Consider the following 56,835-nt stretch of genomic DNA (forward strand, 5'->3'; position numbering starts at 1 on the left):
ACCGTTCAACCCGTGGGCTGTCAATGCGCCAAACCAGAAAAATACCCAGCAGGCACAGGCAGACAACCCCGGTCAGCAGGCGGCGCAGCGGGGCGGTGTAGTCATCGCGCTGGGACCGATCTTTGGCCAAGGTGTTCCTTCCCGGCGCCGGGCGTCGACCATCCTAGAGATGGTCTGGCCGCTCAGCTGTCGTAATCGATGGCATGTGCCAGCTGTTTTTCGTATTCCAGTGCCTTGCCGGTGCCAAGCGCCACGCAGTTCAGGCTCTCATCGGCGATGGAGACGGCCAGGCCGGTCTGTTCCCGCAGGGCCAGATCTAGATCCCCCAAGAGCGCGCCGCCGCCAGTGAGCATGACGCCTCGGTCGACGATATCTGCTGCCAGATCCGGCGGGGTGGTTTCCAGCGCGGTCATCACCGCTTCGCAGATCTGCTGCACCGGTTCGGCCAGAGCCTCGGCGACCTGGGCCTGGCTGACTTCGATCTCTTTCGGCACGCCGTTCAGCAGGTCACGACCACGGATTTGCATCGACTGGCCACGGCCGTCATCAGGCATGCGGGCAGTACCGATGGAGGTTTTCACACGCTCAGCGGTGGATTCCCCGATCAGAAGGTTCTGCTGGCGACGCAGATAGGAGATGATCGCCTCATCCATCCGGTCACCGCCGACCCGCACCGAGCGGGCATAGACAATGTCGCCCAGCGACAGGACCGCAACCTCGGTTGTCCCGCCACCGATATCCACAACCATGTTGCCGGTGGGATCGGTGATCGGCATGCCGGCACCAATGGCCGCGGCGATGGGCTCTGCAATCAGACCGGCGCGACGCGCCCCGGCAGAGAGAACCGATTGACGGATCGCGCGTTTTTCCACGGGGGTGGCACCATGGGGGACGCAGACGATGATCTTGGGCTTGGAGAAGGTGGAGCGTTTGTGGACCTTGCGGATGAAGTGTTTGATCATCTCTTCGGCAGTGTCAAAATCCGCAATCACCCCTTCGCGCATCGGACGGATGGCTTCAATCGAGCCGGGGGTCCGCCCCAGCATCAGCTTGGCGTCTTCGCCAACCGCCAGCACTTTTTTCACGCCATCTTTCACGTGATAGGCCACAACCGACGGTTCCGACAGGATGACACCGCGACCTTTGACATAGACAAGCGTGTTCGCCGTGCCGAGGTCAATTGCCATATCAGACGTGAACAACCCGCCAAGACTTCCGAAGATCGACATATATTAAGACCCTGTAAAACTGCCACCTGTCCCGCGACTCTGCTGAGGGCGGGCTTTATGTCTTATAAGCAGCGCTGAGAGGTGGCGAAAGGGCGGATTCGGACCAAAAGGCGCCTTTTCGCCACCATCGCAAGGGTGCCCCATAGGAAAGAAAGGCGCCGGATCCCGCTGGCAGCAGGTCACCTGCCGTTTTGCCGGGATCACGAGGCGAGGGCTTTTGTCTGTAGCCGTTTGCGGCTAGACGGCTGGGATGCTGTCATATCAACATATCTACCACGCCGGAAATCTGGCGGATGTTCAGAAACACGCGCTGCTGGCGCGGATGCTGGCCTATCTCACGCGGAAGGACAAACCGCTCAGCTACATGGAGACCCATGCCGGACGCGGGCTCTATCAGTTGGACGCCGCAGAGGCGGTCAAGACCGGCGAGGCCGCGGCAGGAATCAACCGCCTGCTGGACGGGGCTATGCTGGATGTGGAGCATCCGCTGGCGGAAGCCATCACCCGAACCCGCAGCGCAGACGGCGAGAACGCCTATCCCGGCTCCCCCCTGATTGCGGCGCATCTCCTCAGGGCAGAGGACAGTTTGCATTTCGCCGAACTGCACCCACAGGAAAACGCGGCCCTGCGGGAGGCGCTTTGGCCACATGGGGTGGGGCGGCGCGTCCACGTGCATCAGCAGGACGGGTTCGAGCTGGCGCAATCGCTGGCGCCGCCAACTCCGCGCCGTGGGCTGATGCTGATTGACCCAAGTTATGAGGTGAAGCGCGACTATGCGCAGATCCCCGGCCATATCGCCAAGCTGCACCGCAAATGGAACGTCGGGGTGATTGCGCTGTGGTACCCGATTCTGACCGATGGGACCCATAAGCCGATGCTGACCGCGTTGGAGGCCCAGAACCTGCCGGGTGCGCTGCGCCATGAGGTGCAGTTTCCGCCCGCTCGCGAGGGCCACCGCATGGTTGGCTCCGGCATGTTCATCGTCAACGCGCCCTACGGTACCGAGGATGAAGCACAGCGGCTGACCAAGCTGTTTGCAAAGCTGCGTTAGATGCGTGCCCTAACGACTGAGGGCAAAAAGGCCACCCGCTTTGGGTGGCCTTTTGTCGGTTTCGTTTCGCGTGCGGCTCAGGTGATATCCTTGTAGGAAATCTCACGTGTGTCGGCGCCTTCGCCCATCTTGTCGCGACGGATGATCAGCCGGTTCAGCGCGCCGATATAGGCGGCGGCCGAGGCGACAACCGTGTCGGTGTTGGCGCTTTCGCCGGTGGCGATAACGCCGTCTTCTTCCAGTCGGACAGAGACGGTGGCCTGCGCATCGGTGCCTTCGGTCACCGCATGGACCTGATAGAGCTGCAGATGCGCGGAGTTCGGGTGGATCTTGCGGATCGCTCTGAAGGCGGCATCAACCGGGCCGTCGCCTTCTGCGGTTTCCGTTACATCCTTGCCCTCGACCTCCATCTCAAGGGTTGCCTCAGCCGGACCACCGGTGCCGCAGACGACCTTCATGGAGACCAGCTTGAGGTGATCATCCTCATCACCACTGGTGCGCATCAGGGCGATGATATCGTCGTCAAACACCTCTTTCTTGCGGTCGGCGAGTTCCTTGAAACGGACAAAGAGATCCTTCAGCTGGTTGTCGCCCACCTCAAAGCCGAGCTGGCTGAGCTTGTCGCGCAAGGCTGCGCGACCGGAGTGTTTGCCCAAGGGCAGCGAGGTGCCGGCAATGCCCACGTCCTCGGGCCGCATGATTTCAAAAGTTTCCTTGTTCTTCAGCATACCATCCTGATGGATGCCGCTTTCATGAGCAAAGGCGTTCTTGCCCACGATCGCCTTGTTCGGCTGCACGACAAAACCAGACACCGTGGAGACCCGGCGCGAGATATGCATGATCTTTTGGGTGTCGATGCCGGTGGTGAAGGGCATAATGTCGTTGCGCACCTTCAGCGCCATGACGACCTCTTCCAGCGCGGTATTGCCGGCGCGTTCGCCGAGACCATTGATGGTGCATTCAATCTGCCGTGCCCCACCAGCAACCGCCGCCAGAGAGTTGGCCGTCGCCATGCCAAGGTCGTTGTGACAATGGGTGGCAAAGATCACGTCATCTGCACCCGGAACTGTTTCGATCAGGCGCTTGATCAGATCGGCGCTTTCGACCGGGGCGGTATAGCCCACGGTATCAGGGATATTGATGGTGGTTGCACCTGCCTTGATGGCGATTTCGATCACCCGGCAGAGGTAATCCCACTCCGTGCGCGTGGCATCCATCGGTGACCATTGCACATTGTCGACCAGATTGCGGGCGTGTGTGACCGTCTCGTGGATCTTCTCGGCCATCTCATCCTTGGTGAGGTTGGGAATGGCGCGGTGCAGGGGCGAGGTGCCGATAAAAGTGTGGATGCGCGGCTGGGCGGCGCGTTTCACCGCTTCGGCGCAGCGGTCGATATCTTTGAAATTGGCGCGCGCCAAGCCGCAGATCCGGGAGTTTTTGGAGCGTTCTGCAATCTCGCTCACTGCTTTGAAGTCGCCTTCGGAGGCAATGGGAAAGCCCGCTTCGATAATATCGACGCCCATGTCGTCGAGCAGCTCGGCAATCTCAAGCTTTTCGTCATGGGTCATGGTTGCGCCGGGGCTCTGCTCGCCATCGCGCAAAGTGGTGTCGAAGATCAAAACGCGATCTTTGTCAGCTGCGGTCGTCATGTCGGTATCTTTCTTGTCTGTCCTAAAATCCAATCCTTGGCGCGCATGCCTTCCCCTCTGAGCGGGCGCGCCGGATGGCACGCTCAGAGGCGGATTAGGATCAGTAGGGCGCGCAGATCTGCACCGCGAAACGCGGTGGCGGAGCGAAGGATATCTGCACGCATGGTCATGACGCTGAGTTATACAGAGCCGAAGGCGAATGGGAAGACAGAATTTATGTGCACGGGGCCAAAGCTCGCGACTGTCGCCCATGCGCCCATGTCAGAGGGACCAAAATCAGAAACGATCCCTTGGATCAGTTGCTGGCACCGTCGGCATTGGGAGCTGCGGTGTCACTGGCCTGATCTTCGCGGGTTGTCTCATCGCTGCCCTGCGTGGTGCCACCAGTGGTTTTCAGCGCGCCGTTTTCCCAGGTGCCTTCGGCCTCCTGACCGCTGGCGTAACGCATCACGCCGGGGCCCTGTCGTTTGGAGTTGAGGAAGCTGCCCTCATAGACGTCGCCATTGGCATAGGTGGCCACGCCCTTGCCGCTGATCTTGCCCTCGGTCCAGTCGCCCTCATAGCTGAAGCCATCGGTCATCACGATCTTGCCGGTGCCATGACGCTGGCTGTTGGCAAAACTGCCAGTGTAGACCGAGCCGTCAGGGTAGGTGACGACCGCATCGCCGTGGCGCTGGCCGTCTTTCCAGCCGCCCTCGTAGCGGTAACCATCGGGATAGGTCATTACGCCCTGGCCGTGGTTCTTGGCGTTCTTGAACGCGCCGGTATAGACCAGCCCGTTGGGGTAGGTGGTGGTGCCGGTGCCCTCAATCACGCCGGCCACCCAGTCGCCTTCGTAGGTGGAGCCATCGGGATAGGTGATTTTGCCGACCCCATCCGCGAGATCATCGCGGAATTGCCCTTCATAGACCGAGCCGTCGGGATAGGTGACGCGGCCCTTGCCTTCGATCTGACCGGCCAACCATTCGCCGGTGTAGACATAGCCGTCGGTCTTGGTGAAGGTGCCCTCGCCGTGGCGCAGGTCGTCCTCGAAATTGCCGATATAGACATCGCCATTGGCGTGGATCTGCTTGCCCTCACCCTGACGGCGCCCGGCCACCAGCGGGCCTTCGTAGACGTCGCCATTAGGCTGCGTCAGCACCCCGGTGCCATCCATCTGGTTCGCGGCCCAGTCACCTTCATAGACCAGCCCGTCGGGCATGATCAGCTTGCCAGTGCCCTCCAGTTGTCCATCGCGGATATCGCCTTCATAAGTGGCGCCGTCGGGATAGGTGATCTTGCCGCTGCCGTTCTTCAGGCCATCGACCCAATCGCCGTCATATTGATAGCCGCCGGGGTTGCGCATAAGGCCCTTGCCGTGGTGTTTGGCATCGCGGAATCCGCCCTCATAGCGGGCGCCGTTGGCATAGACCGCGACGCCCTGACCGTTGATCACCCCGTCTGACCACTCCCCCTCGTAGGTGCCGCCATCGGCGAAGGTGATTTTGCCCGCGCCCTCCGGTTTGCCCTTGGCGAACTCGCCCTCGTAGACGGAGCCGTTGGGAAAACGCGCGACGCCACGTCCGCGCACCTCACCGTCGACCCAGTCTCCGGTGTATTCATAGCCGTTGGGCAGGGTGTAGGTGCCGGTGCCATGCTGCAACCCGCCGCGGAAGGTGCCCTCATAGATCCCGCCGATTTCATCCTGCGTGGTCAGGACCTTGCCATCGTCTTGTGCCAGGGCCGGGCGGATCCCCCCGGCGGCGCCAAGCGCCAGGGCAGAGGTCAAAAGAGCAGCGGTGGAAAAACGGGTCATGGATTATCTGCTTGCCATAAGGAGAGCCGCGGAGCGGGCCTGTTGATCTGTTTGACAGGAAACTATGCCACAGCTGCCGTCGTCGCAATGTCTTTTGCCGCAGTGGTCTTTCCCTTCGCGTGCGATCTGTTTAATGGCAGAAGGCAGGATTATCGAAGGACGCAAGCAGGATGGCTGATCGTTTTCGCGTGACACTGGCTCAGTTGAACCCCACCGTCGGGGATCTGGCGGGCAATGCAAACAAGGCCCGCGAGGCCTGGGCCGCAGGCCGTGACGCGGGGGCGGATCTGGTCGCTTTGCCGGAAATGTTCATCACCGGCTACAACACGCAGGACCTGGTGCGAAAGCCGGTTTTCCATCAGGCTGCCATCGCCGAGGTTGAGCGGTTGGCCGCCGATTGCGCCGATGGGCCCGCTCTGGCTATTGGCAGCCCTTGGGTCGCAGATGGCAAATTGTTCAACGCCTATCTGATCCTGAAGGGGGGCAAGATCACCGCGCAGGTGCTGAAGCACCATCTGCCCAATGCCACCGTCTTTGACGAGGTGCGGATCTTTGATGCCGGTCCCTTGGGCGGGCCATATGCAGTTGGCGATACCCGGATCGGCAGCCCGATCTGCGAGGATGGTTGGTATGAAGATGTGGCTGAAACATTGGCGGAAACCGGAGCCGAGTTCCTGCTGATCCCCAATGGCTCGCCCTATTTCCGCAACAAGATGGATGTGCGGTTCAACCATATGGTGGCCCGTGCCGTGGAAACCGATTTGCCTGTGATCTACCTCAATATGGTGGGCGGACAGGACGATCAGGTCTTTGACGGCGGTTCGTTTGTGCTGAACCCGGGCGGCGGCCTGGCGTTGCAAATGCCGGTCCTGCAAGAGGATATCTGCCACCTTGATCTGGAGCGCACAGCAGAGGGCTGGCGCGCGGTTGACGGCCCCAAGGCCTCATTGCCGGATGAGTGGGAGCAGGATTATCACGTCATGACGCTGTCGCTGCGCGATTACATGCGCAAGACCGGCTTCAAGAAGGTGCTTCTGGGTCTTTCAGGCGGGGTGGATTCCGCGATTGTAGCCACCATCGCAGTTGATGCCTTGGGGGCGGAGAATGTGCGTTGTGTGATGCTGCCGTCGGAATATACTTCGCAAGAGTCCCTCGACGATGCTGAGGCCGTGGCCAAGGCGCTGGGTGTACACTACGATTACGTGCCGATTGCCGAGGGACGCGCAGCCATCACCAATACGCTGGCGCCGCTGTTTGCCGGTCTGGACGAGGGGCTGACGGAGGAAAACATCCAGTCTCGCCTGCGGGGCCTTTTGCTGATGGCAATGTCGAACAAATTTGGTGAGATGTTGCTGACCACCGGCAATAAATCAGAGGTCGCAGTTGGCTATGCGACGATCTATGGCGACATGGCGGGGGGGTACAACCCGATCAAGGATCTCTACAAGACCCGCGTGTTTGAGACCTGCCGCTGGCGCAACGCCAATCACCGCGACTGGATGATGGGGCCGGAGGGCGAGGTGATCCGCCCGAATGTAATCGACAAACCGCCCAGTGCTGAGCTGCGCGACGATCAAAAAGACAGCGACAGCCTGCCGGATTACCCGGAACTGGATGCGTTGCTGGAGATCCTGGTGGACCGCGATGGGTCGATTGCCGATTGCGTCGCGGCGGGGTTCTCGCGGGAGAATGCCAAACGTGTGGAGCACCTGCTTTATATCAGCGAGTACAAGCGTTTTCAGTCGGCGCCCGGCGCGCGTTTGACACCGCGAGCTTTCTGGCTGGACCGGCGTTATCCGATCGTGAACCGCTGGCGCGATCCAAGCTGAAGCGGGGCGGTGGTTTGGGTGCTGCGAAGGCATCCGGCTGCGCCACATGCGGTCGGTAACTAAACCTGTGGCGACGGGCGCTGTCAGTCTTGTGCCCCTGAGAACGGCCCCTTGGCCGGGTCGGCCTTCTGGCAATCCACCACGCAGTTGCGGCCTGCGTCCTTCGCGGCATAGAGCGCGCGATCTGCAGCATGCATAAGATCCTGTGGTAGCAGCCCATCTTCGGGGTAGCTGGCCACCCCGATGGAGATGGTGACCCTTGGCAGGGTGCCGGACCCATAGCGCAGGGTGATATCCTCAATTGCGGTGCGCAGCGCCTCGCCCACCTCCATGGTCTGTTCCTTGTCGGTATCAGGCAGGAACACTGCAAATTCCTCGCCTCCCATCCGGCAACAAACCTCTCCATTGTGAAACAGCTCTTTCAGCGTGTCGCCAATGGCACGCAGCACCATGTCGCCCGCATCATGGCCATGGGTGTCATTGAACGTCTTGAACCGATCCGCATCAAAGCTGAGCACCCCCAGTTGGCTGGCGCGCCGGTCGGCGAGGGTCACTGCATTGCGCAACTCTCCTAGGAAATAGCGCCGGTTATAGACGCCAGTCAGCGGATCTCGGGTGGATTGATCATGCAATTCATCGCGCAGCCGCACATTTGCCACCGCCAGTGAGATATGTTCACCGCAACGCAGCGCCAGACGATGCAGCGCCACCTTGCGCTTGGCATCCTCTTCCGGCGCGAATTTCACGTGCAACAAACCCACAGTGTTCCCATGCGCGACCACCGGGAAACAAACGTAGTCCTCATGCTCGCTGGTGCTGGGTTGCTCTTCCACGTGGGCGCAGGCAAAGGCGATCTTATCCGCAGAATAGAGATATTGCCGCCCCCGTCGCAGCGCCCAGCAGGCATCGGGGAAGATGTGGTCATGCGCTTCGCCGCCGCCCCAGTGGCATTTGCCGTCCAGAACATCGCGTGAGTTGGAGTAGATATACAGCTCCCCCCGGGATTGCGGAAACAGCTGCGCCATGAAGGCGCTGACAATGCGAAACAGCTCCTCCTGGGATTTGCAGGAGTGCAGCCATTCGTCCAGCTGGGACAACAGCTTGGCTTCCTCGCGCCAGGACTGTTCTGCCGCGAGCGTCTTCAGAGCGGTCAGCTCGGCCTCTTCGGCGGCTTGTCGCGCCTGGGTCAGGTCCCGTGCGCTGCGCTCAATCTGGGTGACATCGGTGTAGCAGGTGACAAATCCCCCGGTGGACAGCCGCCGCGTATCAATCTGTAGCCGCCGCCCGGAGGGCATTCTTCGGGTCGCTGAAAACCGCTGTTTGTTCGAGCTGAAATCCTGCTCCGCCTGTTCGGCGCTCTCTTCGGTCACATGGCCGAGTTTGACGGCGGTGGAAAAAAACGCCTCTCGGGAGTAGCCGGGGTAGATGTCGCCGTTCTGCAGCTCCAAAAGGGTGAGCAGGCGTTCATTGAAGACCTGACAATGCCCGTCCTCGGTCCAAACCATCACGCCCTGATCCAGCTTGTTCAACACATCCATCAACCGGGCGTGGGACGGCTCGGGTAAGCTCTCCGCCTGCAACATTTCATTCGGGATCACTTTGTTCACGGGAGACCCCATTGTTTCGTACCAGTCGTTTCTTCGTGCTGCGACAGGCTGACACAGGAAGTCTGAAAGAAATCTAAGTTGCACAAAGGAAAACGCTGAAACTTTGAAACGACTTTTTAGGCAAGCTCAGCTGTGGCGCCATAACTGGACAAAACAGCGTCCATGTGACATGGGGCAGGGCAACAGGAGACTTGTGATGACAACCACCCGATTTGCCCCGTCGCCGACCGGCTATATCCATGTTGGCAATCTGCGCACCGCGCTGATGAACTACTTGATCGCCCGCAAGGCCGGCGGCAGTTTCATCCTGCGTATCGACGATACTGACCCGGAGCGGTCAAAGGAAGAATACGTCGACGCGATCAAACAGGATCTCGAATGGCTGGGCCTCACCTGGGACCGGGTTGAGCGTCAGTCCGAGCGGCTGGAGCGCTATGTCGCTGCGGCGGACAAACTGCGCGAGATCGGCCGGTTTTATGAGGCGTTTGAGACGCCGGTTGAACTGGACCTCAAGCGCAAGAAACAGCTGAACATGGGCAAGCCGCCGGTCTATGACCGCGCTGCGCTAGCCCTGTCCGATGATGAAAAGGCCGCCCTGCGCGCCGAGCGTGGCGATGGCGTCTGGCGGTTCAAGCTGGACCACCAGCGCATTGAATGGGCCGACGGTATTCTGGGCGATATCTCCATTGATGCGGCTTCGGTCTCCGATCCGGTGCTGATCCGCGGCGACGGTCAGTTCCTCTACACGCTGGCCTCGGTTGTGGATGACACCGAAATGGGCGTGACCCATGTGGTGCGCGGCTCCGACCATGTAACCAACACCGCGACACAGATTCAGATCATCGAGGCGCTGGGCGGCACTGTGCCGTCGTTCGCGCATCACTCGCTGCTGACCGGTCCGCAGGGGGAGGCGCTGTCCAAGCGTCTCGGCACCTTGGCGCTGCGGGACCTGCGTGAGGCGGGCGTGCAGCCAATGGCGCTCCTGAGCCTGATGGCGCGTCTGGGTTCCTCCGACCCGGTTGAGCTGCGCAGTGAGATGGCAGAGCTGATCGACGGCTTTGACATCAACCGCTTTGGCGCGGCGCCGACCAAATTCGATGTTGAGGATGTCTACCCGCTGACAGCACGCTACCTGCAGTCGCTGGCGCTGTCGGATGTCCAGACCCATGTGGACGCGCTGGGCGTTCCGGCCGAGAAACGGGCGGCGTTCTGGGATGTGGCCAGGGAAAACATCACAACTCTGAAGGATCTCGCCGGTTGGTGGGAGCTGTGCCGCGATGGCGCCGCGCCGCTGATCGCGGATGAGGACAAGGAGTTCATCGCAGAGGCGATGGCGCTGCTGCCGGAGGGGCCTTACGACAGCGAAAGCTGGGGCAAATGGACCGCCGCGGTGAAAGAGGCCACTGGCCGCAAGGGCAAAGGTCTGTTTATGCCGCTGCGCAAAGCCGTCACCGGGATGGAACGCGGACCCGATATGTCGGCCCTGCTGGCGCTTATGGAGACGGTCCGCGCTCGCGGTTGATCTCTGCCAATATTGTTCTGAAAAGGCGGCTCCGGGTGGGCCGCCTTTTTCGTTCGGGGGGCTTCCTCCGCCCACACCATAGACCTTGTCTCTGTGTTCGGGCCGGGCGCGCCCGGTCTCATATGCGTCAGGTCTCAGCGATCAGAGTGCTGCTCCCGCATCTTTGTGGCAGCGTTGGCCATGGCCGGGTTGGGGTGGTGCCCCAGCGCCGTGAGGGCCTTGTCCATCCAGTCAATCACCGCCGGGTCATCCCCTCCGGCGTGGGCAATGGGCGGGAAGGCACAGGACAGAAGATGCCGGGCGGATATGGCAGGCATGAGCACCCGGTCAAAGGATGGATCCTGCCCGGTCTGCGCGTCCTCATCCGGTGTATTCTCCCACAGCAACCGTTCCAGCCGCCCCATGACCTCCAGCGCGGTGCCGGGATCATTGACCCCGGGAGAGAGCGCCCGCTGAGCGGTTTCCGCAAGCAAGGTCAGCCCAAATGAGGGGTCCTGATCAAAACTGCGCACATCGCCGATTTCGATGCAGCGGCTTGCGGCCTCGCTCAGGTCCTCATCGGCCGATTTTGCATAGGCCACAGGCCGCCCGCGCAACACAAATTCTCCCGGCGTGCGATGGATCGCAATCTCGGTGTCGGCTTCTTCTGCCAATGTCTGCAGCTGCGCCACATCCACAAACCGCACAAACCCCGACGCCTGCGCCGGGATCGCCGTGCCGTCTGCCTTGAACTGGCTGTCATCTTCGGCGCGTTGCGCGCCCAGACAGGGCGCATCGGCGCGCTGGCGCAGGCTGGTGCGGCTGCGGTCTTCAATCAGGCGCAGGGTATGATCCATGCTGCCAAGCCCCGACAGGTGATCAATCCAGCGTAAAATCGCCCCGACAATCAGCGCCACAACCCCGACGGTGAGTGCAAAGACCACAATGGCCGCGTCCTCGCTATAGAACCCTGCCCGAAACAGGATCACCGCGCTCAGGCTGAACACAAACCCGCCGACAAAGGTGGCCAGAACGCTCTGGGTGATCGTGTCCTCCAGCAGCAGGCGATACACCCGCGGTGTCGCAGTGGCGGCGGCGGTGCGATAAGCGGAGACCATGACATTCAGCGAAAATGTGGTCACGGCCAACATGCCGGAGGCAAGGATATTCAGCACTGGCAGCGCGGCCTCGCGTCCGAACCGCTCGCCCAGATCCTCAGGAATGAACGGGGTGAGCCAGGGCGCGATGGCCAGTGCCAGTAAGGAACAGGCCGAGATCAGCACCACCCGGAACCACAGCTGCCGGGTGATCCGCTGAATGTAGAGAAGCGTGCGTGAGATCACTATTCCGCCTCGATCAGTTGTGCGCCCAGGGCAGTTAGATGCTGGTCCACCAGATCACGTTCATCCGTGGTCAATGCCTGTGCCCGGGGATAGCGGGGGGTGGCGCGGTCATTCAGGATTGGCGCGTCCCAGCCATCGGTCGTGCGGATGAAATCGGCAACGCCTTCGGTTCCAAAGACATCGAGATAGCCTTGGATCACCACATCAAGATAGCTCAGCAAGATTGGATGGCGCAGGCTGGCTGCACGCTGACTGCTGGCGGGGATCGCATAGACGGCGATCTCGGTCTCTGGCGCCAGATCATGCTGCACCGCGTCCCGCGCCGCCAGACGATCATAGCCGAACTCACGGTCATCCAAAGCCGCCCAATCCGCGCCGGGGACTTCGGCGATCAGCCCGTCGATGCGACTGTCGCCGCAGGGCACCGCAGAGAGATAGGCCACCGGGCGCAGATCTGTCTGCACCCAGGCCCGCCGCCAGCCGCTGAGCCTTGCCGGACGGGCCTGCCCATAGGCATGGGTGCGCGTATTCACCAGGCTGCCATAGCCAAAGAAATAGGGGGCAGGGGAAAGGGGGCTGGGCATTCTGATCTCCTGTGCGGGGCTGCAAGGGCGGACCGCCTCTGTTTGTGGTCACTGTGGTTCAGGCCTCAGTGGTTCAATCCTTGGCGCCATGAGCCAGATTTGGCGACGTATATTTGGCGCTGCATGTCTGCGATCAGCAACGAGCTATTGCAGCTTTGATACATGTCAAAGTGGCCTTTGCGCAGCCATGTCATGATCCGGCGATCAAGGCACCTTGGAGGGGCGATCATGCGGATCACGAAACGGACAAATATTGCAGTACGGCTGTTGATGTACTGTGCGGCCCATGCGGACCGCCTGGTCACCAAATCGGAAATTGCGGCGCGCTGCAATATCTCCGAGAACCATTTGGCGCAGGTTATCAACCAATTGGCACAATTGGGATATCTGCATACCCAACGGGGCCGCAATGGCGGCATGTCACTGGGCAAGCCTGCGGCAGAAATTGGCATTGGCGACGTTTTCCGCGATGTCGAGGGCACGGTGCCGATGGTGGAGTGTTTTGCCGATGCCGACAATACCTGCCCGCTGGTGTCGGCCTGCCGGTTGCGCCTCGCCCTGTCGGAGGCCGCGCAGGCCTTCTATCAGTCGTTGGATGGCATCACGCTGGAGGCGCTGATCTGTGACAATGACGACCTGTTTGCCCTGTTCCAACCACCCGTCGCCGCCAGCTGCGCGCGCTACGTGAATTAGGTCGGCCGCAGCAGTGCTGTAAAAGACACCAGCCTGCCGCAGCTGGTGTCCGATGTGGTTCCTTCCTTGGGTCGCAGCGGCGTGCGTAAGTTAGTCACGCGCCCGCAGGATCCGTGCGGGGCGCACCTGAAGGGGCCGCCAGGCAAAGGCAAGCCCGGCCAGCAGCGTGGTCAGGATGCCACCGCTGATGATCGCCAGCGCGTTGCCCCAGATCACCTGATAGTCGCTCTCGAATACATAGGTGTTGATCGCCCAGGCGCCGCTCATCCCCGCAATCAGCGCCACCAATCCGGCGCCTGCTCCCAGAAACACAGACCTGAGCGCAAAGCTGATCAGAATGCGGCGTCGCGATGCGCCAAGCGTTTTCAGCACGGCGGCCTCATAGCGGCGGGCCGGCTCCCCGGCTGCGGCGGTACCGATCAGCACCATGAACCCGGTGAGCAGGGTGGCCGCCGCGCCATAAGCGGTGGCTGAGGCCAGCTGCCGTAGGATCTCAGACACGCGGTCCAGCGCATCCCGTACCCGAACGGCAGTAATATTCGGCATCGCGCGGGCGAGATCGCGCAGGATCTGCGCCTCGGCCTCCTGTTCGGCATAGACAGTGGCGATATAGCTGTGCGGCGCCCCGGCCAGCGCGCTTTCGTTCAGCACCATGACAAACCCCATACCAGCGGTCGAGAAATCAACCTCGCGCAGGCTGGTGATTGTCGCAGTGATGTCGCGGCCCAGCACGTTGAGTGTCAGCGTATCCCCCAGATCCAGGCCCAGTTCCTCGGCCTCCTCGCGGGCAAAGCTGACCTGTGGCGGCCCGGTGTAATCCTCTGGCCACCACGTGCCAGCCACGATTTGCGTGGTTTCGGGCTGTTTCGCGGCATAGGTGATGCCGCGATCGCCGCGCACCACCCAGTGATCTCCGGCCACCTCGGTCGCGGGCTGATCGTTGATGGTGGTGAGCACCCCGCGCAGCATCGGCGCGCTCTGCACTCGGTCCACAGCCGGATCGCCCTCAACGCGGGTGAGGAAGTCCGGCATCTGGTCCCGCTGGATATCAACAAAGAAGTAGGAGGGGGCAACATCGGGCAGATTGCCCTCAATCGCGCGGCGCATATTGCCATCGACCTGACCGATGGCCGCCAGCACCGTCAGGCCAAGCCCCAGCGCCAGCACCGTTGGCACCGCACCATCGCGGGAGGTCCCGATCGCGGAGAGCGCCCAACGCAGCGCCGGGTTGCCACGGGCCAGGGGCGCGGAGCGGCGCGCGATCCAACCCAGCACCAGTGCTGCCAGCAATAGCACCGCCAGCGCGCCAATCAGCCCGCCCGCAGTCCAGAGCGTCAGCTCAACGGCGCCGCTGAACAGGGCCGCCGCGCCGATCAGCACCGCCACAGCAACGACGGTGGCCAAGATATAGCGCGGCGCGGGCCAGCGGCTGCGGCTGTCCAGCGCATCGCGAAACAACGCCGCCGCCCGGATCCGCTCCGCCCGGGCCAGCGGCCAGAGCGCAAAGACAAAGGCGGTCAGCAAACCGTAAAGGGCTGCCTCGCTTAGGGCCGGAACCGAGATGCCGAAGACCGCAGGAAACGGCAGCTGCGCCGCAATCAGCGGTCCCAGAAGCACCGGAGCCAGCCCGCCAATCAGAAGACCGATGGCAATGCCCAACAGCGCCAGCACACCGATTTGCAGAAAATACGTCAGGAAAATCGTCCGACGGTCGGCACCAAGGGTGCGCAGGGTGGCGATGGTCGCCGTTTTGCCAGCCAGATAGGCCCGTACCGCAGCGGAGACGCCAATACCGCCCACCGCGAGCCCGGAGAGGCCAACCAGCACCAGAAACCCGGCCAGCCGCTCGACAAAGGTGGCAATGCCCGGCGCGCCGTTACGGGCATCGGTCCAGCGCATGCCGCTGTTGTCATACTGTGCCACGGCACGGGTTTTCAGCTGCTCCAGATCGGTATCCGGGGGAAGGGTCAGCCGGTATTTGCTGGAAAACAACGTGCCAGGCTGCAAGAGACCGGATTGGGCCAAGTCCTCTGTGCGCACAAGGGTACGTGGGCCAAGGGTGAACCCTGCGCTGGCCGCATCGGGTTCATTCTCCAACACCGCCGTCAGCACAAACTGCTGGCTGCCAAGGGTGAATTCATCGCCAACGGACAGGCCGAGCCGATCCGCCAGAACCCGCTGCATCACACCGCCGGGTAAATCCCCTGATCCCGCCAGTGCGGTCTCCAGCGGCATCTCGGGTGAGAGGATCACCGTACCCACCAGCGGATAGGCATCATCTACGGCCTTCACCTGGGTCAGCGCGCGCTCGTCGCCCACCGTCGCCATGGACCGGAAGTCAATGACCTCAGAACGGGCGAGGGCGCGGGCCTCCATCCAGGCTTGCTCCTCAGCGGTGGCGCGCCGATAGGTAAAGCCCAGCTCGGCGTCGCCGCCCAGCAGCATCGCGCCTTCCTCGCTCAGACCCGTCTGGATTGCCGAGCGCAGGGAGCCGATCCCGGCAATCACCGCAACCCCCAGCGCCAGACAGATCAGGAAAACGCGAAACCCGGAGAGGCCACCGCGCAGTTCACGCTTGGCAAACCGCGTGGCCAGCGACAGGGCAGAGGAGCTCATTCAGCGGCCTCACGCGCGGCGTCTTGATCCAACCGCCCGTCGCGCAGCCGGATCACCCGGTCACAGCGGGCCGCCAGCTCCGGTGCATGGGTTACCATGATCAGAGTCGCCCCATAGCGGTCGCGCAGGTCAAACAGCAGATCCATGATCGCATCGCCATTGGTGGCATCCAGATTGCCGGTCGGCTCATCCGCCAGCAGGATGCGGGGGCGCGTGACCAAGGCGCGGGCCAGCGCCACGCGCTGCTGTTCGCCGCCGGACATCTGTGCTGGGAAATGACCCGAACGATGGCCCAATCCGACCGCCTCCAACTCAGCCTGTGCCCTCTCAAAGGCATCCTTGTGGCCGGCCAGTTCCAGCGGTGTGGCAACATTCTCCAGCGCGGTCATGGTCGGGATCAGATGAAAGCTCTGGAACACCACGCCCATATTGTCGCGCCGGAACCGGGCCAGCGCATCCTCATCCATCGCCGTCAGATCCTGCCCCAATGCGGTGACAGTACCGCCAGTGGCTTGCTCCAGCCCCCCCATCACCATCAGCAGAGAAGATTTCCCGGAACCGGAAGGACCGATTAGCCCCAGCGTCTCTCCGTTGCCGACCGCAAGCGAAATATCGCGCAGGATTTCGACAGGTCCGGTATTGCCAACGAGCGACAAAGACGCATGTTGGAGGTTCAGAATGGGATCGGATGAGGGGATCGTGCTGGACTGCATGTGATATCGCGCCTGTTTTGGGACCACTCTGGATATGGAGCCTTTGTAGCAATGCGCAAGATGATAGCAGGACTGATTTTTATGTTAACTGCAGCGATTGCGCAGGCAGAGCCGGTGCGCGTTGCAGCACTAGGGGACAGTCTGGTGCAGGGGTATGGCCTGCCGCAGGGGCAGGGCTGGGTGCCGCAGCTGCAACGCTGGCTGGGCGAAAAAGGGGCTGAGGTGCGGCTGATCAATGCCGGCGTCTCCGGCGATACCACCGCAGGCGGCGCCGCCCGGATCGACTGGACGCTGGCGGACGGACCGGATGCGCTTATCGTGGCGCTTGGTGGCAATGACCTGCTGCGCGGCCTTGCGCCGTCCGAAAGCCGTGCCAATCTCAGCCGCATTCTTGAGGTCGCAGAGGCCAATGCGGTCCCGGTGCTGCTGGTTGGCATACAGGCACCGGGCAACTATGGCGCGGATTTCAAGGCTGAGTTCGACGCGATTTTCCCTGATCTCGCGCGGGACTACGACACGTTGCTTCACGCGGATAGCCTCGCCGGTATTCGGGGTGCAACCGGGAATGATATTCAGGCTGCGGGGCAATATCTGCAGGAGGACGGGATCCACCCTAATGCCGAAGGCGTGGCGCTTAATGTGGCCGCCATCGGTCCGAAAGTGCTGGATCTGGTCGAATTGGCAAAGCAATAGGCGTGCCACCAAGCGCAGCTGACCCGGCGGATGCGACTTTCAAAACCTGTGCAGCCCGAAACACCTACCCCACGAAAAAGACGGCCCCGATGAAGGGGCCGACAGCTGGTCTTATTGTCGTTCTGACCGATCAGGCCAGTTCGATATTTACCGCAGACTCGCGGCCATCACGACCCGGTTGCAGCTCATAGGTTACTTTCTGATTGTCGGCGAGGCCGGTCAGCCCGGACCGCTCTACTGCAGAAATATGTACAAATACATCGCTGCCACCCGCATCGGGTGCGATGAAACCGTAACCTTTGGTGGTGTTGAACCATTTGACGGTGCCTGTGGCCATCGTCTTCTTCTCCCAGTCTTTACTCAAATCCCTGTCCGCGACATGCGACAGCCCGGCAATGTCATTGCGTATTCATGACCGAGCCTCCTAGGACAGCGATGAGTTCTGCGTAACCTTGCGGTAACGATCTTGTCGCCAAAGGTCTTTTGGCGCAAGTGTTATAGCAAGGGTGCCTGTTAGTTGGGCAACGCAGGGGCGGCGATGGCGCGCTGATCGGCAAAGCTCAGCACGCAGGCAAGCGCTGACGCCGAATCGAGGCCAGATCACGCGTTGCCGCTCCGGTCTGATGTTGATCAGAGCACTGTCACCACGGTTCCCAGTGGCACCCGTTCGTAGAGATCGACAATATGCTCATTCGTCATGCGGATGCAGCCGTTGGAGACGGAATGTCCGATGGTCTGCGGCTGATTGGTGCCGTGAATGCGGAAATAGGTGTCGATGCCGTTCTGAAACAGGTAAAGCGCGCGCGCGCCCAGCGGGTTATCGGTGCCACCGGGCTGGATGTATTTATTATCGACAAAGCGGGCATAGCTGCGTGGATCTCGTTCGATCATCTCGGGCGTGGGGCGCCAGGTCGGCCATTCTTTCTTGGCCTGAATGACAGCGGTGCCGGTAAACTCGAGACCGGCGCGACCAACCCCAACCCCGTAGCGGCGTGCCCGTCGCGGCTCCGTCACGTAATAGAGGTAATAGGATCGCGGCAGCACAAGGATCTGCCCAGGGGCGAATTGCTTCTTGATGCGGACCTCTTGCGGGGTCGGATCAAAGACCGTTTCGGCTGACCCGATCTGGGGCCAGAGCGAGGCTGCAGCGGAGCTGGCCAGAAAGGCGCGGCGTGACAACATGCGGGGCTCTTTCATTTTTGGAACAGATGCAGCCAGTCTGCGGGGTGGGGACAATCCGGTCAATAGGTGGCCCGGTACGGGTCGGTTGCACTGTGGCCTGCGCGCCGCCGGTGCAACAGCTGCCCGCAGTCAGGTCGTTGTCTCCTTGGCAGATCAGGCTTCGTCAGATCACGAAGCTGTGATACCCTGTGATCGGATCGCGTTTCTGATCCACCGCCAGTTTCGGCGGATTTCAGCGATTGGCGACAGTATTTCCGGCGCGGCTGCGGGGGCAGTTCCACCGGCACGGTCGCACGGGGGATACGTTATTTTCTAACGGTTTGGCGTTGGGCCTGTTTTGCCTGCAACCGGATTGACCCTGTCTGGAATCGGCCGGGTGTTGTGCGCAGCACAGCTGGCGGTCTGTCGGGGGTCATATACTGGAGTAACGATTGTGACTGTTTCATTTGGGGGGCGCGCGGTGTTGGCCGCGCTGACGATGGCTGTGGGCATGACCGCAGCAGACATGAGCAAGGCGCAGGAGGGCGTCGGTTTTCTCGCAACCGCGCTGCGCTATTCGGAACGCATGCTGGACCGGCAGGAGGATGTGACCAACAAGGTCGCGATTGCCCTGCGCGCACGCCAGTCCGGGCAGCTGGGCATCAACAAGATCACCTTTGGCGGGCGCTTCTTAGGCACGGTGATCTATGAGAACACCAATACGCCCGGCAAATTTCCGATCCTGTCGCGCCTGCCGCCGACCCATACCAGCGGCACCTCTGATACCTATGGCGTGATCAATGATATCTCGCTCACCGCCACCGTGACCACATCGGTGCTGACGGCCTTTGTGCAGGGCGAATACACCGAGGTCGAATACCCCGGTCAGAATGATATCCAGCTGCGCAAGGCTTGGCTGGCCATCGGCGATTTGGATCGCTCCCCTTTCTATGTGGCGGTGGGGCGCAAGACCGTGAATTTCGGTAATTTTGCCAGCTACGCGCCCTTCACCCACACCCATAGCAGCCATTATTTCTGGGCCCAGACCAAGGATCCGCTGATTGAGATTGGCTATATCACGGACCGGACCGAGCTGGCCTTGTCGATCATCCGCAACCATCGCGGCAATCGTGTGATCAGCAGCCCGAAGAACGATGATCACTATACCAACTACGCGCTGAACGCGGTCCATCGCATCCCGCTGGCCAATGGACTGGGGCTGAAACTTGGGGCGGGGTTCTTGCGCGGGACCATCTATGACAGTGCGATTGCGCATCATCCGCCGGGAAGCGGCATTGATCGCGGCTGGAACGGGGCGTGGGATGTTCACGCCACCCTTAGCGGCGAGCGGTTTGACGTCATGGCTGAATTCACCCAGACCACCGACCGTTGGCCTGCCACCGACCATAAGGTCAGCGCGCTGACGCTGCAGGGGCGCTACCGGAGTGAGTTTCTGGGGCGCCCTGCGGTTTATTCGCTGTCGGCCAGTCACGGGCGGCAGGGGGCATCGGGCACCGAATGGGAATCGATGTCGCAGGTCATTCTGGGGATGGAGGTCGCGGTGGCCCCGAATGTCACGCTGGGGGCGGAGTATCTGTTCAACGATGGGTTTGTGCCGTTGATCCTGCCCCGGCGCACGGGCGACGCCGGCGTGCGGTCCCATAGCGTCATTCTGGGGGCAAAGCTCACCTTCTAGGCGCAGGTAGCAGGTCTCGAGCGGCAGGCTCTTGTCCCGCGCGCAGTCTCCCGTATACCGGGAGAAGGTCGCACCAGCGGCCGTCTGCAAGGAGTGATCGCGACATGGGCGCCAAAACCCTGACCTGCCTCAGCTGTGCGCAGCTGAACCGCGTGCCGGAGGACCGTCTGGCCGCAGGTCCCAAATGCGGCACCTGTGGTGCGGCGCTGATCCCGGCGGGGCCGGTGGATGTCGATCCGGCAACCCTGCAAAAGGCTGCGGCACAGGATGATTTGCCGTTGGTGGTGGATTTCTGGGCGCCCTGGTGTGGCCCCTGCAAGATGATGGCGCCGGATTTTGCCAAGGCGGCAAAGTCGCTGAAGGGGCAGGTGCGGCTGGTCAAGCTGAACACCCAGACCCATCAGTCCACTGGCGCGCGCTATCGTATCAAGGGGATTCCGACACTGGTGCGCTTTGCCCGTGGCAAGGAGCAGAAACGACAAGCCGGTGCCATGCGGGCAGGGCAGATCGTCAGCTGGGCCAAGGGGTAGATGTAACGGGTGTCAGGGTCCGGGCAGATGCCTGCCAAAGGGGCCGCCTCAGGCGGTGCGGTGCAGCTCATCCCGCTGCGGCTGCGCCATTGGGCGTAAGCCGGGTGGCAGATGGATGATAATCAAAATCGTCAAAATCGCACTTGTTGTCCCGACAGTGGGATAGAGCATCAGACTATACCAGAGGGGCAGCGCATAGAGGGCATAGGCCGCCACAGCAGAGAAAATCCCTGCAAAAGTGCCCACGATGATCCCGATCCACGCCATAGTCCTACCCTTTGGGTTGAGTTGCATTTAATCTACAATTTTTTATGCAGATCGCAACGCTTCGATATCCACGAGAATAGTTCAAATTTTCTGTAGATTTGGTTAACGCGCGGGTTTGTCAGCGCTTTGTTCACCATGGGTGTCTGGTTAGGGTGTTGTTTTGAAATGATAATTAGATGATCATTTTGGTCGGATATGATTGGCCGGCTGTTCTGGAATTGACTAATCCTGAGAATTTGGCGCCATCGTCTTGCGCGAAAACCCGCCGTTTTTAATCATCAAACACAGTGTCAGCGCCAGTCCAAGCAGGCCACCAAGGCCGGAATAGAGCAAGAACAGGCCCCAGATCGGTAGGTTGAAGGCCACATGGCCCAGCACGGTGACCAGCATTGTCACCCCAGCACTTGTCAACATTGCCAACCAAGCCATCGCACCCTCACCTCAATTGAGGTAAATTGACCTAAAGTAGGTCGTGCAATCAATACGCCTTACGGTCAGACGGCGAGTATATTGGTATGTGTTGCAGCTTATTCGTGATCTATGGCAGGATCAGCACAGGGTTGCGCGTATAACGCGCGAAATCGTGTTGTGTGAGGGTTTTTGCAAAAAGATCAGGCGCGTGCAGGTTTCCCGGCGAACTCCGGATGGGCGGCCTGTGCCAAATCATCCAGCGCCTCCTGCCCAAACGACTCGCGCGCGGTTTTCTGCATCCAGAGCAGCAGGATCGCCAGCATCGCCGAGGGTACCCCAAACAGCGGATAAAGCAGCAGGCTCATGCCGAAGGACAGACCGATCAGTGTGTAGCCCAGAATGGCGGCGTTCAGCCCGCCGATGACGCCTACCAGAATACCAATCCCTGCCATGCTCCGCCCTTTCTCTGGCCCTATCCCCAAGCGGTTCTCGCCGGGGGCATCGTGAGAATATGGTTAAAGACTAGCGATGATTTTGTTCAAATTATGCCGATGCCATGTCGGTGCTGGGAAAGGGGACCTGCGCCTGACCTTCCCCCACATGTCAGAGGCATGCATCAGCCATGTCGAAGGCGCATTCGCACCTCCCCGAAGTCAGGCAGGGATTTGTTTTTTGCGCTGTGGTTAGAATTATCGCAACTGGCGTAAGTCGTGACGCATAGCGGTCATTAAATTACTCGTAACTTGTATCCGATCTGGCGAGCCGGATCTGTTTCCTGCCATTTCTTCAACAGTGAAAAAACCGATGGTGAAGCGACCAACTCGGCGCGAAGAACCCAATGCCCGACGTCAAAAACGACGCTTCAGAGTAGTTGGAGTTTTCCTGTCGGACCCAAGCTTCAAGAAGGCCAATATAGGCCTCCTTTCGCTCTTGAAAAACGCGTATTTTGGTTTGGGCCCGCAGCGACAGCCAGCTTTGCACAAATGCTGTGACCACAGAACCCAAACCGAAGGCTCCTAACAAAGGGAGCCAGTCACTCACCGCACAAACTTCTTGTGCTTCAACCGCTTGGGTTCCAGCGCGTCGGGGCCGAGACGGCGTTTCTTGTCCTCTTCGTAGTCCTCGAAGTTGCCCTCGAACCACTCCACATGGGCGTCACCCTCAAACGCCAGAATATGGGTGCAGATCCGGTCGAGGAAGAAACGGTCGTGCGAGATCACCACGGCGCAGCCGGCGAAATCCACCAGCGCGTCTTCCAGCGCCCGCAGGGTTTCCACGTCCAGGTCGTTGGTCGGTTCGTCGAGCAGCAGCACATTGCCGCCCTCTTTCAACAGCCGCGCCATATGGACCCGATTGCGCTCACCACCGGACAGGAGGCTCAATTTTTTCTGCTGATCGCCGCCCTTGAAGTTAAACGAGGAGCAATAGGCGCGGGAGTTGACCTGCGCGTCGCCCAGCTCAATGATTTCAGCGCCGCCGGAGATCGCCTCCCAGACGGTTTCATTGTCATCCAGATCATCGCGCGACTGGTCCACATAGGAGAGTTTCACGGTGTCGCCGTAGCTGACATTGCCCTCATCGGGCTGTTCCTGGCCGGTCAGCATGCGGAACAGGGTCGATTTACCCGCGCCGTTGGGGCCGATCACGCCGACAATGCCGCCGGGGGGCAGGTCAAAGGACAGCCCCTCAACCAGCTGCTTGTCGCCGTAGTGTTTGGAGATGCCCTCCACCTCGATCACCTTGGAGCCGAGGCGCGGGCCATTGGGGATGACGATCTGGGCGCGGGTCAGCTTCTCGCGCTCGGACTGGCTGGCCAGATCGTTATAGGCGTTGATCCGGGCCTTGGACTTGGCCTGACGGGCCTTGGCGCCCTGACGCATCCACTCCAGCTCGCGTTCCAGCGTTTTCTGCTTGGATTTGTCTTCGCGAGCTTCCTGCTCCAGACGTTTGGCCTTCTGCTCCAGCCAGGCGGAGTAGTTGCCTTCGTAAGGGATGCCGCGACCACGGTCGAGTTCGAGAATCCAGCCGGTGATATCATCCAGGAAATAGCGGTCGTGGGTGACGCAGAGGATGGTGCCCTTGTAGTCGATCAGGTGTTGTTGCAGCCAGGCGATGGTTTCCGCATCCAGGTGGTTGGTCGGTTCGTCAAGCAGCAGCATGTCGGGCGCTTCAAGAAGCAGTTTGCACAGCGCCACCCGGCGACGTTCACCGCCCGAGAGATTGGCGATTTCCGCATCATCCGGCGGGCAGCGCAGCGCTTCCATCGAGATATCGATCTGGCTGTCCAGATCCCAGAGGTTTTCCGCATCGATGCTGTCTTGCAGCGCGGTCATCTCTTCCATCAGCTCATCGGTATAGTTCTCGGCCATCTCAACCGCGATCTGATTGAAACGGTCGACCTTATCTTTCTTGGCTTTGACACCCAGCATGACGTTCTCACGCACGGTGAGGCTCTCGTCCAGCTTCGGCTCCTGCGGCAGATAGCCGACCTTGGCGCCTTCCGCGGCCCAGGCCTCACCGGTGAAATCGGTATCCAGACCGGCCATGATTTTCATCAGCGTCGATTTACCAGCGCCGTTGACACCGACAACACCGATTTTTACGCCGGGGAGGAAGGACAGGTGAATGTTTTCAAAGCATTTCTTGCCACCGGGATAGGTCTTGGAGACCCCCTGCATGTGGTAGACGTATTGATAGGCAGCCATGAGACAGCTCCGTTAAGGGGGGGATTTGCTGGCTGGTGTGATAGCGGATGGGCGGCGGCGGGGCAATGAGGGATGCAGGTGCGGATCTTAAGGATCCCATTCGGTATGCCGCATAGCGGCACGCCCCGAACTTGACCTTGGGGAGGCGTGGGCTTGCGTCAGGCGCATATCTGGGGAGAACTGAAAAGACTATTAATTCTAAAAATCTGATAGATCAAAGACTTCCAAGTATTTATTCGCAACCTTACCAAGCTGCGATTGCCAATTCTCGCTTCTGAGTGAGGAACAATGGTTGCTAAGTTCCGCCAACTCCCTGGTAGTAAGGTCATTGTGGTCTTCTAGTGCTTTCCAAATCAACGTAATCAACTCACCATGTTGATCAAATTCATCAGTGGTAGTTTCGAAGTGCTCGCCTGCAATGAAAGCTGACCCTGAAGACAGGCGAATTGTTTGATATATACTTGGTGCTAGTACTTTAAGTACCGCCATTGTGCCTATACAAACCTCCGTGTTTAGGTAGAAGTTAGTTTTTAGATTAGGCATTGCTACCAGAGTAGTTAGAACCCGCTCGGCATCCCGCAATGATTGATCGCGTGACAGTTTGAACCGGCTAAGGATATTCTCAGTGGTCTTGAGTAATGCTCGTGCTTCCGTTGGAAACTCCATTTGTTCTGCACACTTCTGAAAATACTTCGTCCAAACAAGGTCGGATGAGTGTTTTTCGAAAAATTGATTGAGCGTCATTTGCATGGTGGTAAACTTTTGTAGATAGGTCTCGGCCTCCACCCCGCTCCCGTACCGCGCCCGCACCGAATTCTGTAGTTCCTTCAAATTCACCCCCAGCACAAAATGCACGCCGGGGACGTTGAAAAAGTGCTTGATGATCTCTAGCAGCGATAGCGCGTAGTCCGGGCGGCAGCGGTCCAGCTCGTCAATGACGATGACCAGTTTGCGCTGCGGATGCTCAGTTTCGTCGGGTTCCGTCAGTTCGCTGAGGGCCAATCGGAACGCCTCCATTGCGGCTATCCGGGCGTGGTGTGCGGACCAGAATTCCTCGGCCTCATCGTCACCTGAATCGCTGCTGAGAAGGGCCTTGGCTTCGTCGCCTACAGCCTTCGCAACCACATCGCCGACCTCGCTCAAGACTTCGGTTGCGCCAAAGGTGGCGACAGATGCCCCAATCCGGAGCGCTCCTTTGCCAACCGTCCAAGCAGCCTTTTTGATTTTCTTGCTACGCTCACCTCTATGTTCGGTTTCTTTGGCCTTGGAAGTTTCAAACCGCTCCGCAATTGCCCCGGTCAGGGCAATCAGCGGGTCATCCAGAAAATCATGTTGGAACGCATCAAAATATACTGTCTCAGTGGTGTTGCCCTCCCGCTTCCGATGCGCGCCGACCCAGCATTTCAGAAAGAAGGATTTGCCTGATCCCCATGCGCCATCCAGTGCGATCACCAGCGGGTCGTCGATACGCTCAACCAGATCAGATAGCTTGTTGCCAGTGGCTTTCCGGTTCAGTTGATCGTGGCCGTCAAAGCCATCCTCATACAGCTTGATCTTCGGGTTTGGCACGGTCAGCCGCATCGCTTGCTCCAATATCTTCAATCAATAGGTGTATCGAACCCTGCGCTGCCGGAAAGCGCAAGCCTGCGACTTTTCCAGGCAAAGACAACCCGCTTATGACCGGTTTCGCAACCAGCGCCACTCAACACCTGATTGATCTCTCTGCGAACTCTGTGCATCAAGGCGGTTATGATGCTTCGTTTGCCCCATATTCCGTCCGGAACTACCGTTGGCCTGCTGGGCGGGTCCTTTGATCCCCCGCACGAGGGGCACCGGGCGATTTCGCTTGCGGCTTTAAAGCGGTTCGGGCTGGATCAGCTGGTCTGGCTGGTCTCCCCCGGCAATCCGCTGAAGGCGCATCCGCCGGCGCCCTTGGCGCGGCGGATTGCGGCGGCGCGGGATCTGATGGATCACCCCCGCGTACAGATCAGCGGGATCGAGGCCAAGCTTGGCACGCGCTACACCGCTGAAACCCTGCGCATCCTGCGCAAACGCCATCCCGGCGTGCGCTTCGTGTGGTTGATGGGGGCGGATAATTTAAGGGATTTTCATCGCTGGAAGGATTGGCAGCAGATCCTTGAGACTGTGCCTGTGGGGGTGCTGGCGCGGCCCGGTGACCGGATCTCAGCACGGCTGTCGCCTGCGGCGCGGCTATATGCGCCATACCGATTGAAGGGCGGGCAGAGCCGCCTGTTGGCAGAGGCCCGCGCGCCGGCGTGGTGTTTCGTGAACGCCCCAATGGTGGATGCCAGCTCAAGCGAGATCCGCGCGCGTGGCGATTGGTCAGCGACGCAGCCGCGCTGAGAGAAGCCCGGCGCCGATCACCACCGCAAGCCCAGCCCAGGTCAGTGCGTCTGGCCATTGATCAAAAACGAACCATCCCAGTGAGACAGCCGCGATCAACTGGAAATAGACCAGCGGGGCAAGTCGCGATGCAGGCGCCTGCGCATAGGCATAGAGCAACAGCAGATTGCCCATCATCGAAAACCCGGCGCTGCCAAAGGTCAGCGCGGCGGTGCTCAGGCTGAGGGTGGGCAGGGCGGCCAGCCCCAGTGGCAGGGTCAGCACGGCGCTGATTGACAGCTGCGTCAGCCCCAGTTGCAACGGTGTGCCCAGATGCGAAAGCCAGCGCGAACTGGTGAGGAAACCACCATAGCAAACGCCTGCAAATACGGCCCAGATCAGATTGGCTGATCCGCCAAGCCCGGGGCGGACAACCAGCAACACACCACAGAACCCCAGCGCCATCATCAGGCTGCGCGCGGGAGTCACCGCTTCACGTAGCAGCAGCACCGACAGCACATAGCTGACAATCGGGCCAATAAAGAAGGCGGCAAAAACATCGGCCAGCGGTTCCGTCTTGAGAGCGATCTGTAGGGAGACGATGCCACCGCTGAGCAAAGCTGCCCGCAGCCATAGTCGCCAGTCGCCAAACAGCGGCCACGCCCCACGCCATGCAAAGGGCAGCACTAATACTGTGCCGATTGCAAACCGCGACCACGCCACAAATCCCGGTGTCGCCAGACCGCCCGATGTGAGCAGTTTCCCGCAAAGGTCCCCGGCAGGGATCATTGACATGGCGACAAACATGATCATCACTGCCCGTACCATCGCGCCAGCGGTAACAGGCATCCACATCCGAGGAAAGCGGTCAGACCTCCGCTGCCCCGCGACATAAAAACCTGTGGCACGTTTGCAGAATTGTAGGGGTTTTGAGTAGACTATTGCTAATATGATTTCGCGACGTTTTTTTCTGACCTCCTGCCTTTCCTCTGTGGCGGCGAACACTGCGCTGGCCAATGCGCCTGCGGTCTCTCTGCGTCCGGTGGCGCGCGATCCGGCCAGTCTGATCAGCGCAGGTGGCGGGCTGAAGGGGCTGTTGTCCCGCGCGGGCCTCTCGGGTGAGGTTGCCTGCGCGGTGGCCGATGTGAAAACCGGTCTGCGGCTGGAAGCCGAAGGGGCAGGAGCGGGTTTGCCGCCCGCCAGTGTCGCCAAGGCGCTGACCGCGCTTTACGCGCTGGATGCGCTGGGGGCAGACCATCGCTTTACCACGCAGATTGTCGCAACTGGCGGCATCAGCGGCGGCGTGGTCTCCGGCGATCTGGTGCTGGTGGGCGGTGGTGATCCGATGCTCAATACCGACACTCTGGCACAACTGGCCAAGGCGCTCAAAACTGCGGGCATTCGCGAGGTGCGCGGCGCCTTCCGCGTCTGGGAGGGCGCGCTGCCGCAGATCAAGACGATTGATCCGGGTCAGCCTGATCACGTGGGGTACAGTCCGGCGATTTCAGGGCTAGCGCTCAATTACAACCGGGTGCATTTCGAATGGAAACGTGCAGGCCAGGGCTGGGCCGTCACCATGGATGCTCGCACCAAGAAATATCGCCCCGAAGTCTCTGTTGCGACGATGAAAATCGCGCAGCGCAGCCTGCCAGTTTACAGCTATTCCGAAGGCAAGGATACCGACCGCTGGACGGTCGCCAGCAAGGCGCTGGGCAAAGGGGGTGCGCGTTGGCTGCCAGTACGCCATCCCGGAGCCTATGCAGCGGATGTCTTCCGCACCATGGCGCGTGCCAATGGCATCAAACTGTCAGCGCCAAAGGTCGCGAAATCGCGCCCCTCGGGGCAGGTGGTGGCCCATCACAACAGCCCGCCGCTGGATCTGATGCTGAAGGCGACGCTGAAGTATTCCAACAATCTGATGGCCGAAATGATTGGTCTGGCGGCCACGCAGGCGCGCGGCGGACGGCCCCGTAGCCTGCGCGACTCTGCCGCGCAGATGAGCCGCTGGGCGGCGGAGACCTATGGCATGGCCAACACCCGGCTGGTTGATCACTCCGGCCTTGGCGAGGATTCGCGAGTGACCCCCGATGATATGGTCAGCGCGCTGGTGGCCTCCTATCGGGATGGGCGGCTGAAACCTCTGCTGAAATCCTTTCCCATGCGCGACAGCAAGGGCCGCGTCCTGAAGGGCCATCCGATCAAGGTCGCTGCCAAAACCGGTACGCTCAACTTCGTGTCCGGTCTCGGCGGGTTCATGACGGCCACCGATGGCACTGTGCTCGCCTTTGCCATTTTCAGTGCCGATCAGAAGGCGCGCTCCCGCATATCACGGGCGGAACGCGAACGCCCGCAGGGGGCAAGAACCTGGAACCGCCGCGCCAAGCAGGTGCAGCAAAAGCTGATTGAGCGCTGGGGACGGGTTTACGGCAGCTGACCGTTAGGAAAAGCAAGGGCGCGGCTTTGCGTCTGCCGCCCTGTTCTGTGGCCGGGCGATGCCTCCAGCCAGCTGGGCGCTACCCGCCCGCCATGGCGTGGACCCAGATCTCAGCCTGCGGCTCATGAGGGGCGCGGGTGCCGTCGGTAACTGCCCCCAGCCGCCTTGCCACTGCCTGCGACCGTAGATTGTCGTGATCAATATAGCTGTAGAGGTGGCCCAGTCCCAGTTCCTCGGCGGCCCATGTCCTGACCGCTATGGCGGCTTCGGTCGCAAAACCCTGCCCCTCGGCGCCCTCAAACAGATGCCAGGCCAGCTCAATCTCTGGCCAGTTGGAATGCTTGATCAGACCGACGCGACCGACCGGCTGGCCGCTCTCTCGCAATGTGACCGTAAAGAAGCCAAAGCCGTGCCACTGCCAGTGGCCAACCCCGGTCAGAAACCCGAACCAGGCCTGATCTGCGGTGACCGTCTCCCCCTGTGCAACCATCGACGGGGCGCTGGTCATAAACCGGGTAAAGGCGGGCAGGTCGTCACGTTCGGGTCCGCGCAGGACCAATCGCGATGTTGTCAGCCGAGGCGCGGTGGTGAGCGTTGTCATATCCGCCGGTCCCTTCATAGGTCAAAATGCTTGGGCCAAAATGGACGGTGGTCGAAATGGGCAGTGCGTGCCGCCACCAGTTGTCAATCCACCGCCAGGCGGTCGGATCACTCGCAGCCCGGTTTACGTCATATGCCGCGCGCGGGCGCCGCGTTCGATTGCGGCAGCGTGGAGCCGGTCGATGTTCAGCTCATAGCGGATCTCTTCCAAAAGCCGCAGTTCGGATTCCGCCAGGCTGCCATCGGCGGCAGCGACATCGCAGGCCAGCGCATAAGCGGTCTCAAACAGGCGCTCCGGCAGATCTTCACGGATCAGCCCGAACAGCGCGTCCAGCCCGTCTTCCTGCTCAAACAGGTCAAACACCGTCTGCGAGGTGCGATTGACCCGGTCAATATCGTAATCGGCAAACACGGGCAGCATATTCACCGCCGACTGGATCTTCACCAGTTCAGCGGTGCGGATATTCTCATCCGAGGCCGACACCGCCACCATCAGCGCAACAAGGCAATCCTGCGGGGTAAAGGGATGGGCGGTTTGGGTGTTCATTATGAAATCCAGTAAATTGGCATGTGTTCTGCATAGAAGAATAGGCATCGTGTCGACCCCGATCAACGGGACAATGCGTCATCGTACATATTCCGCCGCAGGCACCGGCATGGAAGGGGTGTCAGGGCTGCTGTTTCTTGACTCATTTCGCCTGCCGCCATAGGTGAGGCCGACCGGGTGCATGGGGTGCTCGGCAGTGGTTTGTCGTCCGCAATATCGCCGTCCATAGCGGCATAACCCGTGGCGACAGGCAGCCCGACCGGAGCGATGTCCGGTTGCCGATGGAGAAAACAATGTCTGATCTGCGCGAAGAAGCTCTCAAGAGCAAAGCCTGGCCGTTTGAAGAAGCCCGCCGGGTTCTCAAACGTTATGCCAAGGGCGCGCCGGAGAAGGGCTATGTGCTGTTCGAAACCGGCTATGGCCCCTCCGGCCTGCCACATATCGGCACCTTCGGTGAGGTGGCCCGCACCACCATGATCAAAACCGCCTTTGAGGTGATCTCCGACATCCCGACAAAGCTGATCTGCTTTTCGGATGATCTCGATGGTATGCGCAAGGTGCCGGGCAATGTCCCGAACCCAGAGAGCCTTGAGGAGCATTTGCAAAAGCCGCTGACCTCGGTGCCGGACCCGTTCGGCACCCATGAAAGCTTTGGCCATCACAACAACGCCATGCTGCGCCGTTTCCTTGATACCTTTGGTTTTGAGTATGAGTTCTACTCGGCCAAGGAATTCTATGAATCCGGCCAGTTCGATGAGGTGCTGAAATGCGCGGTCGACAAATACGATGACGTCATGGCGATCATGCTGAAGAGCTTGCGCGAAGAACGCCGCCAGACCTATTCAATCTTCCTGCCGATCCATCCTGAGACTGGCCGGGTTCTGTACGTGCCGATGAAAAAAGTCTGCGCTGAGACCTATACCGTCACCTTTGACGATGAGGACGGCCGCGAATGGACCCTGCCGGTGACCGGCGGCAATGTGAAACTGCAGTGGAAGCCGGATTTCGGCGCCCGCTGGGCCGCGCTGGGCGTCGATTTTGAGATGTACGGCAAAGACCACTCCACCAATACGCCGATCTATGACGGCATCTGCCGGGTGCTGGGCCACCGCGCGCCGGAGCATTTCACCTATGAGCTGTTCCTGGACGCCAACGGTCAGAAGATCTCCAAGACCTCCGGTAACGGCATCTCGATCGACGAATGGCTGACCTATGCCTCGACCGAGAGCCTCGCATATTTCATGTACCAGAAGCCCAAAACCGCCAAGCGGATGCATTTCGATGTGATCCCCAAGGCGGTGGACGAATACCACCAGCAGCTGCGCGCCTACCATGGTCAGGACCTGAAGGCGCAGCTGAACAACCCGGTCTGGCACATCCACGGCGGCGACGTTCCGCAGTCGGATATGGTGGTGCCCTTCTCGATGTTGCTGAACCTCGCCTCCGCCTCAAGCGCCGAGGACAAGGCCACCATGTGGGGCTTCATCAACAAATACGCGCCCGACGCGACGCCCGAAAGCAATCCGACAATGGATCAGGCGGCCGGCTTTGCGGTGGCTTACTTCAACGACTTCGTGAAACCGGAGAAAACCTACCGTCTGCCCACCGATCAGGAGCGCGCGGCGCTGCAGGATCTGGCAGACGCGCTGAAATCGTCGGATGCTGCGCTGGCCGCGATCGCCAAGAAGAACGAACTCGCAGGTAACACTGATCCGCTGCCGGAGGCGGATTTCGCGGATGAGGAATTCCTGCAATCCGTCGTCTTTGCCATTGGCAAGATCCACGGGTTTGAGCCGCTGCGGGCCTGGTTCTCGGCGATCTACGAGGTGCTGCTGGGCGCGTCCCAAGGCCCGCGGTTTGGCGGGTTCATCGCCCTTTACGGGGTGGAGGACACGATCAAGCTGATCGATCAGGCACTGGCAGGTGAGCTGGTCTGACCAGCTAGCAGGCCACAGAAAAGCATTGAAAAAGGGCGCCCCGACGGGTGCCCTTTTTCCGTTGTGGGGCAGGTTTTGTCAGGTTGGCGTGAATTGACGGGTGCAAGCGGCGGCCTAGCTGATCTCTCATCAAGGGAGATGTTTTATGCGCAAGTTTATGTTGATGAGTGTCTGCGTCGCCATGATGACGCTGCCTGTTTCCGCCTCTGCCGAGGGGCGCGATACGGCCATTACCGGGGTGATCAGCGACCAGATTGCCGCCTTCCTGCGCGGCGATGCGGAGGCTGCCTTTGCCCATGCGTCCCCGATGATCCAGGGGCTGTTTGGCAGTTCCGAGCGGTTTGCGACCATGGTGCAGTCCGGCTACCCCATGGTCTGGCAACCGGATGAGGTGCGCTATCTCGACCTGCGCGATGTGGCTGGCGGCCTGTGGCAGCGGGTCATGATCACCGACCCCGAGGGGCGCGTACATCTCCTTGATTATCAGATGGTTGAGACTGCGGCGGGCTGGAAAATCAACGCTGTCCAGCTGCTGACCGCGGACGCCCCGACTGCCTGACCCGCCCACTTGATCGGCCTCTTTGGGAGGTTGGGTGGTGCATACCCTGCGAACGCCCCTCTGACAGCGCGTTAAACCGCATCCTATAGAACCCTTTCCCTGATTGAACCGGGCTGCGGCCTGATCAGCCGGTAACGGCGGTTTTTGGAAAGGGTGACTGATGAACATAGCGATCACTGACGGCGTAGAGCTGATGCCCCCGGCCTTTGCTGAGGGGCTGAACAACTGGTCCAGCGGCAATGGCACACCGGGTTCGGACACCTATCAGGGTGCAGCCAATGCGGCCTTTGTCGCGGCAGACCCCGATTTCGGCGGCTGTCTGGAACTGCAGAAAACCACCTCGGTGCAAAAACTGCGCAATATGACCCGCACCATGCTGACGCCGGGCTGCTATCTGCAAATCACCGCAAAGGTGAAGGCGATCAGCGGCGCCCTGCCCACAGTGCGCATCGCCGCATGGGCCGGACAGTCCGGTGGTGGCCATCTGAACGGAGTGGTGGAGACGGGGCCAGGCACCAGCCTCTCTACCTACGGCGAGGTGGTTGAGGTCACAGCCATCATTGGCACCGGCAGCCGCAACGGTGTCGATATGCCCTGGGGTCGGGCCGGGCGCTTTGCCCATGTGGGACTGGATCTGATCGGGCCAAACGGTGGCGTGGTGCGGATCGAGGATATCGAAGTACGCGATGTCACCGGCGTGTTCCTGCGCGATATGATCAGCCTTGTGGATGTGACGGATTATGGTGCCATCGGCGATGGCAGCACCGACAATACTGCCGCCTTTGAGGCCGCAGATGCCGCCGCCGCAGGCCGCCGTGTGTTGGTCCCGGCGGGGGAATTCTACCTGGGCAGTACGGTGTCGATGAACCACGAGGTGCAGTTCGAAGGCACCGTTCGCATGCCCACAAACCGGATGCTCTTGCTGACCCGAAATTTCGTCTTTCCGAGCTACGCCGCCGCCTTTGGCAATGAAGAACTGGGCTTCAAGAAGGCGTTTCAGGCGCTTCTGAACAACGCCGACCATGAATCGCTGGATCTCTGCGGGCGCAAGGTCACCCTGCGCGGTCCGGTCGACATGCAGGCGGCGGTGCCCAACAAAACCAGCTATGCCACCCGCCGGGTGATCCGAAACGGCCAGCTGGAGGCGGCTGCAAATGCCGCCTGGGACACCGATACGGTGACCGCACAGGCGACTTACAGCACCAGCGACGCGCGCAAGCTGACCAATGTCGCCAATATCGCCAATATCCCCGTCGGCGCCTTGGTCGAAGGCAGCGGCGTCGGGCGCGAGATTTATGTGCGGGCCAAAAATGTTGGCGCGCGTGAACTGACCCTGACCGCGCCGCTTTATAATGCGGTCGGCACGCAGGTCTTCACCTTTCGTGATTTCAAATACATGCTGGATTTCAGCGGCTTCAGCGCGCTCAGCAAATTTGGCATGACCGAGGTGGAAATCCAATGCGCAGGCCGCTGTAGCGGCATTCGTCTCGCCCCCGCAGGCACGGTGTTCAGCCTTGATCACTGTTTCATCTCGCGTCCGCTCAATCGCGGTATCACCTCCATCGGGTCGGGCTGCCAGGGCATTCTGGTGGACAATTGCCAGTTCCTCTCCAATGAGGAGCCTCTGAATGTCTCCGCCCGCCAGAGCATCGCGCTCAATATCAATGCCAATGACGCCAAGCTGCGCAACAACCGCGCGACGAAGTTCCGCCACTTCGCATTGCTCGGCGGGCAGAACCAGACGGTGACCGGCAACCATTTCTTTCAGGGCGACACGGTCGCCGACGGCAGCCGCACGGCAGGGCTGATCCTGACCAGCACCAATTGCGCCTCCACCGTGTCGGACAATTACATCGACAATTGCTTTGTTGAATGGACCAATGAGCGCGACGCGCGACCCGACTTTACCGGGGGGTTTTCCTTCAGCGCGCTGTCGATCACTGACAATGTGTTCCTCTCCGGCGATGTTGCCCGCTGGTTCAGCTATATCGTGCTGAAACCCTATGGGACCGGGCATTTCCTCAATGGGATGACCGTATCGGGGAACAAATTCCGCTCCATCAATGGATCCATTGACCGGGCTGAACGGGTCGACACCAGCTTTGCAAATCTGGATTTCAGCCGCTCCAAGAGCATCTTTTACGAGGGCAATACCTATCATAACGTCTCAGCGGCCGTCGCCAATCCGCTGCGTATTGAACATGTGCAGGGCAGTACGGCCAAGACCTGGACCGTCGACACCGATGATGAGCTGCCGTTTCGCGGGCAGGCGCGGGGGGTCGACAGTGTCATCGCCATTGGCCCGGTCGAGGTTAGCGGCGGCGCTGATCGCCACGTCATGCCCCACGCCAAGCTGCGGGTTGGCAGCCGTCGGGATCAGGTACAGCTGATCTGGCCGGAGGCGGTGCGCGGGACTGTGCAGGTGACGGTGCGGGTGGACAAATAACCCTCGCCTAGGCACGCGCAGGCGGGGGTCAGAACCGGTGCCAGATCGCCAGTTTGATCCCCAGCGACCGGGTCTCGGTCCGTTTGTGTTGTAGGCCGATCACTAGCTCTGGCGCGTCCTTGCCGAAGCGACGCGCCAGTGGCATCCGCAGGCTGGGGGTCACTGCAACGGAAAATGAAGCCCCGGCCGTCTTGCTGGTTTCCACCTGCAAAAGCGGCGCCAATTTGCCGGGGCGGTTCAGCCCAAATGTGGCATCCAGCTTCCAGGTCTGCTCCAGCCCCTTGCTGCGCCATTCATGGCCCAGGTCCAATGCGACCCATCCCGATATGTCGCGATCCCGCAGCCGCATGTCAAAGCTGCGCCCATAAGACAGTGTCAGTCGCTGCATTGGCGTCCAGATCTCGCTTGTCTGGTTTAATCCCAAAGCCACCTCTACCGCCGTCCGCGCCCGGCCCAGCCGGGGCAGGGGGTGGCGCACGAACAGTAGCGCATGGGCAGAACTGCCCCGGCTCACGTTCAGATCCACCCCAACAGTCCAGCGCGTATGCAGCCCGTATTCGCCGTAATACCCCAGTTCCGCTGGAATGCGTTGACCTACACTTAGCCCCTTCAATGCGGCGAGGTCTTGACGCAGGGTGAGGCTGGTGGCCGCAAACCCCTCACCGGGTTTCTGCAACCACGCCCCGGCCGTGGCCGGGGTCAGCGGCATCACAGAGAGGCAGGCAATTGCCAGAAGACGCGCGAACCATTGCTGCATAAATACACTTTAGGGTTGTTTTGATTTTTAATCACTCTTTTTATGGCATGGCGGGAGTCGTTTCAGGGGCTGAGAGAAACTTCTGCGGGTTCTGGCCAAACCGGCGTAAGCTGGACGTGGATAAGGGAGGAAGCCATGCCGACGATCGCGACCAACACCGAAACCCAAACCGTCATCACCACATTCGAGATGACACCGGGCACATGCCAAGATCTACTGGACGCCCTGACCGAAGCCTATGCCGAGTTCATCTCACATCAGCCGGGGTTCATTTCTGCCGGGTTGCATGTGAATGACGCACAGACCCGAATTGCCAATTATTCCCAGTGGCACCGCCGCGAGGATTTTATGGCCATGTTGCGCAGCGCCGAGATGCGCAACCGCAATCGCAAGATCAATGAGCTTTGCCGCAGCTTTGAGCCGGTGATGTATGAGGTCGCCGCAACCTTTTGATCTGCCGCGCGTTTCCTTTCCATGCGCGACTGATCTCGATCAAGGCAGGCCAACAGGGCCTGCCGCATGATCAGAGCTGCCGACAGAGGAGACCGCAGATGTATAGTAATATTCTTGTTCCGATATCATTCGATCCCGACCGTGATGTGAACGGCCCGCTGAAGCTTGCAGGGCTGCTGGCCACGCCGGAGGCGAAGATCACGCTTCTGCATGTGGTCGAACAGGTGCCGGCCTATGCGATTTCTTATATGCCGGTTGATTATCTCGATGCGGCGCGCAAGGCACTGCAGGCAGAGCTGGACGGTTTGGCCAAGACGCTGCCCAATGCTACAGGCGTGCTGATTGATGGCCATTCGGGGCGCGCCATTTTGGACTGGGCCGAGGATCATTCCCCTGATCTCATCATTATCGCGTCACATCGCCCCGGAATGCAGGATCTGCTGCTGGGCTCAACCGCCACCCAGGTGGTGCGCCACGCGGCCTGCGCGGTACATGTCGTACGCTGAGGCTTGCGCTGTTTTGACGCCGGGAGCGCAATAATGCGCCGCAAGACTTGTCGTGCGGCAAAAGCGACCCCACTTGCAATGCAATCAAGTTTTGTGAGGAGAAAACGATGCAATGTCCGATTGATGGCACACAGCTGGTCATGACCGACCGGGCCGGAGTGGAAATCGATTACTGCCCGCAATGTCGGGGTGTCTGGCTGGATCGCGGTGAATTGGACAAGATCATTGAGCGATCCGCACCGCAGCAATCCGCGCCGCAACGTGACAGTTATCGCCCCGAAAAACGCGATTCAGACCGGCATTATTCAGAAAAACGCTACAAGAAAAAACGCGGCGGGTTTCTTGAGGATCTTTTTGATTTTTGAGTGATTTTTGAGGAGGTCCCAGACTGGCGACGAGCTTTGGGCGCGTGAGGACGGCGCATCAAGACAGGTGTCGGGGCCTTTGCCCATTATGAGCGTGCTCGCGCAGGATTCAAAAAGAAACGCCCCGGCACCATGTTTTGGTACCGGGGCGTTTGTATAACATGTTATTAGATATGCGCTTTGTTGCCGCGCGGGCCAGCGATCAGCCATGCGATCAGGCCAATGACAGGCAGGACCAGAATGACGAGGGTCCAGATCACCTTGGCCGCGGTCGAGGCGCCGGATGTGAGGACTTGGTAAATCGCATAAAGATCGGCGATTAAAATAACTAGACCAAGAAGACTATAACCCATTTTTTTCTCCACTGTTTGTGTTCTGCTAGGTAAACCCCCGGTTCGTGAAAAGGTTCCGATATTTTTTTGGGAACTATTTGCGCAATGAGGTCGTTAGCTTTTCGACGCATCGACGAGATGCACCGTTTTTTGGAAAGGAACGATGATATGAAAACCGCAACAGGAATTATTCTGGGCGTTATTGCTGTAGTTGCTATCGCAATCGGCATTTACATGGTGGATGTCGATCAGACCGAAGAGGCCAGCCTGCCCGATGTTGATGTAAGCGTTGAGGGCGGCAACCTGCCAAAATTCGATGCTGAGGTTGGGTCCGTCTCCATTACCGAAGAAACCGCAACGGTGAAGGTTCCCGATGTCGATGTGACCATGGAAGAGGCTAAAATCTCGGTTCCCGGCCTGAAAGTGACGCCTCCTGAAGACGCGGCTGACGAAGTTGCCGCTGAATCTAACTAAGAGACGCAGGTGCCTGTTCCGGCACAGGTTGCCCCCCCGCCGCTGCGGGGGGCTTTTTTCGTGTCCGGTTTGTCGGGGGCAGGCGCTGTCGCCTCCACTGCACTCTTGTAGGCCAGCTAGCCCCGCTGAGCCTACGACGAGAACTTCTTCTGCGACTTGCCCCGATAGGCCCGTGTTCCGGCTTTGCCTGCGGTGGAACGCCCCCGTGATTTGACGGCGGCATCTGATGCGGCCTCAATCGCGGACTGACGCGCTAGCGGGTCGTCGGAAACTGCGAGATCCACCGCTTCCAGCCGCTTGACCTCGTCGCGTAGACGCGCGGCTTCTTCGAACTCCAGGTTCTCGGCGGCCTTGCGCATCTGCTCGCGCAGCCCCGCCAAATGGGCCTCCAGATTGGCACCATGCATCGGTTGGTCGATGGTTGCGGTGACGCGGTTCATATCCACATCGCCCTCATAGAGACCGGCCAGAACATCCTCGACGTTCTTTTTGACGGTCGCAGGGGTGATGCCGTGTTCCTCGTTATAGGCGATCTGTTTCTCGCGACGGCGGTTGGTCTCGCCCAGTGCGCGTTCCATCGAACCAGTGATGCGGTCTGCATACATGATAACCCGGCCATCGGCATTTCGAGCGGCACGTCCGATGGTCTGGATCAGCGAGGTTTCCGAGCGCAGGAACCCCTCCTTGTCGGCATCCAGAATGGCGACCAGACCACATTCGGGGATATCCAGACCCTCGCGCAACAGGTTGATGCCGATCAGCACGTCAAAGGCGCCAAGTCGCAGATCCCGCAGGATTTCGATCCGTTCCAGCGTGTCGATATCGCTGTGCATATAGCGGACCTTGATCCCCTGTTCGTGCATATATTCGGTCAGATCCTCGGCCATGCGTTTGGTGAGGGTTGTCACCAGCGTGCGGAACCCGTTTTCGGTGACACGGCGCACTTCATCCAACAGGTCATCGACCTGCATATCCACCGGGCGGATTTCCACCTCCGGGTCCAACAGGCCGGTCGGGCGGATCACCTGTTCGGCAAAAACGCCGCCCGATTGCTCAATCTCCCAGGCCGCCGGTGTGGCAGAGACAAAGACCGATTGCGGGCGCATGGCGTCCCATTCCTCAAACTTGAGGGGGCGGTTGTCCATGCAGGAGGGCAGGCGGAAACCATGTTCGGCCAGCGTGAACTTGCGCCGGTGGTCACCTTTGTACATGCCGCCGATCTGCGGCACGGAAACATGGGATTCATCTGCAAAAACAATTGCATTGTCCGGGATGAATTCAAACAGGGTAGGGGGCGGCTCCCCCGGAGCGCGACCGGTCAGATAGCGCGAGTAGTTCTCGATCCCGTTACAATGACCGGTGGCCTCCAGCATCTCGATATCGAAATTGGTGCGCTGTTCCAGCCGCTGTGCTTCCAGCAGCTTGCCCTCGCCAACCAGCTGATCCAGCCGCATCTTCAGCTCTTCCTTGATCGAAATGACCGCCTGTTTCAGCGTCGGCTTCGGGGTCACATAGTGGGAATTCGCGTAGACGCGGATCTGATCGAAACTGCCGGTTTTCTCGCCGGTGAGCGGGTCGAATTCGGTAATCCCCTCCAGCTCCTCACCAAAGAAGGACAGCCGCCAGGCGCGATCCTCAAGGTGGGCGGGGAAAATCTCCAGCGAATCGCCGCGCACCCGGAAGCTGCCGCGCTGAAACGCCTGATCGTTGCGTTTGTACTGCTGCGCGACCAGATCGGCCATGACCTGCCGCTGGTCATAGTCTTCACCCACTTTCAGGTCCTGCGTCATCGCCGAATAGGTCTCGACCGAGCCGATACCGTAGATGCAGCTCACAGACGCGATGATGATCACATCATCCCGTTCCAACAGCGACCGGGTGGCAGAGTGGCGCATCCGGTCGATCTGTTCGTTGATCTGGCTTTCCTTCTCGATATAGGTGTCGGAGCGCGCGACATAGGCCTCTGGCTGGTAATAGTCGTAGAAGGAGACGAAGTATTCGACGGAGTTTTCCGGGAAGAAGCCTTTGAATTCGCCGTATAATTGCGCCGCCAGCGTCTTGTTGGGGGCGAGGATGATTGCCGGGCGCTGGGTCTCCTCGATCACCTTGGCCATGGTGAAGGTCTTGCCCGTTCCCGTCGCCCCCAGCAGGACCTGATTGCGTTCGCCGTCCAGCACGCCTGCTGATAGCTCCTTGATTGCGGTGGGCTGGTCGCCGGCCGGGTCGAATTCCGTATGCATCACAAATTCCCGCCCACCTTCCAGCTTGGGGCGGTGCTGCGGCGCGCGGTCAGCCATCATCGGCATGGATTTGTCGGAATGGGCGTATGGCATTGTGGCTCTCTCCTGCTAGGGGCAGAGATTGGTCTGTTTTTGTTCTTATTCAAGGGGGATTTTGCCTGCGTGCGTGGATGAAGGCCCCGCTTTGCACTCAAACCTGTCGTGAAGGTTGTGAAATCCCCGGTTTTCCACCCAAACCTGCGCAATCTGCGGCATTTGCCACCTTGCCCGCCCGCAGGGTTCAGCGCATATAGGGAACAGAGATTGATGAGGAGACTTCCCATGCGAGCGCGGATTTATCGGCCAGCCAAGAACGCCATGACCTCCGGTATGGCCAAGACCCGCAAATGGGTTCTGGATTTCGCGCCCAGCACGGCGCGGGAAGTGGACCCTCTGATGGGCTGGACCTCCTCGCAGGATACCCAGAGCCAGGTGCGCCTGCGCTTTGACACCAAAGAGGCGGCGCTGGAATACGCTGAGGCCAATGGCATTGATGCTGTGGTGACAGAACCGAAGAGCCGCAAGGCCAACATCCGCGCTGGTGGCTACGGCGAAAACTTCGCCACCAACCGCCGCGCCCCCTGGACGCATTAAGGCTGCACGCATTTAACCTGCATATCTTTAGACGGTATCGACTCCCCCTTTCACCGCGCACTATTTCGGGTGAGCGGGGCAGAACGAACTCCAGACGGGGCGCCCAGCGGGCGCCTTTTCTGTATCTGCCTTCTTCCGCCATGTCTGACGTGCCTCCTGTTGGCAGCGGATGCCTGCGACAGGTAACCAAAGAGCCGTTCTCTTTATGGTGCGGCACCGACCGGGGGTCATTCGGTGCGCTACGAGATCACTACCTATGATTGATTCGACCGGCAAGGCAGCGACCAACTGTCAATTCGCCGATCTGCACGGTTCGGCGATCTTTGCATCTGTCTGCACAACTTCGCCCATGCCCCGAGGTCAATGGGCCAGCTTTTGCCTAAACGAAGGAATATCGAAAAACTCACCAAAAATAGTGAGTTGAACGATCATTCAATTCGGAAACGATCAGGGCACGACACAAATATATCTATAATCTCCGAGGTTGGCCGATGGCTGCCCGGGCGCTCCGTTATGCCTGCGGAGCGCCGTGGGTGAATTTTGCCCATTAGGCCTTACCTCTTTGGGTTGAATGACAGGGAGGCAGCTATGCCCGTAATAACCGACAGCACCACCGAGTGGTGGACCAACGATCAGACGCCTGAAAACCCCTTTGGCAAGAGCGAGGATTACGAGGGGTTTCTTGACTACTTGGGCGCGCTTGGCCGCAGCCTGACCCCGGAAGTCGCCGCCGAGCCCTTGGTGATCAACCTGACTGGGCTGAATGATCACCCCGCCTATAAAGACGCCGCCATCGGTGCGCTGGAGATGTGGTCCTCGGTCACGCCTCTACAGTTCGAGATTGTCGATGATGCGCCCTATGATGCGGATCTCCATTGGATGGAGGTTGTCAGCCCCGAAATTGGCGAGCAGAGCGACGGCAGCGCCTTCTCCAGCGACCGCTATGTCAGCGTCGGCCAGCGCTTCCACGATACCGAGCCGAATATCACCGATCTCGGCGGTTATGTCTTTGACACCTTCGTGCATGAGTTTGGCCATGAATTCGGCCTCAACCACCCCGGTCTCTATAATTACAGCGGTCCGGGCGGTGTGCAAATCAACTACTTGAACAATGCCACCTGGACCTATGACCGCCAGCAATACAGCGTCATGTCCTATTTTGACGGCATCGACGTAGGCGAGGACACACGCTGGTCGGCGGTGACCCCGTTGATGGGCGATATCGAGGCGATCATCCGGCGTTATTATTCCACCGTCGATGATGATGGTGTGCGGACCTATCAGACCACCAACCTCAATACAGACGACAACACCTATGGATTCAACAGCACCGACTATGGCTACCTGCTGACAGAGGACGGACCGCAGCATGACATCGGCTTTGTGATCCATGACACCGGCGGCGATGACACCATCGATTTCTCCGGCTCCACCGCCAGCACCATTCTGGACCTGCGCGCCGGTGAATTCTCTAGCGTCAACGGGCACAGCAACAATGTGTCGATCTTTGCCGGGCACAACGCTGACCAGACGGAATATTACATCGAGACGGGGATCGGCAGCAGCTACGACGATATCCTGATCGGCAACGATGGCGACAATGTTCTGGATGGGCGCGCGGGCAATGACCGGATGGCGGGCAATGGCGGCGACGACGTTTATTTTGTTGATTCCGCTGATGATATTGTCCGCGAGGAGGAAAAAGGCGGCAATGACACGGTGATTGTTGTCGCTGACGGGCTGGATCTGGGCGAGATCGCCAATGTGGAGACCATCATCTACGCAGGCGGCACGCCGGGAACGCCGGGCAGTGAGACGCCGGATGCCCCGAACGAAGGGCCGACCGATGCGACGGACAGCCTGATCATCGGCGATACCAGCAGCGAAACGCTGGACGGTGGTGCCGGTGGCAATACGATCTTCGGCCTTGGTGGCGATGATCTGATCATCGGTGGCCGGGATACGCTGGCCAGCCGCGACATCAACAACACCATCGCGATTGAGGATCTGGAGGATCAGACCGAGACCGACGACGGCAATGATGCGCTTTATGGTGGTGACGGTAATGACACCATAAACGGCGGTGCCGGTGATGACCTGCTGGACGGCGGCGACGGCGATGACCTGCTGCGCGGACAGGCCGGTCAGGATATCTTCCGTGGCGGGGCTGGCAGCGATACCGTTGATTTCAGTCAGGAAAGCCCGTTCCAACTGCTGGTCAATCTGGAAACCAATGTAGCCAGCGGCGGCACCGCTTCGGGGGATACCTTCTACAGCATTGAAAACCTGATCGGCTCGGATGATCGCATCGACCGGTTTATCGGCACCTCCGACAACAACCACTTCTGGGGTCAGGGGGGCGGTGACGTCTTCAATGGTGGCGGCGGTGACGACACGCTGGATGGCGGCAACGATGGCGATATGCTTTACGGTGAGGACGGCGATGATGTGCTGATCGGCGGCAGCGGTCAGGATTATCTCAACGGCGGTGCAGGCGTGGACACGGTAGTCTATACCACCAGTTCCGTTGGCGTGACGGTGGATCTGGAAAACGGCACCGCCCGTGGCGGTGACGCTGATGGTCCGGTGCAGATCGTCGGGCGCGGCACCACCATTCGCCATGATATCATTGTTGACGTGGAAAACGCCGTTGGCTCACTTCATGACGACCACCTGATCGGCACAGATGGGGAAAACACGCTGAGCGGCGGTGGCGGCGACGATGTGCTGACCGGTGGTGCTGGCGCTGACCTGCTGAATGGTGGCATTGGCAGCGATACTGCGGATTACGCCAATGCGGCCCGAGGCGTGAGGCTGAACATGACCAATGGCAGGACCGAGGATGACACTTACGTCTCCATCGAGAACCTTTCGGGATCTGGCCACAACGACCGGATGAAGGGCGACGCCGCGGATAATGTGATCACCGGTCAGGGCGGCAATGATACGCTGAAGGGCGGCGCCGGAGATGACATCCTGCTGGGCGATTTTGCCGATGCAGCGGATACGATACCGCAGCCCGGTCTGGGCACCGGCTATGCCACACTGGGCCCCGATGCCACCAACAACTCGATCGAGACAGCCTTTGATATCTCGGACAATTTCTCGCTGACCGAGGATCCGGATATCTTTGACTCCACCAGCGTTCTGCACACCACGGTGAATGCCACCGGCAACGGGCAGGGGGGCTATTACAGCATCAATCTGGCTGCAGGCACGGTGCTGACCATCGACATCGACGGTATTGCCGATCCCAATGTCCACGACAGCTGGGTCCGTCTGCTCGACGCCGAGGGCAATATCGTCACCCAGAACGATGACGGCGGCGGCGATCCCGGCTCTACCAGCAACCGCGATTCAAGCACGGTGTTTGTGGTTGAGGAAACCGGCACCTATTTCATCGTTGAGGGCAGCTGGTCGCCGGATGCCGCAGATGGCTGGTCGGAGAGCGTGCCGGAAGGCTCTACTTACGAGCTGAACGTCTCGGTCGAATTCCCGCCCGCTCCGGCGCAGCCGGGTGAGGCTGGCGCGGATGTGCTTAAGGGCGGGCGCGGCAATGACCTGCTGGATGGTGGCCTGATGGCCGATACGCTGACCGGCGGTGGCGGCGATGACTTCTTCCGCTTTTCCACCGAACTCGGAGCCGAGAATATCGACCGGATCCGTGATTTCGATACCGCCAGCGACACGATCCTGCTGGATAGCAGCATCTTTGGCGCGGCCGGAGAGACAGGTGTTCTGGACTTCGCTGCCTTTCACAGCAGCGGGACGGGCACTGCGCTCGATGCGGCGGACCGGATCCTCTACAACAGCGCCAATGGTGCGCTGTCCTATGATGCGGATGGTCAGGGCGGCGTTGATGCCATCCAGTTTGCGCAGCTGCAGTCCGGCTTACAACTGACCGCAGATGATTTTGTGATCATCTGATCCGGTTCAAAAATAGCCGATAAACTTGGCGCAGGGGGGCTCATCACTCCCTGTGCCTGCCTCAGGCCGACAAAGGACACACCATGCCCCACCATCCTCATCGCCGCACGTTGTTGCTGGGGGCTGCCGGTTTCGCGCTGACGGCTCTGACGTATCGCGCCAAGGCTCAGTCGGAGGTCGTGCAGGGTAGGTTAACCTTTGCAGGGGACGCCAAAATCCCAAAAGGGCGGATCAGTATTTCCCTATCAAATCCGGGCCAGCCTGACACCTCGGATCCGGCGCTGGAGTTCGACCTGATCAGCACCGGCCGGGCCAAGCGGATTGACTTCACCCTCTCATCGGCGGCGCTGTCAGCCCTATCCCCGACCCTGCAGGTGGTGGCGCGGCTTGAACGCGCAGATGGCTGGCTGATCGCCCGCGGCAGCACCAGGCTGGCAGCAGGCGCGCGGCTGGACATCACGCTCAATACGGTGATGTACTGAGCGGTGATGTACCGGCCTTCAAGAGGGGCCGCACCGGGCAGGTTTCCAGAAATGCGAAGTCTCTCAGAGCATCCATTCGATCGGCAACAGTCCCAGGATCACGAGCAAGATTTGCTGAAGCCGAGTGGCTCCCGGTTCTTCCTGATAGATCGTGAGTTCGCCATCTTCGCGAACTTCCTGCCAGACCATTTTGTCTTCGGGTGTGAGCATGGGCTGATAACTGACCCGCTCTACCGGACCATTGAACTGTTCGCTCAGTCTGACAGCCAAAGATGGGCTATGAACCAAAAAGCCCATCTCGCAATTCAGTGCTGCCGAACGTGGGTCAAAGTTGAAAGATCCAATGAAAATACGTGCGTCGTCGATGGCGAATGTTTTGGCATGTAGGCTGGCGCCGGAGAGCGGCATGCGCTGTGTCTCGGCGTTTGTGCTGCGTAATTTCAACTCATAAAGGTTGACGCCGGACGCCTGTAGATCCCGCCGGTATTTTGTATATCCGGCATAGACCATCAGGACGTCGGTGGTGTTCAAGGCATTGGTCAGAATATTGATCTGTTTTTCACTTTCAGCGAGCAGGGAAAACAGCGCAGTGCCTTCAACCGCCGGAACAAAGTAAGCGGAGACCATATCAAGCCGGGTTTCCACGCCTCCAAGAATTTCGATCAGCCGGGTGATCAACAGTTGTTCTGGCGAGGCGATGCCCAGACCCTTGGCCGGATCATCGGCAAACAGCTCTACGCGGGTCCATTCCAGTTCCGCATCGCCGTTGGTGTAGCCGGTCGCGCTATCCACCGCACCTTGAAGGATCTCTTTGGCGATCGCACTGGAACGGACCTCTTCAACGCGATCCTGAAAGGCTGGCAGGTCTACTTTTCCGGTGATGACCGTTTCCACTTCAAAAACAGACTGGCTGTTCCAGTATTGATCGAAAACCCTCGCCGTTTCGGGCACAACTGCTCCTGCGGCCAGAACGTCCAGATCAATGTAGTAGTTGTCATCGAATACCTGAAAATACTCATCGCCAATGTTACGTCCGCCAATGATGGATACAGACCCGTCGACGGTCAGAGATTTGTTGTGCATGCGGCGGTTCATGCGAAAGAAATCAAATGTATAGCCGAGGAATTTTGGACGGCGGATCGTTGATGGATTGAAGAGGCGAATGCTGAAGTTCTCATGTGCATTCAGGGCAGCCATGAAATCATCCAGCCCGGCCACGCCATTGTCGTCCAGCAACAGCCTTACCCGTACCCCGCGTTCAGCGGCCTGATACAATGCATCCATCAGCAGGATACCAGAGGTATCGTTGTGCCAGATGTAATACTGCGCATCGACCGACTGCACTGCAGCTTCGATCAACGCAATGCGGCTTGCCAGTGCATCATGCCCATTGGCCAATGGGAACACCCCGGTCTTGTCTTCTCCATGGGAGGCGCTGCCGTCACTGACGATCTTGCCCAGGGGGGTGGTCGTGCTGATCGGGATTGCCGAACTCACGGGGCGGTTCGAAATGTCAGGAAGCGGGAACATCAGGCGTGCAGCCATAATAGCGATGGCTGCTATGAGGCTAACGCGAATGATCAAACGCAAAAATGTCTTCATCATGTGTCCTTTGCCATTCACAGGCGAAGATCCAGCGCTTGGCCGCAATAGGTGAAGACGGAAAGCGTGGCTCTCATCGGGTCAATGCCGATGATCTTGAAGCGACACAGCGCCGCGTGTGATCGCCCTGAGCCAAGATGTGTTGATCTGCCAACTGCTCTTTCACCGTGTCAGCCCTGGATATTGGAACCGTGGGTTGCCTCTTGCTCAGCATTGCATAGCTGACTGTTTAACTTTATAAAGTCAGCTATGCAAATTGAACTCTTGGAGCCTTTGTATATGACCTCTCTCACTGTTCTTGACCTCTCAGGTGCCCTATGAACGCCGCTGCTGTACAGGCCGAAGGCGGCAATGCCACCCTGATCAACGTCTTTGAAGTCCCGGAAGGTGCTTTGCAGGACTCGATTGACTATTGGAAATTGTCCCGCGATTTTCTGAAAACACAGCCCGGATATGTCTCAACCGCGCTGCATCAGTCGATTGCGCCAGATGCCAAATTCATGCTGGTCAATATTGCGGTTTGGGAGAGCGCGGAGGCGTTCAAGGCGGCCTCGGCAAAGATGATGAAAACTGCGGGGATTGCGCCTGTAGACGGGCTGAAATTCACCCCCGGTCTCTACACGGTGATCGAATCCGACTGAACGCAGGCGGCCGTCGGACACGCTGAGCACGGCGCCATTTTCGCGCTGCGTCTCCGTGATGGCCCCGGTCACTAGCGTCAGCGCGGGCAATGCGTGCCTACATGCCCATGTAAGATGCTGAAAGGCATCGATTTTCTGGGCAGCTATTAAATGTGTTCACGCGCGAGGTGTTCTGTCAGACTGGCAGTACGCCTTTTCGCGCGGAGACAAAGCTGATGGACAAGACGCCGCTCAAGGGCTGGAACCATGTTCCGCCTGTTCCGATCAAAGTATCCCCGTTCTTCACATGGCCGCCACGGCCTCTGGAGATGGCTGGCTGGCTCTGGAACTCCTGGTTTTTTATCACTGAAAAGTTGATCCTCGTCGCTGTCGCATTTGCGTCCTATTATTGGTTTCAGCCCCCTCTGACGGAGAGCAGGGAGTTTGCATTTGGCTGGATTGCCCAGATGTATCTGCGCAATCTTATTCTGATGACAGCTGTCGCCGGAGGGCTGCATCTCTATTTCTACACCTTCACCAAACAGGGCCAGAGGCTGCGGTATGATCCGCGCCCCCTGATGAAGGCCGGACGCCAGTTCACCTTGGGAGGGCAGATCCGGGACAATATGTTCTGGACCTTGGCAAGTGGCGTGACGGTCTGGACCGCCTATGAGGTCCTGATGTTTTGGGCTCTGGCCAATGGCTATGCGCCGATGCTGACCTTTGCGGCGCATCCGGCCTGGTTTATTGCGTTGTTCCTGCTGATCCCGATCTGGGAGAGTTTCTATTTCTACTGGATCCATCGCCTGCTGCATGTGCCATTTCTCTACAAACACGTGCATGCACTGCATCACCGAAACATCAATGTTGGTCCCTGGTCGGGGCTGTCCATGCACCCGGTTGAGCATCTCATTTTTCTCGGCTCGGTGTTGATCCATTGGATTGTCGCGGCGCACCCGGTCCATATTCTGTTTCATCTGCAATATTATGCGCTGACGGCCGCCACGACCCACACCGGTTTTGAAGGGTTGCTGGTGAAGGATAAGAACCGGCTTGCCCTCGGGACATTTCACCACCAGATGCATCATCGCTATTTTGAGTGTAACTATGGCTCGCTTGAGATCCCTTGGGACAAATTCTTCGGATCTTTTCATGACGGAACGAAGGAGGCAGACGCACGTATTCGGGAGCGTCGCAAGCGTTTGACAAAGAGCTGAGAGCGGACGCGTCTTTGGTGACTGAACAGGTTGGATCATCCGGTTGTCGGTGGCCGCGAACCTGCATCTCATATAGGTGAAATGGGCTGCGATGTGGCGCAGATCTCATGCAACGATAAGGAAGACAGAAATGTTCGATGCAGACCGTGTGCAGGAGGTCGCCCAATCGCAGCTCGTAAATGCGCTTGATCTGTCGATGTTCTCTGAAAAGGACATTCTCAACACGGTGTTGCAGCGTTCTGAGGTTCTCTTTGATCTCGATCGCCCGGGTCTGCCGATCCGGCAATGGTCCAAGGGAAAACCCGACGCGCTTCAGGCGGAGGTGGACCGGCGGGGCGATCTGCTGCTCCGGCGTGCGATTTCAGTTCTCTATCTCGAATATCTCGCGCTGAAACCCACCCTTGAAACCCTCGCTCCCAAACATGTCGCGGATATCGGATGTGGCTACGGGTTCATTGACCTGTTCATCGCCCGGGATTTCCAGCCCGCGCTGACGCTGATTGATCTGGAAAGCAATGATGCAACGCATTTCGGGTTTCACGCTGAGGGGGCGGCCTATAGCAGCCTTGCTACGGCGCGGGCGTTCCTACTGGCCAATGGGGTGGCGGCGGAGGCCGTGACTATGCTCAACCCCGGACGCGAAGAGGCAACCCGCATCACAGGAGTTGATCTGGCAATGTCATTGCTCAGCTGCGGTTTTCACTACCCGGCGAACACCTATGCGCGGTTCTGGGAGGCAAGTGTCAGGCAGGACGGGTCTATCATCCTTGACCTTCGAGATGCAGAGGCTGCCCGCCAGCGCGAGGAATTGGGCCAGATCGGATCACTGCACGACTTGTGGCGGGGCCAGAAATGGGCCCGCGTCTTGGTCAGCAAAGCCGGTGCATAAGGCGAGCCATCGGATATCGGTTCGGACGAGTGCTCGTCCAGCAGGGATTGCCAGATCCTCGGCAGGCCTCGGTTGTCATCGGTCCGGGTCTTGGGTATCGCGGGGTGAAACCGGGTGATGTGTCGACGGGAGGTCGGGGTTGTGACTGGGCGCCCCTGCAACCGCGGCCCCTGACCCCTATGGGCGTCGTTGTGTCGCCTGTCTCTTGTCCCGCTGCTGTGGAGCGTTTTTATGACCATCACCCATCTTGTGACCCATTCCGGTGGGTTTCATGCCGATGAACTTCTGTCCTCGGTGATCTTGACCCGCCTGTTCCCCGATGCGGCGCTGATACGCTCGCGGGAGGCTGCATGGATCACGCCGGACGCGGGGCGGATAATCTATGATGTGGGGCAGGCCTATGATGCGGCGGCGCAGATTTTCGATCATCATCAGCGCCCCAATCCCCTGCGCGAAGATGGCCAGCCCTACAGCTCCTTTGGTCTGATCTGGCACCATTTCGGGCGTGATTACCTGCGCGGCCTCGATGTGCCGGAAGCCGACATTGACGCCATCCATCACAGTTTTGATCAGGGCTTCGTGCTGCCGGTGGATTTGCTGGACAATGGCGCTATTGATCCCGGTGTGGCCGGGCCTTTGGCGGGGCTGACGCTGCCGGTGTTGCTGGAAACCCTGAAACCGGTGTTTGATGACCGTCGTGATGGTGCCGATGATCAGGCCTTCCTAGCAGCGTTGCCGGTGGCGCGGGCTTTTGTCGAGGCGTCGATCCGGGGCAAGGCTGCGAAACGGCGGGCGGAGACCATGGTGCTGCAGGCGATTGAGGGTGCAGGCGCGGGCAGGGTGCTGGAGCTGCCGATGGGCATGCCTTTCCGCTCAGCGGTGGAGAAGGCGGGGGCCGATCACCTGCTGTTCGTGGTGCATCCGCGCGGCAGTGACTGGACGCTCACCACCATCCGCAAGAGCGGTGACAGTTTCGAGAGCCGTGCCGATCTGCCCGCAGCCTGGGCGGGCCTTACGGATGAGGCGCTTGAGGCGGCCTCTGGTGTTGCAGGGGCAAAATTCTGCCACAACGCCCGGTTCATCGCTGTGGCGAGCACCCGAGAGGCGATTATGGAACTGGCTGAGCGCGCGGTTCAGGCGGTGTCGCAGACCACAGAATAGGCTGTCTTTGCGAAGACGCTTACACCCTGCCACCTTGCATCATGCGATGCGTGGCAGGGCTAAGATCCGGAATAGAGGCTATGTGCGCCGTATTCCGCAGAGATCCACTCAGTCGCGGATTACAGTGTACAAGGCAGGGCTGGGAACCACCCCTTCGATACGCGGCAGATTTGCGGTTTCGCGCATCAGGGCAGTGGCAGCCTGATAGGCTTCCGGGGTTTCCCACTGGGCCACATTGATCAGCTGGTACTGGGCATCAGCCGCAAGCGACTGGTGCAGTTTGGTTGAGATGTAGCCAGGTTGCGTGTGCAGAAACTCGCGGGCTGCGTCCCACATGGCAATGGCCTCGTCCAGCTTGTCAGCGGGGACGGTGAACATATTGATAAGCACCACATTCTGGGTGCTCTCATCCGCCTGAGCGGCAGAGAAGCCGAGGCTCAGCGACAGGGCGGTGATCAGGGCGAGCATATGTTTCATGATAGGTCCTTTCTTGGGCAATAGTTTGGACAGTGTGAGCTATGATATTTTACGAGGCTGAGAGGTGACTTTCATAGCTTGAGTGCGATACATCCGAGAACGGCGGCGATCATGGCCAGACCGATGCGCAGGTTATGCAGCATTAGCCATTGATCCAGCTTGGCGGCTGTGGCTGCGACCTCAATGGATTTGCTGGCAAAGGCGGCATTTGTCGGAACGAAATAGGCAAACGTCAGACCCAGAACCACCAGCATGAACAACGCGCTGGCGACCCAAAGCACAAAGCCAGGGGCGCCCCAACCGGCCCAGAGCGAGCCGCCAAGGCCGATCAGCGTTGGCCCGACGATCAGCGGGATGGAGTTCGAGACAAAGTGATTGTTTACGGCAAACCAGGTCAGAAATTCTGCAGGTGGCAGGCTGCGCCAGTAGCCACCCAAGGTGACCCCAATGCAGAGCATCACGCCGGAGAACCCGGCAGCGCCGCAAATTGCGAGGATGTTGAATGCCGTTTGTATCATTGTGCATCTCTGTCCGCGCGTGAGCCGTACCACATCCGCCAGATGAGCCCGTCACGCTTGATGAAATGGTGATAGAGCGCGGCCCCGACATGCAGCACCAGCAGGCCGACCATGGCCCGCGCCCCGATCCCATGGGGTATCCGGGGGGCATAGTCGTGGAAATTCGGCAGATCCCCGGCGGCACCGCCAAGGATGAGTGCACCGGCTCCGGACAGCGCCAGCATGCCAATGCCGCTCGCAGCCATTCCGAGGATCACCACATAGAACAGCAGATGCACGGCTTTGCCGCTGAGGCTCTGCCACATTGGGTCGCCCTTCGGGCTGGCGGGTTTGGTGTCCGCAAAGACCCACCATGCAATGCGCGCCAGCGTGAGACCGAGGATCGTGATCCCCATGGGCACATGCGCGCCGAGGATCCCGACCTTGGCACCGTCATCCGTCAGACCCGCAGCACGGAACCCAGAGGCAAGTAGAGCACAGATCAGCAGCGCGCTCAGCCAGTGGATGGTGATTGCCACGGTACCGTAGCGATTGGATCGGCTTTTCATATTGCTCCCTCCTGGTCTGGTCGGTGGCGGCTTACTGCTCAGAAAGCGCGGCGCGGTAGGTCTTGATGACGGTGTAACCACGCAGGAATTCTTCACGGGTCAGGAAAGCATCGTCATTGGCATCCGCACGGCGATAGTCCCAGGCCATTGCGCGGTGGTACTCGCGGCGGTCGATCGTGCCATCGCTGTCGCGGTCCCAGTTTGCAAACAAGATATTACGTGCGGCCTGAAACGCCTGCTGCCGGCCGTTTTCATCGGCGATGAATTCAAAGCCGAAGTCCCATTCGACAAACTCCTCATGCGCGATTTCACCATCTTCATTGCTGTCAATGGAGACGAAAATCGAGCGCCCGAAGTCCACGAATTGCCCCATGTCGACCTCGGTGGCCGAGCTGTCACCGATTGATCCAAAAATCAGCTCTGACAGTTCCTGACCGGGGGTGGCTTCGGTTGACTGAGCTGCAAGAGGGGTTGCGACTGGCGTCATCAGGGTCAGCAGCAGGGCGAGGGTGGGTTTCGAGTTCATCATTCTAACGCTCCTTCGGGTCTGATTTTATAGCGAGCTATTTATTTTGTTACATGCATTCCGAATCATCATTGCTATGTCTATTATATAGTGAGCTATTTATAAATGTATAGCCTGCAATGCAATATAATCGAGGATGTTATGAAACCGCCAAGAGAGACGTCTGCCGGATATCTGTTCAACCATCTGGCGCGGTTGTTTGGACAGGCGCTGCAAGAGCGAATACAGCCGTTGGGGCTGTCGATTGGTGTGTTCCCGATCATGCTGCATCTGTGGGAGGGTGACGGGCTGACGCAGAAACAACTGGTCAAACGAGTTGGGATTGAGCAGGGCACCATGGCCAATACGCTCAAACGGATGGAGCGCGACGGTCTGGTCATCAGCCAGCGGGACTTGCGTGATGGACGACGACGCGAGATCCGCTTGACGGAGCACGGGCGGGCGCTGCGCAGTCCGGCGCTGCGGATCGCGGTAGAGCAGAACGCCCTTATGCTGGGCGGTCTTACAAAAGAGGAGCAGGCGCAGATGCTGACTTTGATCACCAAGATCATCCACAATATTGAAGGTTCCAAAATCGGCGAAATTGATGCCGCTGAGGAAACAAGGTGATCCGCGCATCGCGACGTTATTGTATTCTATGCTATGGAATAATATGGGTAACGTATGACCTTTAATCAAAATACCTCAGCCGGATATCTGATAAATCACCTGGCGCGGCTCGCGTTTGAGGGGCTGCGCAAGGAAATCGAACCTCTGGGCATTGTGCCCGGGCAGTTCCCGGCGCTGCTGGCGCTCTGGCAGCGCGACGGCCAGACCCAGCGTGAACTGGTGGCCAAAACAGATGTCGAACAGGCAACCATGGCCAATACGCTGAACCGGATGGAGCGAGACGGGTTGATTGTCCGAAGGGCGCACCCTGAGGATGGGCGGGCCCGGATGATCTATCTGACGGAAAAGGCCAAGACGATCCGTGATCAGGCTTACCGGGCGGCTGGAGATGTGAACGGTGCGATGCTGTCTGATCTTTCTGATGCGGAACGCCGAACATTTATCGACCTGCTTCAGCGGGTGGTCAAAACACTCCGTGGAGCGGACCTGGCCTGAGGCAACCCGTCCCCTTACCCCGGCAACAGCCTGAGCAAGGGGACGGGCGCACCGGTTCCGGGGGGCGGACCGGTGTCACGTTTGTCAAAAGACCCTAGTAGCCGGTGAAAGATTCGACCCGGATGTCCTGCTCCGCCACTCCGGCGGCGCGGAGCATTTTCTGCGTGGCGGTCACCATGCCCGCAGGGCCGACGCAATAGTAGATTGGCGCATCAAGATCTTTCAGGTGGCGTTGCAGCATATCCTGATCGATCTTGCTGGTTTCGCCAACCCAGCTGTCCTGTGCATCCAGATCTGTCATGGTGGCGATCAGCTGGAAGTTGGAATTGGCCTTTTGCAGCTCCTCCAGTTCGCTCAGGAAGGGGGCTCCCGCCGGTGCGCGATTGGAATAAAACAGGGCGATTTTATGCGGGGCTTTGGTTGCGGTGACATTCCGAAGCATTGACATGAAGGGGGTAATTCCGATGCCCCCGGCAATGAAAACCGCAGGTCGGCTGGCATCCTCATGCAGGGTGAAGGTGCCGGAGGGGCCGGCGATCGTCAGCTCAGCTCCGTCGGTCAGAGTGCTGAGGCTGCGTTTGAAAGCGCTGTCGCTCAGCCGGGTGGCGACGGTGATCTGCGGCTCATCCGGTGCGCTCACGATGGAGAGGATACGCGAGCTGGCTTTGCCGTCCTCTGCGGCATCTGCGATGGTCAGCCGGATCCATTGACCCGCCTGATGCTGAAACCCTGCAGGTTTGGTCATGTGAAACGCCATCGTTCCGGTTGCGATTGTTTCGCTGCTGGTCAGCGTGACCTGAGTGGTTGGCGCGGCCTTTCCTGACAGGCGAATACCATCACGCATGTTCAGCCCCATCAGGACCAGGTTGGTTGCGCCGGCCAGCAGTTCGACGGCCTGCAAGCTGTAGAAGGTGGCATCAAATTGTCCGGCTGCGGCCTTGGACTCAAGGAAGAAGGCCATCGGCACCAGCACCAGCAGACCGTTGGCACCAATGATGGGCATCCGCTTCTTCTTGGCTGAAACCAGGGCCTCGTTGCGCCCGGCGGCCAGTGAGAAACCGGAGCCGCCGACAATCGCCATCGCGGGGATCAGCACGAACATGCCCATCAGGATCGCAGATTTTACCGTTGCCACTGTCGCATGGGAGGCAAACAGTTCAGACAGGACAGTGGACGTCCAGAAAAGCAGAATGGTCAGAAAGCCAATTGTGCCTGCAATGGCATGGATGCGTGTCTTCATGGCGGGTCTCCGGACTGGGTAAATTACAATGCCTGCTATTCATATAAATAGCACGCTATGTAATTGCAATAGTGTTTTGCCATCGTCGCTCGGAAGGGGCCACCGGCCCGGCGCGATATCAACAGATGTCGAACGTGGCGTGGTAGGTCAGCCTTTCTGTCTAATTGTTTCGCGTGCGAAACATTCGGGCAGGCGTGTTGATACTTTTTCTAGGCGTTGCGCAGGCTGCGCGCGCGGATATCTGGTGGTGCCACAACAAAAGTTTCGGCGAGGTTAACCTGACCGACCGTCGGGTGGCGCAGGCATGATGCGCCTCTTGGTTGTGCTTTGGCCTTTGTGTGAGGCTGATGCGTGCGGAAATTGCGTCTTCTGCGTCGCCTGCATAGCTTTTGTAAAAGGGGTTTGGTATCAGGTCTTGCAAGCGGAACACGCCACCGCTAACCCCCAATCACCCAGCGAAAAGTCAGGCAGAACATCAACCGCAAAAACAAGCGGAGACGGAACATGATTCTGCGACGCACTGCTGTGTCAACTTTCGCCTTGCTGGCCTCTGTGCCCGCAATGGCCGAAGTTGTCGAACTGGAACCAATCAACATTACCCAGGAAACTGGCGATGCCTATTTTGGCAAAAGCGTTTCCCTTGATACCGGGACCGTGGCCAAAACCGGTGACGCTATAGCCGAGACGCCCCGCTCTGTTACCGTGGTGACCGCCCAGGAGCTGGCGGTGCGCGGCGTGCAGAATGTGGAACAGGCACTGCAATATTCCGCCGGGGTTGTCGGCGGCCAGTGGGGGCTGGACAGCCGCTCGAACTGGTATCTGGTGCGCGGCTTTGACGCCAGCACGCTGCATGACGGGCTGCCCGCGCGTTACGGCTTTTACAATGATACCAAGCCAGAGCCGTTCATGCTGAACAGTGTTGAAGTGCTGAAAGGTCCGTCCTCCGGGCTTTATGGCAGCGGTGCGGTTGGCGGGGTGGTTAACACCACATCAAAGACCGCCGCACAGGAGTCTGACAACCTGTTTCAGCTGCAGGTCGGATCCCACGATCGCAAACAGGCCGCGGTGGATGTCAGCGGTGATCTGAACGCCAGCGGCACCCTGCGCTATCGTTTTGTCGGTCTGCTGCGCGATGCGGAGACACAGGTCGATCATTCGCAGGATGACACACTTGTTCTGGCGCCCTCCATCACCTGGCGCCCAAGCGATGATACCGAACTGACAATTCTGGCGAATTATCAGAACACTGATGGTAGCCCGCTGATCCAGTTCGCTTCCATCGCGGGTACCTTGCTGCCTGCAACTGGCTTTGGCAACGGGGACTACCTGCCGAACAGCCTGTTTGTGGGGGAGCCGGGGTTTGATACGTTCAACACCGAACAGCGTGCGATCACGGCGATGTTCAAGCATCGCTTCAACGCGGTTTGGAGCCTCAATGCCAATGCCCGCTATCTGGAGAGCGACGGTGAATACCAGCATGCCTGGTGGGCCTTCGACAACTTCGGCTCAGGTCGGTACAACCCGGATGGTACCATCAACCGGACCTTCTACCGGGCTGAGAACACGCTGAAGACCTGGGGGCTTGATGCCTATGGCACGGCGGAATACCGGCTTGGTGGCTTTGATATGCGGACCATTGTCGGGGCAAGCTACACACAGGGTCACTATGACAGCGATACAGGCTATGGCGCACAGGTCGGCCCGATTGACCCCTTCAATCCTGTCTATGCTGGTTACCCGACGATTGCGGTGACCGATACACCGGGCACCTCCATCACTGAGACGGGGGCCTATGTGCAGCAGCGTGCGAGCTACGACGATCGGT

At 59.6% G+C, this 56,835-nt stretch carries 54 protein-coding genes (2 of these 54 only partly in view); 26 read left to right on the forward strand and 28 right to left on the reverse strand.

Annotation, left to right across the window (positions count from 1 at the left end; genetic code table 11):
- Positions 1–130, reverse strand: partial view of a rod shape-determining protein MreC gene (gene mreC / locus GAL_RS03795; protein WP_024096269.1) — the 5' end (the start) only. 806 nt of this gene lie to the left of the window's left edge; the window shows 130 of its 936 coding nt (coding positions 1–130); it begins with the start codon at positions 128–130; its stop codon lies beyond the left edge, outside the window.
- 52 nt (positions 131–182) lie between these two features.
- Positions 183–1,229 carry a rod shape-determining protein gene (locus tag GAL_RS03800; RefSeq protein WP_024096270.1) on the reverse strand — a complete coding sequence of 349 codons (1,047 nt, stop codon included), beginning with the start codon at positions 1,227–1,229 and terminating at the stop codon, positions 183–185.
- A 250-nt stretch (positions 1,230–1,479) separates the two neighbouring features.
- Here GAL_RS03800 and GAL_RS03805 point away from each other — a divergent pair, with 250 nt between their 5' ends.
- The gene (locus GAL_RS03805) at positions 1,480–2,280 is read left to right on the forward strand and encodes a 23S rRNA (adenine(2030)-N(6))-methyltransferase RlmJ (RefSeq protein WP_024096271.1); all 801 of its coding nucleotides are present in this window, start codon (positions 1,480–1,482) and stop codon (positions 2,278–2,280) included.
- Positions 2,281–2,357: 77 nt separating this feature from the next.
- Here the strand turns inward: GAL_RS03805 and GAL_RS03810 are convergent, their stop codons facing one another.
- Both GAL_RS03810 and GAL_RS03815 read right to left on the reverse strand, forming a co-directional pair.
- Entirely contained in the window at positions 2,358–3,929 is a 1,572-nt protein-coding gene (locus GAL_RS03810; protein ID WP_024096272.1) for a 2-isopropylmalate synthase, read from the reverse strand.
- A 295-nt stretch (positions 3,930–4,224) separates the two neighbouring features.
- Entirely contained in the window at positions 4,225–5,724 is a 1,500-nt protein-coding gene (locus GAL_RS03815; protein WP_024096273.1) for an MORN repeat-containing protein, read from the reverse strand.
- A 170-nt stretch (positions 5,725–5,894) separates the two neighbouring features.
- Between GAL_RS03815 and GAL_RS03820 the strand changes: the two genes are divergently transcribed.
- On the forward strand, positions 5,895–7,553 hold the full coding sequence (locus GAL_RS03820) for an NAD+ synthase (RefSeq protein ID WP_024096274.1): 1,659 nt from the start codon (positions 5,895–5,897) through the stop codon (positions 7,551–7,553).
- Between the two features lie 83 nt (positions 7,554–7,636).
- Here GAL_RS03820 and GAL_RS03825 read toward each other — a convergent pair whose 3' ends face one another.
- Entirely contained in the window at positions 7,637–9,160 is a 1,524-nt protein-coding gene (locus GAL_RS03825; protein ID WP_244462771.1) for a sensor domain-containing diguanylate cyclase, read from the reverse strand.
- 196 nt (positions 9,161–9,356) lie between these two features.
- Between GAL_RS03825 and gltX the strand changes: the two genes are divergently transcribed.
- On the forward strand, positions 9,357–10,682 hold the full coding sequence (gltX, locus tag GAL_RS03830; RefSeq protein WP_024096276.1) for a glutamate--tRNA ligase: 1,326 nt from the start codon (positions 9,357–9,359) through the stop codon (positions 10,680–10,682).
- A 134-nt stretch (positions 10,683–10,816) separates the two neighbouring features.
- On the opposite strand, the gene GAL_RS03835 is transcribed toward gltX, so the two are convergent.
- Complete coding sequence (locus GAL_RS03835) at positions 10,817–12,004, reverse strand: DUF2254 domain-containing protein (protein ID WP_024096277.1); 1,188 nt, start codon at positions 12,002–12,004, stop codon at positions 10,817–10,819.
- Entirely contained in the window at positions 12,004–12,588 is a 585-nt protein-coding gene (locus tag GAL_RS03840; protein ID WP_024096278.1) for a gamma-glutamylcyclotransferase family protein, read from the reverse strand. The genes GAL_RS03835 and GAL_RS03840 overlap by 1 nt, the downstream gene beginning before the upstream one ends.
- Positions 12,589–12,816: 228 nt before the next feature.
- Between GAL_RS03840 and GAL_RS03845 the strand changes: the two genes are divergently transcribed.
- Entirely contained in the window at positions 12,817–13,281 is a 465-nt protein-coding gene (locus GAL_RS03845) for an RrF2 family transcriptional regulator (RefSeq protein WP_024096279.1), read from the forward strand.
- Between the two features lie 90 nt (positions 13,282–13,371).
- On the opposite strand, the gene GAL_RS03850 is transcribed toward GAL_RS03845, so the two are convergent.
- The gene (locus GAL_RS03850) at positions 13,372–15,897 is read right to left on the reverse strand and encodes an ABC transporter permease (protein WP_024096280.1); all 2,526 of its coding nucleotides are present in this window, start codon (positions 15,895–15,897) and stop codon (positions 13,372–13,374) included.
- Positions 15,894–16,610 (reverse strand): ABC transporter ATP-binding protein, encoded by a 717-nt coding sequence (locus tag GAL_RS03855; RefSeq protein ID WP_024096281.1) that lies wholly within the window; start codon positions 16,608–16,610, stop codon positions 15,894–15,896. The genes GAL_RS03850 and GAL_RS03855 overlap by 4 nt, the downstream gene beginning before the upstream one ends.
- A 51-nt stretch (positions 16,611–16,661) precedes the next feature.
- On the opposite strand from GAL_RS03855, the gene GAL_RS03860 reads away from it, so the two are divergent.
- Positions 16,662–17,303, forward strand: a complete 642-nt coding sequence (locus GAL_RS03860; RefSeq protein ID WP_040104205.1) for an arylesterase — start codon at positions 16,662–16,664, stop codon at positions 17,301–17,303.
- 130 nt (positions 17,304–17,433) lie between these two features.
- Here GAL_RS03860 and GAL_RS03865 read toward each other — a convergent pair whose 3' ends face one another.
- Positions 17,434–17,640 (reverse strand): cold-shock protein, encoded by a 207-nt coding sequence (locus GAL_RS03865; RefSeq protein ID WP_014875536.1) that lies wholly within the window; start codon positions 17,638–17,640, stop codon positions 17,434–17,436.
- A gap of 293 nt (positions 17,641–17,933) precedes the next feature.
- Positions 17,934–18,485, reverse strand: coding sequence for a L,D-transpeptidase (locus GAL_RS03870; RefSeq protein WP_024096283.1), 552 nt, complete (start codon positions 18,483–18,485; stop codon positions 17,934–17,936).
- Positions 18,486–18,918: 433 nt separating this feature from the next.
- Between GAL_RS03870 and GAL_RS03880 the strand changes: the two genes are divergently transcribed.
- Entirely contained in the window at positions 18,919–20,160 is a 1,242-nt protein-coding gene (locus tag GAL_RS03880) for a hypothetical protein (protein ID WP_024096284.1), read from the forward strand.
- Positions 20,161–20,264: 104 nt separating this feature from the next.
- The gene (trxC, locus tag GAL_RS03885) at positions 20,265–20,690 is read left to right on the forward strand and encodes a thioredoxin TrxC (protein WP_014875533.1); all 426 of its coding nucleotides are present in this window, start codon (positions 20,265–20,267) and stop codon (positions 20,688–20,690) included.
- Between the two features lie 48 nt (positions 20,691–20,738).
- Here trxC and GAL_RS03890 read toward each other — a convergent pair whose 3' ends face one another.
- The 5 genes from GAL_RS03890 to GAL_RS03910 all read right to left on the reverse strand — a co-directional run bounded on the left by GAL_RS03890 (position 20,739) and on the right by GAL_RS03910 (position 25,654).
- Complete coding sequence (locus tag GAL_RS03890) at positions 20,739–20,957, reverse strand: hypothetical protein (RefSeq protein ID WP_024096285.1); 219 nt, start codon at positions 20,955–20,957, stop codon at positions 20,739–20,741.
- 222 nt (positions 20,958–21,179) lie between these two features.
- The gene (locus tag GAL_RS03895) at positions 21,180–21,386 is read right to left on the reverse strand and encodes a hypothetical protein (RefSeq protein ID WP_024096286.1); all 207 of its coding nucleotides are present in this window, start codon (positions 21,384–21,386) and stop codon (positions 21,180–21,182) included.
- Positions 21,387–21,568: 182 nt separating this feature from the next.
- Positions 21,569–21,820: a hypothetical protein gene (locus tag GAL_RS03900; RefSeq protein ID WP_024096287.1), complete on the reverse strand. Its 252-nt coding sequence runs from the start codon at positions 21,818–21,820 to the stop codon at positions 21,569–21,571.
- 585 nt (positions 21,821–22,405) lie between these two features.
- The gene (gene ettA, locus GAL_RS03905) at positions 22,406–24,073 is read right to left on the reverse strand and encodes an energy-dependent translational throttle protein EttA (RefSeq protein ID WP_024096288.1); all 1,668 of its coding nucleotides are present in this window, start codon (positions 24,071–24,073) and stop codon (positions 22,406–22,408) included.
- A 198-nt stretch (positions 24,074–24,271) separates the two neighbouring features.
- On the reverse strand, positions 24,272–25,654 hold the full coding sequence (locus tag GAL_RS03910; protein ID WP_024096289.1) for a KAP family P-loop NTPase fold protein: 1,383 nt from the start codon (positions 25,652–25,654) through the stop codon (positions 24,272–24,274).
- Positions 25,655–25,822: 168 nt separating this feature from the next.
- Here GAL_RS03910 and GAL_RS03915 point away from each other — a divergent pair, with 168 nt between their 5' ends.
- Positions 25,823–26,437 carry a nicotinate-nucleotide adenylyltransferase gene (locus tag GAL_RS03915; protein WP_043939776.1) on the forward strand — a complete coding sequence of 205 codons (615 nt, stop codon included), beginning with the start codon at positions 25,823–25,825 and terminating at the stop codon, positions 26,435–26,437.
- Here GAL_RS03915 and GAL_RS03920 read toward each other — a convergent pair.
- Positions 26,417–27,265, reverse strand: coding sequence for a DMT family transporter (locus GAL_RS03920; protein WP_024096291.1), 849 nt, complete (start codon positions 27,263–27,265; stop codon positions 26,417–26,419). The genes GAL_RS03915 and GAL_RS03920 overlap by 21 nt on opposite strands.
- A 100-nt stretch (positions 27,266–27,365) precedes the next feature.
- Here GAL_RS03920 and dacB point away from each other — a divergent pair, with 100 nt between their 5' ends.
- Positions 27,366–28,850 (forward strand): D-alanyl-D-alanine carboxypeptidase/D-alanyl-D-alanine endopeptidase, encoded by a 1,485-nt coding sequence (dacB, locus tag GAL_RS03925; protein WP_024096292.1) that lies wholly within the window; start codon positions 27,366–27,368, stop codon positions 28,848–28,850.
- A 79-nt stretch (positions 28,851–28,929) separates the two neighbouring features.
- On the opposite strand, the gene GAL_RS03930 is transcribed toward dacB, so the two are convergent.
- Both GAL_RS03930 and GAL_RS03935 read right to left on the reverse strand, forming a co-directional pair.
- Complete coding sequence (locus GAL_RS03930) at positions 28,930–29,451, reverse strand: GNAT family N-acetyltransferase (RefSeq protein ID WP_024096293.1); 522 nt, start codon at positions 29,449–29,451, stop codon at positions 28,930–28,932.
- 123 nt (positions 29,452–29,574) lie between these two features.
- Positions 29,575–29,997, reverse strand: coding sequence for a tellurite resistance TerB family protein (locus tag GAL_RS03935; protein ID WP_024096294.1), 423 nt, complete (start codon positions 29,995–29,997; stop codon positions 29,575–29,577).
- 293 nt (positions 29,998–30,290) lie between these two features.
- Here GAL_RS03935 and GAL_RS03940 point away from each other — a divergent pair, with 293 nt between their 5' ends.
- The 3 genes from GAL_RS03940 to GAL_RS03950 all read left to right on the forward strand — a co-directional run bounded on the left by GAL_RS03940 (position 30,291) and on the right by GAL_RS03950 (position 34,939).
- Positions 30,291–31,934, forward strand: coding sequence for a lysine--tRNA ligase (locus tag GAL_RS03940; RefSeq protein ID WP_024096295.1), 1,644 nt, complete (start codon positions 30,291–30,293; stop codon positions 31,932–31,934).
- Positions 31,935–32,079: 145 nt separating this feature from the next.
- Positions 32,080–32,493, forward strand: coding sequence for a DUF4864 domain-containing protein (locus GAL_RS03945; RefSeq protein ID WP_024096296.1), 414 nt, complete (start codon positions 32,080–32,082; stop codon positions 32,491–32,493).
- Positions 32,494–32,653: 160 nt separating this feature from the next.
- Complete coding sequence (locus GAL_RS03950) at positions 32,654–34,939, forward strand: glycosyl hydrolase family 28-related protein (protein ID WP_024096297.1); 2,286 nt, start codon at positions 32,654–32,656, stop codon at positions 34,937–34,939.
- Positions 34,940–34,967: 28 nt separating this feature from the next.
- Here GAL_RS03950 and GAL_RS03955 read toward each other — a convergent pair whose 3' ends face one another.
- Positions 34,968–35,696, reverse strand: coding sequence for a hypothetical protein (locus GAL_RS03955; RefSeq protein WP_024096298.1), 729 nt, complete (start codon positions 35,694–35,696; stop codon positions 34,968–34,970).
- A gap of 135 nt (positions 35,697–35,831) precedes the next feature.
- On the opposite strand from GAL_RS03955, the gene GAL_RS03960 reads away from it, so the two are divergent.
- The 3 genes from GAL_RS03960 to GAL_RS03970 all read left to right on the forward strand — a co-directional run bounded on the left by GAL_RS03960 (position 35,832) and on the right by GAL_RS03970 (position 37,020).
- The gene (locus GAL_RS03960) at positions 35,832–36,149 is read left to right on the forward strand and encodes an antibiotic biosynthesis monooxygenase family protein (protein WP_024096299.1); all 318 of its coding nucleotides are present in this window, start codon (positions 35,832–35,834) and stop codon (positions 36,147–36,149) included.
- 98 nt (positions 36,150–36,247) lie between these two features.
- Positions 36,248–36,655: a universal stress protein gene (locus GAL_RS03965; RefSeq protein WP_024096300.1), complete on the forward strand. Its 408-nt coding sequence runs from the start codon at positions 36,248–36,250 to the stop codon at positions 36,653–36,655.
- Between the two features lie 107 nt (positions 36,656–36,762).
- The gene (locus tag GAL_RS03970; RefSeq protein WP_024096301.1) at positions 36,763–37,020 is read left to right on the forward strand and encodes a TFIIB-type zinc ribbon-containing protein; all 258 of its coding nucleotides are present in this window, start codon (positions 36,763–36,765) and stop codon (positions 37,018–37,020) included.
- A 167-nt stretch (positions 37,021–37,187) separates the two neighbouring features.
- On the opposite strand, the gene GAL_RS03975 is transcribed toward GAL_RS03970, so the two are convergent.
- Positions 37,188–37,373, reverse strand: coding sequence for a PLD nuclease N-terminal domain-containing protein (locus GAL_RS03975; protein WP_024096303.1), 186 nt, complete (start codon positions 37,371–37,373; stop codon positions 37,188–37,190).
- Between the two features lie 147 nt (positions 37,374–37,520).
- Between GAL_RS03975 and GAL_RS03980 the strand changes: the two genes are divergently transcribed.
- Entirely contained in the window at positions 37,521–37,826 is a 306-nt protein-coding gene (locus GAL_RS03980; protein WP_024096304.1) for a hypothetical protein, read from the forward strand.
- A 131-nt stretch (positions 37,827–37,957) separates the two neighbouring features.
- Here the strand turns inward: GAL_RS03980 and uvrB are convergent, their stop codons facing one another.
- The gene (uvrB, locus tag GAL_RS03985; RefSeq protein ID WP_024096305.1) at positions 37,958–40,159 is read right to left on the reverse strand and encodes an excinuclease ABC subunit UvrB; all 2,202 of its coding nucleotides are present in this window, start codon (positions 40,157–40,159) and stop codon (positions 37,958–37,960) included.
- Between the two features lie 228 nt (positions 40,160–40,387).
- On the opposite strand from uvrB, the gene GAL_RS03990 reads away from it, so the two are divergent.
- From GAL_RS03990 to GAL_RS04000, 3 genes are all read left to right on the forward strand, one after another.
- Positions 40,388–40,699 carry an ETC complex I subunit gene (locus GAL_RS03990; RefSeq protein WP_024096306.1) on the forward strand — a complete coding sequence of 104 codons (312 nt, stop codon included), beginning with the start codon at positions 40,388–40,390 and terminating at the stop codon, positions 40,697–40,699.
- Between the two features lie 588 nt (positions 40,700–41,287).
- Positions 41,288–44,626, forward strand: a complete 3,339-nt coding sequence (locus GAL_RS22875; protein WP_024096307.1) for a M10 family metallopeptidase C-terminal domain-containing protein — start codon at positions 41,288–41,290, stop codon at positions 44,624–44,626.
- Positions 44,627–44,709: 83 nt separating this feature from the next.
- On the forward strand, positions 44,710–45,108 hold the full coding sequence (locus tag GAL_RS04000) for a hypothetical protein (RefSeq protein WP_024096308.1): 399 nt from the start codon (positions 44,710–44,712) through the stop codon (positions 45,106–45,108).
- 63 nt (positions 45,109–45,171) lie between these two features.
- Here the strand turns inward: GAL_RS04000 and GAL_RS04005 are convergent, their stop codons facing one another.
- Positions 45,172–46,713, reverse strand: a complete 1,542-nt coding sequence (locus GAL_RS04005) for a phospholipase D family protein (protein WP_254659042.1) — start codon at positions 46,711–46,713, stop codon at positions 45,172–45,174.
- Positions 46,714–47,027: 314 nt separating this feature from the next.
- Here GAL_RS04005 and GAL_RS04010 point away from each other — a divergent pair, with 314 nt between their 5' ends.
- From GAL_RS04010 to GAL_RS04025, 4 genes are all read left to right on the forward strand, one after another.
- Complete coding sequence (locus tag GAL_RS04010; protein WP_024096310.1) at positions 47,028–47,351, forward strand: antibiotic biosynthesis monooxygenase family protein; 324 nt, start codon at positions 47,028–47,030, stop codon at positions 47,349–47,351.
- A gap of 215 nt (positions 47,352–47,566) precedes the next feature.
- Positions 47,567–48,547: a sterol desaturase family protein gene (locus tag GAL_RS04015; RefSeq protein ID WP_024096311.1), complete on the forward strand. Its 981-nt coding sequence runs from the start codon at positions 47,567–47,569 to the stop codon at positions 48,545–48,547.
- A 130-nt stretch (positions 48,548–48,677) separates the two neighbouring features.
- Complete coding sequence (locus GAL_RS04020) at positions 48,678–49,436, forward strand: class I SAM-dependent methyltransferase (protein ID WP_024096312.1); 759 nt, start codon at positions 48,678–48,680, stop codon at positions 49,434–49,436.
- A 231-nt stretch (positions 49,437–49,667) separates the two neighbouring features.
- Positions 49,668–50,597: an MYG1 family protein gene (locus GAL_RS04025; protein ID WP_024096313.1), complete on the forward strand. Its 930-nt coding sequence runs from the start codon at positions 49,668–49,670 to the stop codon at positions 50,595–50,597.
- Between the two features lie 108 nt (positions 50,598–50,705).
- Here GAL_RS04025 and GAL_RS04030 read toward each other — a convergent pair whose 3' ends face one another.
- The 4 genes from GAL_RS04030 to GAL_RS04045 all read right to left on the reverse strand — a co-directional run bounded on the left by GAL_RS04030 (position 50,706) and on the right by GAL_RS04045 (position 52,669).
- Positions 50,706–51,074: an antibiotic biosynthesis monooxygenase family protein gene (locus GAL_RS04030; RefSeq protein ID WP_024096314.1), complete on the reverse strand. Its 369-nt coding sequence runs from the start codon at positions 51,072–51,074 to the stop codon at positions 50,706–50,708.
- 71 nt (positions 51,075–51,145) lie between these two features.
- Positions 51,146–51,592, reverse strand: coding sequence for a DUF1772 domain-containing protein (locus GAL_RS04035; protein WP_024096315.1), 447 nt, complete (start codon positions 51,590–51,592; stop codon positions 51,146–51,148).
- A complete protein-coding gene (locus GAL_RS04040; protein WP_024096316.1) occupies positions 51,589–52,140 on the reverse strand; it encodes a cytochrome b in 552 nt (183 codons plus the stop codon). Before GAL_RS04040 ends, GAL_RS04035 begins: the two co-directional genes overlap by 4 nt.
- Before the next feature lie 31 nt (positions 52,141–52,171).
- Entirely contained in the window at positions 52,172–52,669 is a 498-nt protein-coding gene (locus tag GAL_RS04045) for an EF-hand domain-containing protein (RefSeq protein ID WP_040104203.1), read from the reverse strand.
- A 138-nt stretch (positions 52,670–52,807) separates the two neighbouring features.
- Here GAL_RS04045 and GAL_RS04050 point away from each other — a divergent pair, with 138 nt between their 5' ends.
- Both GAL_RS04050 and GAL_RS04055 read left to right on the forward strand, forming a co-directional pair.
- On the forward strand, positions 52,808–53,275 hold the full coding sequence (locus GAL_RS04050; protein ID WP_040104222.1) for a MarR family winged helix-turn-helix transcriptional regulator: 468 nt from the start codon (positions 52,808–52,810) through the stop codon (positions 53,273–53,275).
- Between the two features lie 54 nt (positions 53,276–53,329).
- Complete coding sequence (locus tag GAL_RS04055) at positions 53,330–53,770, forward strand: MarR family winged helix-turn-helix transcriptional regulator (RefSeq protein WP_024096319.1); 441 nt, start codon at positions 53,330–53,332, stop codon at positions 53,768–53,770.
- Between the two features lie 94 nt (positions 53,771–53,864).
- Here the strand turns inward: GAL_RS04055 and GAL_RS21885 are convergent, their stop codons facing one another.
- Entirely contained in the window at positions 53,865–55,010 is a 1,146-nt protein-coding gene (locus tag GAL_RS21885; RefSeq protein ID WP_024096320.1) for an FAD-dependent oxidoreductase, read from the reverse strand.
- A gap of 504 nt (positions 55,011–55,514) precedes the next feature.
- Between GAL_RS21885 and GAL_RS04065 the strand changes: the two genes are divergently transcribed.
- A protein-coding gene (locus GAL_RS04065) for a TonB-dependent siderophore receptor (RefSeq protein WP_024096321.1) crosses the window boundary here: on the forward strand, positions 55,515–56,835 show its 5' portion. It continues 779 nt past the right edge of the window; only the first 1,321 of its 2,100 coding nucleotides appear in the window; the start codon lies at positions 55,515–55,517; its stop codon lies beyond the right edge, outside the window.

Origin of the sequence: Phaeobacter gallaeciensis DSM 26640, assembly GCF_000511385.1 — a bacterium.
Lineage (GTDB): Bacteria > Pseudomonadota > Alphaproteobacteria > Rhodobacterales > Rhodobacteraceae > Phaeobacter > Phaeobacter gallaeciensis.

Bases quoted from the DNA above. Each gene is read 5' to 3' on its own strand.
- GAL_RS21885 (WP_024096320.1), bottom strand. From the start codon at position 55,010: ATGAAGACACGCATCCATGCCATTGCAGGCACAATTGGCTTTCTGACC.
- GAL_RS03990 (WP_024096306.1), top strand. From the start codon at position 40,388: ATGCGAGCGCGGATTTATCGGCCAGCCAAGAACGCCATGACCTCCGGT.
- GAL_RS03865 (WP_014875536.1), bottom strand. From the start codon at position 17,640: ATGGCCACAGGCACCGTCAAATGGTTCAACACCACCAAAGGTTACGGT.
- GAL_RS04055 (WP_024096319.1), top strand. From the start codon at position 53,330: ATGACCTTTAATCAAAATACCTCAGCCGGATATCTGATAAATCACCTG.
- GAL_RS03860 (WP_040104205.1), top strand. From the start codon at position 16,662: ATGCGCAAGATGATAGCAGGACTGATTTTTATGTTAACTGCAGCGATT.
- GAL_RS03980 (WP_024096304.1), top strand. From the start codon at position 37,521: ATGAAAACCGCAACAGGAATTATTCTGGGCGTTATTGCTGTAGTTGCT.
- GAL_RS04040 (WP_024096316.1), bottom strand. From the start codon at position 52,140: ATGAAAAGCCGATCCAATCGCTACGGTACCGTGGCAATCACCATCCAC.
- GAL_RS03960 (WP_024096299.1), top strand. From the start codon at position 35,832: ATGCCGACGATCGCGACCAACACCGAAACCCAAACCGTCATCACCACA.
- GAL_RS04035 (WP_024096315.1), bottom strand. From the start codon at position 51,592: ATGATACAAACGGCATTCAACATCCTCGCAATTTGCGGCGCTGCCGGG.
- GAL_RS03940 (WP_024096295.1), top strand. From the start codon at position 30,291: ATGTCTGATCTGCGCGAAGAAGCTCTCAAGAGCAAAGCCTGGCCGTTT.
- GAL_RS04045 (WP_040104203.1), bottom strand. From the start codon at position 52,669: ATGATGAACTCGAAACCCACCCTCGCCCTGCTGCTGACCCTGATGACG.
- GAL_RS04025 (WP_024096313.1), top strand. From the start codon at position 49,668: ATGACCATCACCCATCTTGTGACCCATTCCGGTGGGTTTCATGCCGAT.
- GAL_RS04010 (WP_024096310.1), top strand. From the start codon at position 47,028: ATGAACGCCGCTGCTGTACAGGCCGAAGGCGGCAATGCCACCCTGATC.
- GAL_RS03955 (WP_024096298.1), bottom strand. From the start codon at position 35,696: ATGCAGCAATGGTTCGCGCGTCTTCTGGCAATTGCCTGCCTCTCTGTG.
- ettA (WP_024096288.1), bottom strand. From the start codon at position 24,073: ATGGCTGCCTATCAATACGTCTACCACATGCAGGGGGTCTCCAAGACC.
- GAL_RS04000 (WP_024096308.1), top strand. From the start codon at position 44,710: ATGCCCCACCATCCTCATCGCCGCACGTTGTTGCTGGGGGCTGCCGGT.
- GAL_RS03970 (WP_024096301.1), top strand. From the start codon at position 36,763: ATGCAATGTCCGATTGATGGCACACAGCTGGTCATGACCGACCGGGCC.
- GAL_RS03870 (WP_024096283.1), bottom strand. From the start codon at position 18,485: ATGTTGTCACGCCGCGCCTTTCTGGCCAGCTCCGCTGCAGCCTCGCTC.
- dacB (WP_024096292.1), top strand. From the start codon at position 27,366: ATGATTTCGCGACGTTTTTTTCTGACCTCCTGCCTTTCCTCTGTGGCG.
- GAL_RS03975 (WP_024096303.1), bottom strand. From the start codon at position 37,373: ATGGGTTATAGTCTTCTTGGTCTAGTTATTTTAATCGCCGATCTTTAT.
- GAL_RS03890 (WP_024096285.1), bottom strand. From the start codon at position 20,957: ATGGCGTGGATCGGGATCATCGTGGGCACTTTTGCAGGGATTTTCTCT.
- GAL_RS04050 (WP_040104222.1), top strand. From the start codon at position 52,808: ATGAAACCGCCAAGAGAGACGTCTGCCGGATATCTGTTCAACCATCTG.
- GAL_RS03945 (WP_024096296.1), top strand. From the start codon at position 32,080: ATGCGCAAGTTTATGTTGATGAGTGTCTGCGTCGCCATGATGACGCTG.
- GAL_RS03810 (WP_024096272.1), bottom strand. From the start codon at position 3,929: ATGACGACCGCAGCTGACAAAGATCGCGTTTTGATCTTCGACACCACT.
- GAL_RS04015 (WP_024096311.1), top strand. From the start codon at position 47,567: ATGGACAAGACGCCGCTCAAGGGCTGGAACCATGTTCCGCCTGTTCCG.
- GAL_RS03935 (WP_024096294.1), bottom strand. From the start codon at position 29,997: ATGAACACCCAAACCGCCCATCCCTTTACCCCGCAGGATTGCCTTGTT.
- GAL_RS03840 (WP_024096278.1), bottom strand. From the start codon at position 12,588: ATGCCCAGCCCCCTTTCCCCTGCCCCCTATTTCTTTGGCTATGGCAGC.
- GAL_RS04005 (WP_254659042.1), bottom strand. From the start codon at position 46,713: ATGATGAAGACATTTTTGCGTTTGATCATTCGCGTTAGCCTCATAGCA.
- GAL_RS03845 (WP_024096279.1), top strand. From the start codon at position 12,817: ATGCGGATCACGAAACGGACAAATATTGCAGTACGGCTGTTGATGTAC.
- GAL_RS03815 (WP_024096273.1), bottom strand. From the start codon at position 5,724: ATGACCCGTTTTTCCACCGCTGCTCTTTTGACCTCTGCCCTGGCGCTT.
- GAL_RS22875 (WP_024096307.1), top strand. From the start codon at position 41,288: ATGCCCGTAATAACCGACAGCACCACCGAGTGGTGGACCAACGATCAG.
- GAL_RS03950 (WP_024096297.1), top strand. From the start codon at position 32,654: ATGAACATAGCGATCACTGACGGCGTAGAGCTGATGCCCCCGGCCTTT.
- gltX (WP_024096276.1), top strand. From the start codon at position 9,357: ATGACAACCACCCGATTTGCCCCGTCGCCGACCGGCTATATCCATGTT.
- GAL_RS03855 (WP_024096281.1), bottom strand. From the start codon at position 16,610: ATGCAGTCCAGCACGATCCCCTCATCCGATCCCATTCTGAACCTCCAA.
- GAL_RS03920 (WP_024096291.1), bottom strand. From the start codon at position 27,265: ATGCCTGTTACCGCTGGCGCGATGGTACGGGCAGTGATGATCATGTTT.
- GAL_RS03915 (WP_043939776.1), top strand. From the start codon at position 25,823: ATGATGCTTCGTTTGCCCCATATTCCGTCCGGAACTACCGTTGGCCTG.
- GAL_RS03805 (WP_024096271.1), top strand. From the start codon at position 1,480: ATGCTGTCATATCAACATATCTACCACGCCGGAAATCTGGCGGATGTT.
- GAL_RS04030 (WP_024096314.1), bottom strand. From the start codon at position 51,074: ATGAAACATATGCTCGCCCTGATCACCGCCCTGTCGCTGAGCCTCGGC.
- uvrB (WP_024096305.1), bottom strand. From the start codon at position 40,159: ATGCCATACGCCCATTCCGACAAATCCATGCCGATGATGGCTGACCGC.
- GAL_RS03910 (WP_024096289.1), bottom strand. From the start codon at position 25,654: ATGCGGCTGACCGTGCCAAACCCGAAGATCAAGCTGTATGAGGATGGC.
- GAL_RS03930 (WP_024096293.1), bottom strand. From the start codon at position 29,451: ATGACAACGCTCACCACCGCGCCTCGGCTGACAACATCGCGATTGGTC.
- GAL_RS03800 (WP_024096270.1), bottom strand. From the start codon at position 1,229: ATGTCGATCTTCGGAAGTCTTGGCGGGTTGTTCACGTCTGATATGGCA.
- GAL_RS03900 (WP_024096287.1), bottom strand. From the start codon at position 21,820: ATGGCAGGGATTGGTATTCTGGTAGGCGTCATCGGCGGGCTGAACGCC.
- GAL_RS03820 (WP_024096274.1), top strand. From the start codon at position 5,895: ATGGCTGATCGTTTTCGCGTGACACTGGCTCAGTTGAACCCCACCGTC.
- GAL_RS03850 (WP_024096280.1), bottom strand. From the start codon at position 15,897: ATGAGCTCCTCTGCCCTGTCGCTGGCCACGCGGTTTGCCAAGCGTGAA.
- trxC (WP_014875533.1), top strand. From the start codon at position 20,265: ATGGGCGCCAAAACCCTGACCTGCCTCAGCTGTGCGCAGCTGAACCGC.
- GAL_RS04020 (WP_024096312.1), top strand. From the start codon at position 48,678: ATGTTCGATGCAGACCGTGTGCAGGAGGTCGCCCAATCGCAGCTCGTA.
- GAL_RS03895 (WP_024096286.1), bottom strand. From the start codon at position 21,386: ATGGCTTGGTTGGCAATGTTGACAAGTGCTGGGGTGACAATGCTGGTC.
- GAL_RS03965 (WP_024096300.1), top strand. From the start codon at position 36,248: ATGTATAGTAATATTCTTGTTCCGATATCATTCGATCCCGACCGTGAT.